Consider the following 57,671-nt stretch of genomic DNA (forward strand, 5'->3'; position numbering starts at 1 on the left):
CACCAAACCTGCCAGCACCACCATCGCCAGGGACATAAGGATGCATTGGTTCAGGCCTACCAACAGTGTGGGTGCGGCAGTCGGCAGTTCTATCTTGAACAAAATGTCTTTCGGCGAAGCACCGGACGCCTGGCCCAACTCGAGTAGATCCTTGGGCAGCTGCTTAAAGGCAAGGGTCGTTAGCCTGAGCATCGGTGGAATGCCATATACGATGGTCGCGATGATCGCCGGCACCCGCCCCAAGCTGAACAGCATCACTGCAGGGATCAGGTAAACCCAAGGCGGCACCGTTTGCATGATGTTTAGAATCGGCAGCAATACTTCATCGACACGCTTCACCCGGGCCGCCAAAACCCCCAGCGGAAAAGCGATGGCAACAGAGATCAGGACCGACACGCTGACGAGCGCAATTGTCTGGATGGACGCGCCCCAAAGGCCAGCGAACAAACAGAAAGCCAACATCACCGCAGCAAAAACAGCGACTCGCTTATTGGCGAAAAAGAACGCCGCTACGACGACAATACCAATAAACAAATAGGGATGGGGAGCAAGCAGCGCGCCCTCCACCGCACCCAGTACCGCCTCGATGAGTTGACTGATGCCCTTGAACACCCCATGCAAATTGGCATTCAGCCAGTCAACGGCTGGAGCCAGGTAATCGCCTGGAGAAAACTGAATGTGCGTTGTCATTGGGAAGCCCCCACCCGCGTCCGTGCAGCGCTCTGCGCCAGACGATCCAGAATCATGGTCAGGATAACGATAGCGATGGCCGCGTTGATCGACTTGGCGATATCCAATGTACGGATGGAACCGTAGATCGCCTCGCCCAAACCACCCGAACCCACGATGCCGGCGATGACCACCATGCCGAACGCCATCATCAGGCTTTGGTTTACGCCAGCCATAATGCTAGGCATGGCGAACGGTAAGCGGATCTTGAAAAACATCTGCATTCCAGTCACGCCAGTGGCATCTCCCAATTCGATGAACTCCTTGGGCGTCATGCGAATCCCCAGGGAGGTCAGTCGTAGAGCCGGGGGAAGCGCAACGATAAAAGTCGCCAACAGCGCCGTGGCAGGCCCATAGCCGAGTAGCGCAATGGCCGGTAGCAGGTAGATGTAAGGCGGCATCGTCTGAATCAAATCCAGACAAGGATCAACCACACGATCAAAGGCAGGCGCCAGACCAGCGATGACTCCCAGCGGAATGGCGACAGCCAGTGCCAGCACGGTGGCTGTGAGCACCAGGGCAAGCGTGCTGACTGTCTCTGGCCACAAACCAATAATGTCGCAAAACAACAAGGCCAGGCTTGTGAGAATCGCAAAGCGAACGCCCGCAACACGCCAGCCAATCAACGCCATGACAATCGCTACAACGTAATGCGGTGGATAGGCGATACACCACAGCACGCCTTCGTAAATGCCCTTCAGCACCGCATTGACGGCATCGAACATGAACTCGCCGTTATCCGAAAGCCATTCCAGTCCTGTATCAATGGAGCTATCAAACTGACTAGAAAAATCCGGCGTGCTCATGCGGACGCCCCCATCGCACTGGCGGTTGGTACTGGCGCCAACTCGTTGGGAATACCTTGAACGCCACGCAGCAAATCACGGGGCGTAATGATCCCTACCACTGTTCCGTTATCGACGACGGCAAGCGCATCGCGCTTGGACTTCATCGTCAATCCGATAAGCTCATTGATATCGGCGTCAAGATAGGTTTCGCTGAGCCTGGTGATGTCGCAGGTCGGGTGTGCTGCCTGGTAGGCCCGGACAGACGTCATGACCGAGTGAGCCTTCACCAGATGCAGTCGGGAAATGCCGGCGACAAACTCAGCCACGTAGTCGTCAGCCGGGTTGAGCACGATCTCCTCGGCGGTGCCGACCTGAATGATGGCGCCATCCTTCATGATCGCAATGCGATCACCAATGCGGATGGCCTCGTCCAGGTCGTGTGTAATAAACACCGCGGACTTGCCCAGTTCCTTGGTCAGCTGGCGGAACTCATCCTGCAACTGTCGGCGAATCAGCGGATCAAGCGCGCTAAATGGCTCATCCATCAAAATCACTTCTGGATCGGCAGTCAGTGCACGTGCCAGCCCGACTCGTTGCTGCATGCCCCCGGACAGCTCGCTGGGATAGCGCGAAGTCCACTCGCTCAATCCAACCTTCGCCAGCGCCTGCTCGGCCACTTTGTAACGTTCAGCCTTGCCCACACCCTGCACTTCCAAGCCAAACGCAGTGTTCTCAAGAACCGTACGGTTAGGTAGCAAGGCAACGCTTTGAAAGACCATGCCGATGTGACGCGCCCTCACCTCTCGAAGCTGTGCTGGCGACAAGGATGAAACGTCTTTGCCTTTGACCAGCACCTTCCCCGAGCTAGGGGTGATTAGCTTGTTCAGCAACCTTATAAGGGTGGATTTGCCACTGCCGGACAAACCCATGATGCAAAAGATTTCCCCCCGGCGAACCTGGAGACTGACATCGGAAACCCCGACCACACATCCATAGTCTTGCAGGATCTGGGTCTTTGAGAGACCCTGCTGGACAACCGCGTCCATGGCTGCTGGTGCACTTTTACCGAAGATTTTCCATACCGACTGGCAATCTACCAGCACTTCGTCAGTATTAATTGAGGCCATTGTCATTTCGCAATCCATCGAACCAGTTGTTTGCTGGTTTTTTTAATTAATCAAAGGGCGGCAGTGGCAAACAAACAAAACTTAATAGTTCTTGATATTTCCCCAACGATTTACAAGGTCTGTATGACTATCAATCCAGCCCTTGATAGCCTCGTCCATGGTCTTGCCATCCTTGACTTCAGCATTCATCGCGGTGATGTCCGTGATAGGCACATAAACGCTGGCCATCAGTTCACGCGCACGCGGATTGGCTTCAGCGAAGCCTTTGTGTCCGATCCAGTAATAACCCTGCAATGGCGGGAAGACCCCTTTTGGATCTTTCAGGAATTTGAGATCAAATTTCTTGGTCATCCAAGATGGATCCCAGACGGTTACCGCCACCCATTCTTTGCGGTCGACTGCCGACTTTAAAGCCGCGGTCATTGCGGAAGTACTGCCTTCGACCAGCTTGAGCTTGATGTCGTACGCTTTGACGACATTGTTCGCGTCACTCATTAAACCCGAACCCGGCTCGATGCCAATGATTCTGTTCCCCAGCTTTTCCGAGTTTGCATTCAGCTGTTCAATGGAGTCGATGTCTACGTAACTGGGTACTGCCATACCCTGATAAAGACCATAGGAGACCGGCGACAGCTTCTCGATTTTGTTTTTATTCTTTTTCCAATAATCTGCTGCAGCGTAGTCAGTCTGGGATGCCAGCACTTGAATATCCCCTTTGCTTAGTGCAGCATAGGCGATACCCCACTCGGAAAACTCCACAACTGTTACGGTGTATCCTGCATTCTCAAGTACTTTCTTGGTTATGCCAGTAATGGGCACCAAGTCCTCCCAGGACATAGTACCCATTACAATGTTTTTTTCTTCTGCCTGTGCCTGCAAACTCATCATGCCCACAAACGCGAGCGCGCAGAATGCCTTCCAAATATTCTTCATGGATTAATCCGTTCTTATTAGTGACTTATTAAAGGGTCTTTCTAGTAAAAGCCGACAACTTAAACTTACTAACCTTCTCGCCCGGCCCAAAATTCATGCCAACGAATGACCGAACTGACGCCCAGCTTCGTTATTATTTTGGGTGGTAGCCTGCTGGGTCCTGGCGCGTGACTGAAACTATCCAGAAAATCAGAACGTGTCCCCGAAGCCAACTCCGCCGCCATTACACCTGCCAGGGTGCTCTTGACCGTTCCCAACCCATTTTCGCAGCAAGCCGAATACAGGTTTTCTTCGATCTCGCCAAATGCAGCGGCGCTGTTACGGCTCAAACACAGACGGCCGGCCCAGCTGAACTCCAACGGAGTGGATTTCAGTTCTGGAAAGCGTGCATCCAAGGAATGTCGCTGCTCTTTGGCAACTGCAGCTACACGCTCTGGTGTGACCTGGATACTCGGGTCGTAGGTGAACTTTGTCCGGATGACGATACGCGAGAGACCGTCTGAAGAAATCTTGCGAACGGTCGCACCCATTGGATCAGCCGGCAACAAGGCCCACCTGGCTTTGCCCGGTACGTCCTTCCTGAATGCATTATCACTGTACGCCGCCGTCATGGAAGCGTAAGTGAAGACATGCAGCAGGCGGCCTTGATAATGGCCAAAGTCCTCAATGTGCCCGTTAACCCCCAGAATCACCTTGGGTGCGTGCACCGTCCCATTATGGGATCGAGCGCACCAACCGCTTCCCTGCTTGGTCAATTCAATAATGGGAGAGCGTTCGAACAGTGTGATTTTCCCTTCGAGCCCTGCGGCCAGGTCTCTAATGTATTGCGCGGGTTGAATCAACACTGCGCCGGGAGTGTAGATCCCACCGTGGTAATAGGTGGATCCGGTGATTGCGCGCATTTGCGCGGCATCAAACATCTCGAACTTCTCGCCAATGCGCTCAAGGGATTGAGCGTAATTGACATTCAGCTTCAATCCTCGCTCAGTGGCGGCCGCGTTGATCTTCCCGGAAGGGTCGAACGTGTCGGCAGACATGCCGTATTCCCGCGCGGCTTCAGCGGCAAAAGCAATCGCAAACCGATTTTGCGTGATTTCCAGCGCCGTTGCAGACTCACTCGCCACGGAGTACTCCCCGGACGACAGACTGTGCGGCACATCGATCATGAATCCAGAGTTTCGGCCCGCCGGCCCCTTGGCGACTTCATGAGCATCGACCACAACAATGCTGTCACCTGGGTGCAATTGGGACAGCCGGCGAGCGGCGGACAGGCCGGCAAAACCGGCACCGATAATCAGCCAATCCGCCGTCACGTTTCCATCAAGCATGCGGACAGGCGCAGTGCGTGCGGAAATCGCCTCCCAACCTGAAACCCCGGTGTCTACCGGCAGGCGCTTGATGGTATGGGTGCTCATTTTTCGGTCTCTTCATCCGACCGATCAGACACATCGATCCAGATTGTTTTAATTTCGGTGTACTGGTCATGGGCGAAAATGGATTTGTCCCGACCGCCGAAGCCCGACTCCTTGTAGCCACCGAATGGTGTCGACGCGTCGCCCTCACCAAAGCAGTTCACGGTGACGATGCCCGCGCGAATTTCCCGCGACAACTTGATTGCCCGCCGCAAGCTGCCGGTGTAAACCGAGGCCGCCAGGCCATAAACCGTGTCATTGGCCAGGGCAATGGCTTCGGAGATCGTATTGAAGGTGGTGACCGAGAGAATCGGGCCGAAGATCTCTTCCTGGAACAGCCGGTTGTCTCGACCAACACCGTCAATCACCGTTGGCTCTACAAAGGCACCGTCTTTGGTCGCGCCACCGTAAACAACTTCAAGCTTTCCGGCGGTGGCGTGCTCAAGGTACGACTTCACTTTTGCGAAATGCTCTGGGCTGACCAGCGAGCCTACGCGGTTCTGCGGATCGAGTGGGTCCCCCATCTTCCATTCGCGGATGTAGGCGCCCATGCGCTCCAGCAGCTCGTCTTTAACCGACGCATGGACGATCAGACGTGAAGTCGCGGAGCAATTTTCGCCCATGTTCCAGAACGCGCCATTAACGACATGCTGAGCGACGAGATCCAGGTCTTGGGCATCGTCCATCACCACGGCCGGATTTTTTCCGCCGCACTCAAGGACGATGCGTTTCAGGTTCGAATCGGCGGCGTAATGCAGGAAGCGGCGGCCGGTAGCGGTGGAGCCGGTGAAGCTCACCATGTCGACATCGTTATGCAAACCAATGGGCTCACCGACGTCTTTACCCGTGCCGGTCACAATGTTGAGTACACCAGCGGGTATACCGGCTTCAAACGCCAGCTGAGCGACACGCAACGTAGTCAGCGAGGTTTGTTCAGCAGGTTTGACGATGACCGAACAGCCCGCAGCGAGCGCCGGGCCGATTTTCCAGGCCAGCATCAGCAGTGGGAAGTTCCAGGGCAATACGCAGCCCACCACGCCGATCGGCTCCCGGACCACCATAGTCAGCGCGTCGCTGCCAACCGGGGCGGTATTGTCATAAATCTTGTCAATCAGTTCTGCGTGCCAGCGGATCGTGTGGATGGTGTCCGGGATGTCGACCAACTCACACTCACTGACCGGTTTGCCGCTATCGAGGCTTTCGAGGACGGCCAGTTCGTGTTGATGGCTTTCAAGCAGGTTTGCAAACTTCAACAGAACCGCTTTGCGCTCCCGAGGAGAAATAGACCTCCAGCGTCCATCCTCAAAGGCCTCCTTGGCATTGCTCACCGCGAAGTCGACATCATCGGACGAACAAGCTGCGATGTCGGTTAAAAAGTCGCCGGTCGCCGGATTGTTCGTGGCGAAGGTTTTGCCGGAGATCGCGGGTTTAAACGCGCCATTGATGAACGCCTTGGATGGCAACGAAATGTCTTTGGCCAGAGCGGCATATTCGGCCTTGCTCAGAAGATCACCCATGGCTGGCTCCCGAAATGTTGGCTACGTTACGTTTGAGTTCAGTAATGACCGACGCGAAACTCTGCTTTTCGTCCGCTTCAAGTGGCTGCAATGGCAGGCGCACGTTACCGACTTTCAATCCGGCAACTTCGCAGCCGTACTTGATCGACTGCACGAACTTGCCACCGTCCAGGGCATTCATCAGCGGCATCATTGCCGACATGATTTGACGGCCTTTGTCGAAGTTCTTTTCGATCACACAGGCTTCATAAAGCGCTACGTGTTCCTTGGGCAGGAAGTTGGAACCTGCGCACACCCAACTGCGGGCACCCCAGGCAAAAAACTCGAGGGCTTGGTCGTCCCATCCGCAGGACAAGGCGATGTTGGGGAACTGCCGGGCCAGCATATGCACCTGGCTCATGTCGCCGGAACTTTCCTTGATGGCGACGACGTTTTTCGATTGGCTGACACGTGTGAAATATTCTTCATCCATCGAAACGCACATGCGCCCCGGATAGTTGTAAAGCATGATCGGCAAGTCCGCTGCGCGATCGATAGTGAGCGCGTGAATCGCGTTTTCCTGTGAGGTTGGCAGCGCGTAAGGCGGGGATGTGACAAGAATGGCGTCCGCTTTGATCGATTTGGCATCCTTGGCGTACTGAACCGCATCTTCGGTACGAATCGCCCCGGTACTGACGATCAGTTGCACCCGAGTTCCGATCACATCTTTGGCGTAGGCAGCCAACTCGGTGCGTTCTTCTGAAGTCTGCGCATAATACTCGCCGGTCGACCCGCCGATAATAATGCCGTGCACCTTCGCCTCAATCAGCGACTCCAAAACTTCAGAGTACACATTCCAGTCAATGTCCCCATCAGAGTTATAAGGAGTTACTGCTGGTGTATAAATACCTTCAAATTTCAAGATAAATGCTCCGAATGCGAGTTAGGTGGACGATCAACGAGCGCGTCAGCTTTGATGCCTTGACGCGCGATAAAAATTTCTATGTTTTCACAGGACAGAGGAACTGGCCTTTAAAGTCTTGTAAAGAGCACTTTTGCTGCCTTTCACAAATGACCTCCAGAGGTTGTTTTGCCGACTAGTACGGTTAACTGTTGAATCCAGACTGGCATGGGCCAAGAAGGCGGTCAATAGAGTGTATTTCTGGCGTATACATTTCTAGATGGGTGCTTCGCTCGGCCTGAAAAATAAATTACCTTTTGTTTTCAATGACTTAAAGCCTTCTCGTCTGGGCCGCGACATCAATCGATAACATTTGTTTATGCATTGATAAGAGTAAATGTTTCTTGTTGATGCATGATTGCCGTCGTAGCCTTACAACAGCGATATTCTACCGACGAATTGGATAAGAAAATTCCTCGTACATTCGTTCCATTAGTTAGAATCTGTTTGCCCAGGCTCGAATAAGGAACTGTAGAAAAATTGCTATTGATGCAAACATCAGCATTACAGGAATGTCTGCATCAGTAAGGACTCGAGCGAAATGAGTGCACGGATGGCACCACCATCCAAGAAGGCACATTTTTCGTAAGACGCTTCCTGGACGTGGCAAAACGTTCCGGTTCGCGGATAGAAGCAGCACGGTTTGATGGGCTTGCATCCACAGACGGTACTGCGAACTCAAGACCGTTTGGCCTCACCTCGCAGAGCAGGCTGAATGTGTCGCCCCCTTGGTATTTTGGAGTGTGTTGACCGTGAGCACTAAATCGGCAGTTTCAAATCTAATCGCGCAGCGCAAGCCTGACCACGCGCTGCCAGGTGCCCTTTATAGCGATCCAGACGTTTATAGGCAGGATCTGGAACAGATCTGGCACAAAAGTTGGATCTTCGCAGGGCACACATTTGAGCTGGAGAAGTCGGGTCAGTACCTGTCGCTGCAAATCGGCGATTACCCTGTCGCTATCGTGCGCGGTGCAGACAAGCAGATTCGAGCGTTCCACAACGCTTGCCGCCATCGCGGCTCAAAGGTGTGCCCGGAAGCAAGCGGCAAAGTCGCCAAACTGGTGTGTCCTTACCACAAATGGACATTCGAGCTGGACGGCAGACTGCTTTTCGCCGGGAACATGGGGGACGATTTCGACAAGTCTCAGCATGGGTTGAAGTCCGTGCATTGTGAGGTCGTCGAAACGTACATCTATGTGTGCGTAGCAGATGTCGCCCCAGACTTTTCGTCGTTCAGAAAATCCGTCACCCCTTTCGTTGCGCCTCATAACCTGGACGACTGCAAAGTCGCGTTTGAGTCGAACATCATCGAGAAAGGCAACTGGAAACTGGTTTTCGAGAACAACCGCGAGTGTTACCACTGCGATTTTACTCACCCGGAATTGATGCACTCATTCGTGGACAACCCATCAGTGGGTGGCGCTGGCGGCGACGAGGATCTCGAACTCAAAGAGCACTGGGATCGCTGCGAAGCGGCAGGACTGCCCAGCCGATTGGTCATGGATGATGAGGGTCGCTTCCGAATGACCCGCATTCCACTGTTTTCCGGGGCCGTCAGCTACACAATGGATGGCAAGCCTGCAGTCGCTGGCCGGTTGGACACCTCCGGTGAAGCCAACATCGGAGCGCTGCTTTATTTCAACTACCCATCAACCTGGAACCACTTTCTGGGCGATCACGCGCTGAGCTTCCGCGTTCTGCCCATCGGTCCGGGCGAGACGTTGGTCACTACAAAATGGATCGTCAAGAAGGACGCGCAGGAAGGTGTCGACTACGACATCGATCGACTCACCAAGGTTTGGCTTGCAACCAATGACCAGGATCGAACCTTGGTTGAAGGTGCACAGGTCGGCGTCAGCTCTCCTGCTTACGAGCCAGGCCCATTGTCGGTGGCCAGCGAAATTGGTGTGTGTCAGTTTGATGATTGGTACTGCAAAACGATGCTTGATCACCTCAGTGACACGATCCCGTTAAGATCTGTCGGCTAAATGCAAAACTGCCGGTGGTGAGAACCACGAATGATCACCACCGGCATACCCAAACCTCTCCCCTCCTTGCCCCCCGAGTCACTGCTCGGCCAGTACCCCCTATCTTCTAAACAGGTCAGGAAAACTGGGCGAGAATCCAGTCTCGTAGCCGGCAACAGGCGTCGTCATTGATCCGGTCTTCACGAAATGTCAGATAGTGCTGACTTTCGTGGAGAACCACTTCCTCTTTGATCGGCCGAATCAACGTGCCGTTTGCGATCAGGTTTGCAACCAGGTGATTCCATCCGAGGGCTACGCCCTGATGGGTCAACACCATACTAATTACCAGGTTGTAGTCGTTCGCGTTGAAAACGTGAGGACTATCGTGGGGGCGTTTCTCGATATCAACATCGTGATAAGCCAGCCAAACACCCCAGTCAACGTGCTCCGCAACCTGGGACCTGCCATAGGGGCTGAGGTTTAGCAAAACCCCGTCGCGTAATCCTTCCAGGCTGGACAGCTCAGGGTGCTCCTCTTTGTAACGAGGTGTGCACACCGGGTAGATGACGTCATGAAACAACGGATAACTGCGGTAGCCATCCTGAATCCTGGCCATTTTGGTGATGAAGATGTCCGGAGTTACACCCGGCTCCATCGACAAAAAGTTTTGAGTGGTCACCAGATTGAGGTCGATGTCTGCGTTCTTGGTAAAAAAACCCGGTAGCTTGGCTGCGAGCCAGAGGGCTGAAAACGCGGGAGAACAGCAAAGCGTCAACGTGCGCTTGCCTGCATTGTTGGTGCGAATACGCTCCGCCGCTTGGGAAATGTTGACGAAAGAAATCTGTGCAGCATCAAAAAAGATGGATCCGGCTTCCGTCAACTCGACCGCTCGACCCACCCTTTTGAAGAGATCCACCCCAAGGTACGCCTCAAGCTCTCGAATCTGACGGCTGATTGCCGCTTGAGTAACGCACAGCGCTTCAGCCGCACGCGTAAAGCTCTGATATTTGGCGGCGGCGACGAATGACTTTACTGCTTTCAGAGACGGCATTTTCAGCAGCGTCATGTCTGGATCGATGTGCTTAACCATAACCTAGAGTATTGAATATCCGGTTCGGGGCCCTTTGAAGGGCCGTTTGGGACGAGATCGGCGAGAGGATTCCACCTAGAGCCTATGCTGGAGCGTAGCTGAAACAGAGGGTCTAAGACAGGGCCAGCGGTAGTCGCCTTCGCAACCAGCACTGTCGCAGTCGCAAATTGATACGATTAGTTGATTGATAACATGACGTTATTGATTGGTTGGAAGAAATGTTGTTAGACGCTGACTCTATAAGGTAATAACTTGGGTCTCAAGGCATTGATTAATTCAGCGCCGATAAAACAAGAATAATAAACATCACATAATAAAGAGGATGGTCACAATGACTAACTCCCAACCTTTCTCTCAGCTTGACTGCCCCCATAAGCACCGCCTTAACTGATTAAGATAGGTATATCTAAATTCTTGATCTTACGTCGTATTTGCAGCAGGAGGGGTTATGAGTCTTGGTGACGAGATACTCTCGGTAAAAAACATTTACAAAGTCTTTGGTACTCAGCCAAAGCTCGCGATGGAGATGCTGGCTCGCGGTGCTGATAAAAGTGAAATTTTCAGCAAAACCGGTCAAGTCGTTGGCGTTTTTGATGCCAGTTTCTCCGTAAAACGTGGAGAGATTTTCGTCATCATGGGGCTTTCCGGTTCCGGGAAGTCGACGATGGTCCGGTTGTTCAATCGACTGATCGAGCCAACCTCCGGAACGATCCATCTTAACGGACAAGAAATCACTGGTCTGTCGGACGCCGATCTTCTCAGCGTTCGTCGCAAAGACATGAGCATGGTGTTTCAGTCGTTTGCCCTGATGCCCCACATGAGTGTGATCGACAACGTTGCTTTCGGCCTGGAAATCTCGGGTGTAGAGGAAAGTGAACGGCATAAACGTGCACTCGAGGCACTCAAACAGGTAGGGCTCGATGGCCACGCCTACAGCTATCCGCACCAACTGTCCGGCGGTATGCAACAGCGGGTAGGCCTGGCCCGAGCGCTGGCGAATGACCCCGCCATCCTGCTGATGGACGAAGCCTTCTCGGCACTCGACCCGTTGATTCGCCACGAAATGCAGGGCGAACTGATTCGCCTGCAGGCAGAACAGCATCGCACCATCATCTTCATCTCCCATGACATTGACGAGGCGATTCGCATCGGCCATCGCATTGCGATCATGGAGGGTGGGCGGGTAGTACAGATCGGTACCCCGCAAGAGCTGCTTTGCAACCCCGCGAACGACTACGTCAGAGCTTTCTTCAAAGGCTTTGATGCCTCGAAGATCCTCAAGGCTGGTGATGTTGCCAAAATTTGTGCAGAGCATCCGTACGCCGTGGATCAATCCACGCCTACGCTGCGCGACGATGTACTCCTGCAGGACGTCTTTCACATCGTTGCTGATGCCGTTAATCCAGTTGCCGTGCTGGATCGCCAGGGTGTGTTCAAGGGCACGATCTCCAAGAGCCTACTGCTTCAGACAATGAGCCGACATTAATAGTCTCTATTTGCTGGCTTGCCAGGCTCGGACATTCAGGTGATGACATGAACGAATTCAATTTTCTAGACCCGTTTCAATCCATCAACGTCCCATTGGGCCAATGGGTAGAAGTTGCCCTGAATTATCTGGTTCAGAATTTCCGCGAGGTATTCCGCTCGATTAGATGGCCGATCGACCAGGTACTTAATGGTATTCAGTTCGGATTGTTGGCTATTCCTCCGTCAATATTCATTATTTTTGCGACGCTCTTGGGCTGGCAGGTAGGAGGGAAAAAGATAGGCATTCTTTGTTTCGTCACCCTCACCCTTTTAGGAGTGATCGGCGTATGGAATGACGCCATGATCACCCTCGCGCTGGTGCTCACTTCACTGTTTTTCTGTGCAGTCATTGGCATACCGCTGGGTGTCCTGTGTGCCCGGAGTGACCGACTGGAGATGCTGCTGCGGCCGGTGCTCGATGCAATGCAAACACTGCCTGCTTTTGTTTATCTGGTACCCGTGGTGATGCTGTTTGGTATCGGCAACGTACCGGGGGTACTGGTCACGATCATCTTTTCGGTGGCGCCACTGGTCAGGCTCACCAATCTGGGAATTCGCCAGGTACCGGAAGACAAGATTGAGGCGGCCCGGGCTTTCGGATGCACCCCACGCCAGATGCTGAAGCGGGTTCAACTTCCTTTAGCTGCACCGACGATCATGGCGGGTCTGAATCAGGCATTAATGTTGTCACTTTCCATGGTGGTGATCGCATCAATGATTTCGGTTGGTGGGTTGGGGATGATGGTACTTCGCGGGATTGGCCGCCTTGATATGGGCTTGGCAACCGTCGGTGGATTGGGGCTGGTATTGCTGGCGATTTTCCTCGACCGACTGACCCAGGCGATGGGCGAACGCAGTAACAGGGCAACCAAAGGTGAGCACTGGTACCAGACAGGCCCGGCGGGTGTCGTTTACCGTCTGAAAAGAAAGAACACTGTTACAAAAATAGAAGTTAGTCCCAAGGAAAGTTAATCCGCTTAGCGGCGCGTTGTGAACCAAAAGAAATGCCAACTTCTTAACCCAGCCAAGGTAAACGATAATGAACTTCACAACCTTCGGAATAAAACAGAAATTCATTCATTCTGTGGCGCTTTTAGTTTTAGCGGTATCACCTGTGTTCGCATCGGCCGCAACGGCGCAGGAGCCCGGAAAAGGTGTATCAATCACCCCGATCTTTCCGTCAATCGCCGAGGAGCGGTTTCGCGGGGAGATTGCAATGGCGGGTCTCAAGGAATTGGGCTACGACGTTGAAACACCAAAGGAAACCGAGTACTCCACCATGATGGTGGCGATTGCCAATGGTGACGCGGACTTCTCAGTACATTTGTGGGAGGAACTGCACAAATCTTTCTACGAGAAGGCCGGCGGCGATGAGACGATGGTGAAAACCGGCGCTATCATGCCGGGCGTGTTGCAGGGCTACATGATTGACAAAAAAACGGCCGATGAACACCACATCACTTCGCTCGCAGATTTGCAGAAGCCGGAAATTGCCAAACTGTTCGATGCCAATGGTGACGGTAAAGCTGACCTCACGGGTTGCAACCCGGGTTGGGGATGTGAGCTCATCATTGCGCACCACATGAAAGCCTATGACCTGATGAAAACCGTTTCCAATAACCAGGGCTCCTATTTTGCCCTGATGGCGGACACTATCGCTCGTTATAAACAAGGTAAGCCGATTCTCTATTACACCTGGGTACCTCAGTGGATCTCCGGTGTTCTGGTCGAAGGCAAAGATGTTGTGTGGTTAACCGTGCCGCGTACGGATCTTCCAGGTGGCAAAAACGATGTCAACACTACCTTCAATGGTAAAAACCTTGGTTTCGCGGTAGACAGTGTCAAAGCGGTAATCAACAAAGAGTTTGCCGAGAAAAATCCGGCTGCCGTGAAGTTCCTGTCTGAAATGCAGATCACTACCGACGATGAAAGCGCGCAAAATCTGAAAATGCACGACGGTGAAAAAAGTGCAGCCGACATCACTCGTCATGCCAAAGAATGGATCGCGGCCCATCGCGCGAAATATGACAGCTGGCTGGCAGACGCACGAGCCGCGGCTAATACCGCCACCGCAAAAAATTAGTCCCTCCATTTAAATCTGCATAAAAGGTTGCCCTTCCCCGGGCAACTTTTTTATCCGTTTCGGCGTTCATCATTCAGGAATCATGAAATGCAGTTGTATTCATTCGTCCAGAATTTCAGTTACAAGGACGCGCCCCTGCATACACGCGAGCTGGTTAAAACTTGCCTGCTCGACATCATTGGTGTGGCCGCCGGTGCTCGCGATAATCAAACCAGCGTGATGCTCAAAACCTACGCTGACACCCACTACTCTGCCAACAAGCTGTCCAGCCGACTTTGGTTCGACGGCAGAGCCGTACATCCATTGGGCGCCGCGTATGCAGGCGGTTTCTGCGTTGATAGCCTGGATGCACATGAAGGTCACTTCACCTCCAAGGGGCATGCGGGTGCAACGGTTGTCCCGGCCATTGTTGCATTGGTAGACGCGTATCGCAGTCAGGGCAAAGATATCAGTGGCGAAGAATTCCTTAGCGCACTGTGCATTGGTTACGAGACCGCGTTGCGTGCAGGCCAGGCATTGATGGCCACTGCCCCGGAATATCATGCCTCAGGCGCCTTTTCCGGGATCGGGGTCGTTTGCGCCGGTGCCCGCTTGCTGAAGCTTGATGAAACAACGTTCCGTCATGCGCTGGGTATCGCGGAATACTTTGGACCCAGGTGCCCGATGATGCGCCTGGTGAGCTTTCCGACGATGTTGCGAGATGCCCACGGCGCCGGGGCGTATGCCGGACTGAACGCGCTACTGATGGCGCAGATAGGTGTCACTGGCGCGCCAGCCGCCACCGTTGAACCTTTGGAGATCTCCACTTTCTGGCAGGACATCGGGACCCGCTGGGAGATCGATGAGCAATATTTCAAACCGTGGCCGGTATGTCGCTGGGCGCAACCGGCACTCACGGCCATGACCGATTTGATGCGAGCACATCCAGTCATCTCTGCTGAGTTGATCGAGACCATCGATGTCGAGACATTCCACGAGTCTGTGTGCTTGCAGGGGCATTTTCCGAAGAATGCGGATGAGGCCCAGTATGCGCTCGCGTTTCCACTGGCCGCCTTGATCGTTCGTGGAAAACTGGGCCCTGACGAAGTCACCGGGGATTCCATTCATGCGCCGGACATTTTGAACATCAGCGGGAAGATAACCCTTCATGAGGCGCCCGACCTGTCCGCCAGGTTCCCGGAGGAAATTCTCTCCCGCGTCACCGTTACCCTGAAAGACGGCACACGTCTGACGAGCCCAACCGCGACGGCCAAGGGCGACCCCGGCAACCCGATGTCGAGTGCTGAACTCACGGCTAAGTATCATTTACTGGCTGATGACAGCTTGGGATCCACGCTCAGCAATGCGATCAAGAACAGTATTGAAGCACTGCTTGAGAGTGATAACTGCCAGTCATTCTTTGATTTGTTGCTGTCTGCTCCAAAAACCGCTGTCTAGATTGCGCAACGGTTTCGTAGCTATTGGTCAGGTGTCAAAGAGGATATATGCCATTCGTATTCGAGAGCGTGCTTAAAGACAAGAACATGGGGTACTCCTACACGGCGGAGAAACCATTGAAGCCGCAGGCGGTGACTCGTGTAGCTTTCGTGCTTTTGAACAATTTCTCGATGATGTCGTTCACTGGCGCTATCGATGCGCTGGTGACCGCCAACCTGATTAGCGAGACACCGGCGTTTGAGGTGTTGACGGTCGGCATCAAGAACCGTCTGGTGATGAGCGATCTGGGAATTGCGATTTCAGCGGACCTGGAGTTATCCCAACTACCGGATCGTATTGACGTTCTGATCGTCGCTGGTGGTTTGCGGGTGAAGCTGATCAGCGACCCGCTATTACGGCGCAAGCTACGTAACGTTGCCTCTCTTGGGGCGACCATGGGCGGTTTGTGGAATGGTGCGTTTTTTCTCGCGGAAGCTCAGTTAATGGACGGTGTCGAGTGTGCCTTCCATCCAGATGGGCGAGCGATGATGGAGGATGTTTTCCCCAAAGTCCTGGTCACCTGTCGAACTCACGTATTAGATAAAAACCGTATCACGTGCGCCGGCGCCAGCAGTTCGTTACGAATGATGCTGGAGCTCATCACCGCAAAACAAGGCGTGTCGCTGACCCATGCTGTCGAGGAAATACTCAGTTGCGATCAAACTGCTGAAGTCTCCGGGATATCGACTGTGATTGTTGACTCTGACCCCACTTTGCCACAAACCCTGAAGCTCGCTTTAGAACTGATGCAAAAGAATATCGAAGAGCCGCTATCGATCGACGAACTGGCTGAATGTGTGAAAATTTCCCGACGACAATTGGAGCGGCGCTTCTGCCGCTTCGTGGGCGCCACGCCCACACGTTACTACCTTGAGCTGCGCTTGACTCGAGCGCGACAGCTTATTCTGCAGAGCAATCGGCCGATCACCGATATCGCGATTGCGACCGGCTTCTGTAGTTTCGCCAACTTCCATATGCGCTTTCGTGACTTCTTTGGCGTAGCGCCGAGTAGTTATAGAGCGACGTATGAGCGCAGGCGCTGAGTTTTCGACACCCGCGCACGCGCAAAACATACAAAACCCGCACTGTCTAAGCCGCGCAAATGATGGCTAGCATCATCGATAAGGATTACCGAGAATTATGAATGCTCCATCGCCGGTGCTGATCTCCGCCGCGAACCACAACGAGCGGATGTCTACACGCATCGCCTTTCTTATCGCGGGCTTACTCATGTCCGCGTGGGCGCCGCTGGTTCCATTAGTTAAAGCCCGCGCTGGCCTGGACGATGGTGGTCTGGGATTGCTGCTTCTCGGCCTGGGTGGTGGATCAATTGCGGCCATGCCCTTCGCTGGATATCTCACGGCACACTATGGATGCCGCCCGGTCGTAATCTGGGCGACGATTGTCTTGTGTGCCGTTCTTCCGCTGTTGAGCACCATGGAGTGGCTGCCTGGCCTGGTCATAGCTGTAATCATCTTCGGTGCCAGCATGGGCATGCTCGATTGCGCCATGAATATACAGTCCGTCATCGTCGAGAAAAACAGCGGGCAGACACTTCAGTCCGGCTTCCATGGCCTTTACAGCGTCGGAGGCATAGTGGGCGCCGGGGCTATGACCGCTTTATTGACCTTCGGGCTGGATCCACTGATTGCGGCGCTCTGTATCGTTACCACAGTTTTGGGATCGCTTTACAAGGCTGCGCCTACTTTACTGACCTATGGCACTGAACGGGGTGGGCCATTGTTCGCGGTGCCCAGAGGTATCGTGCTGCTGTTGGGGACGCTCTGTTTCATCGTCTTCCTGACTGAAGGTGCAATGCTCGACTGGAGCGCGGTATTCCTTGTCTCGAACCGAGGGTTAGAGCCGAGCATCGCCGGTTTGGGCTATGCATCCTTCGCCGCTGCGATGACGGTGGGCCGCCTGACGGGGGACGCCATCGTCAGCAAACTGGGCGGCGTGCGCGTCGTTGTGCTAGGCGGACTTTGCGCGGCCGCAGGCATGATCGTGTCACTTGGAATCGATGGCTGGCCCGCGTCCTTGATCGGCTACGCCCTGGTCGGGGCTGGCTGCTCGAACATTGTCCCAGTGATCTTTACCGCTGTAGGCCGCCAGCAACGTATGCCACAGGCGGTAGCCATTCCTGCTGTCATCTCGATGGGTTATGCGGGGATTCTGATAGGTCCCGTATTTATCGGGGCGGTCGCCCATCTGAGCACCTTGTCGTTCGCTCTGGGCTGTCTGATTGTCCTGCTGTTTTTTGTCAGTGCGGCAGCTCGATCACTTCGAAATTAACCGATTCTTTTCAGATGGGATTTCAGCATTGACCATTGCGAATTGAGCTTGATCGTTCAGAAATCCAAGAGACATCACGATGGATGTATCACTGAATTCTCAAAGGGACCTGCCAGGTATGTTCAAGAGGTAAAAGGTCATGCAGTCGTACCCACAGATGTCGGAACAACAACTCCTGATACAGGGAGTGGTGATGCGGGAGGCACTTGTGCGGATCCTGGCCCGGCATTCTCAAGTGAGTGGAGTTGATGGCGTGGATACAGAAATCTGTGTTCGCTCTTTGAGCAATGCGCGCCTCGACATCGGCTTGCCTCCCTTCTCGGGCGCCTCCCTGCCCGCTTGCCTGGAACCCACGGTAATGCGGGCATTGGCTGATGCTCCCCGAACGGAACGGGACTTCAAGATTCTGCTTTCGGCTCTTGAAGCCCTGCTATCCAGTAGTCGCTGGATAAAGCGATCCGCTTCAGAAGGGGACGATGGTGCTTTCGAAGAAAAGCACCGACATGCGCTGATTCTCGGCAAGGGCGCACTGCTTGAATGTTCGACTATGACAGTGGGGTTGGCGGTAATGGAGCCCGAACTTTGCTATCCGTACCACAAGCATCCTCCGGCAGAGTTTTATATCGTTTTATCGGAAGGTTATTGGTACCGGGAAGATGTCGGTTGGTGGAGTCCAGAGCCGGGCGGTGTGGTGTTCAACCCGCCATCGGCTGTCCATTCCATGAGGTCAACCGACAAGCCGTTGCTGGCGCTTTGGGGACTTTCCTATGCAGTGGATTGATGCACCGACAATCCGCAGATTGCTCGACTATCCAAGCTTATGTACCACTTTCGCCCAGGCACATGGAGAACCGCTACCTGTCATCGCCGATCTATGCCTGGAGCCCCCTGGTGGCGCTGATCGTTTTATGTTGCGCCCCGCTTGGAGCGAACGGCAAATGGTCGGAGTGAAGCTTGCCACCGAGTTTCCTGGCAACCAGCACCGACACCCGGCCTCACCTTCGATACAAGGCGTCTATGTCGCGTTTGATGGCATCACCGGCGCCCCTTTGTTCATTGCTGATGGCGCCGCCCTCACCGCCCGTAAGACTGCCGCCGACTCGGCCCTTGGACTTGATCTGCTTGCGCGCCAGGATGTCCGAACGATGCTGATGGTCGGTGCCGGTGACATGGCTGGCCCACTGATCGAGGCATTCACGGCGATGAGGACGTCATTGCGCCAGGTTTGTATCTGGAACCGCACTAGACCTCGCGCAGAGAAACTGGCTGTCGAGCTTCAAATACCCGGTGTTGAACTCACTGTGGTCGATGATCTCGACGCGGCGTTACCTGCGGCTGAAGTTATCTGCGCCGCAACCATGAGCGACCAGCCGTTGATCCGTGGCGCCCAGGTTGCACCGGGCACACATGTCAATCTGGTGGGTAGTTGGCTACCGCATATGCGTGAAGCCGATAACGATGTTTTGATTCGCGGCCAACTCTATGTGGACTTTCGACCAACTGCCCTGGCAAGTGGCGAACTTCAGCTTCCGTTAACGTCAGGTGTTATCTCCTTCGACGATATATCTGGCGATCTGTTTGATCTGTGCGTTAGTGCTCCCCCTCGCTTCACCAGGGATCAAATCACTGTGTTCAAGAACGCCGGTGGAGCCCACCTTGACCTTTTTACGGCTCAACTATTGGCGAGGAGACTGGGTGTTGAACAAGCGGCGCTGCAGGTCGAAAACGAGTCCACCTAGCTCTTGTTCACGCCTCGAAGAAATGACATTTCGATCAGTACCGCCATTCTATACCGGGCCACACGGCCACGACGCTCAGCATCCACCAGCCCGAAAAGTATGGTAGCGAAGATCTCCGACAGCACAGGGGCGGCAATATCGAACTGTGTCTGAAGCTATCTGTGCTTCAGCCAAGCAAGGGGCCAATCTGGATAGCGGAAATTTTCTCCCGCTCGACCAAACTGCGCCGCTTCCAGGCCTACCTGCTACGACACCAGAATCGACGCTGGACGAGTGGGAATCCACGAGCAATAAGAAACCGCTTGCTACCCGGTTTTCAGGGCGTCTTTGAACTATGATTTTCTCTGGGATACCGGAGGCGACAGCCACTCTTTCTCCCCGTGGTCGCTTGGCCCAGGCGATCTTCGGGTCGATAAATCCAAAGGCGTCGAGGGTCGCACCCTGTTGCCGAAGATGTTCCAGGATGCGATGAGGTGCACGGCCCAAGGCACTTTCGTCTGACACCCTGAAACGGAGAAGCCAACGTGAACACCTTGAAACTTCACCCTGCACTGGACAATGGTATCCAGCCTGCCGCTGCGAATTTCACAGGAGGCACCCTGCAATGCCTGTGTGCGACCGACAAGGTCGAGGTCAAGATCGACGCACAAACCCTGCATAACCACGCGTGCGGCTGCAGCAAATGCTGGAAACCGCAAAACGCGATATTCGCTGTCATTGCCGTAGTACCGCGGGATAAGGTCAGCGTCACTGCCCACGGTGAAAAACTGGCAATTGTCGACGAAACCGCCACCATTCAGCGGCACGCCTGCAAGCAGTGCCACGCCCATCTCTTCGGGCGCATCGAGAACAAAGACCATGCATTTTATGGTCTGGACTTCGTCCACACCGAGCTCTCTCCCCAACGTGGATGGGCTGCGCCGAGCTTCGCGGCGTTCGTGTCCTCCATCATCGAAACCGGCACACCGCCAGCACAAATGAAGGCCATCCGTGAGCGCCTGCGCTCGATCGGCCTGGAGCCCTATGACTGCCTGTCCCCGGACTTGATGGACGCACTGGCGACTCATGTCGCCAAACAGAAAGGCCTGCTCCCCGCCGCCTGATTGATCGGCCGCCGCGGTTTCTTCGTCGGACCGCGGCCCCGACATCCCCCAAAAACACTTCCCGCACACTGGGCGCGACAGGTTACTTCAGACTACCCGACAAAAACTGTTTCAACCGCTCGCTACGGGGCTGTTCCAGCACAGCGCTCGGCGCCCCCTGCTCCTCCATCCGGCCCTGATGCAGGAACATGACGTGGTTCGACACCTGCCTGGCAAACGCCATTTCATGGGTGACCACCACCATTGTCCGGCCCTCTTCGGCAAGCTGCTGCATGACTTTGAGCACCTCACCCACCAGTTCGGGATCCAGCGCGGAGGTCGGCTCATCGAACAGCATCACCTGGGGCTCCATGGCCAGTGCGCGGGCGATAGCAACGCGCTGCTGCTGGCCGCCGGAAAGATGGACCGGATACTGGCTTTCAACCTTGGCTGGCAGACCTACCTTGGCGAGGTAATGACGCGCACGCTCCAGGGCTTCCCGTCGACCGATGCCCAGCACACTCATCGGGCACTCAATGAGGTTTTCCAGCACCGTCATGTGGCTCCACAGATTGAAGTGCTGAAACACCATCGATAGCTGGCTGCGCACAACCTGCAACTGCCGGGGATCGACCGCACACAAGTTGCCACTTTTGTTCTTGCGGGTCAGTAGCTCCTGCGAATTGATGATGATCCGCCCCGCCGACGGTTGTTCCAGATGGTTGATACAGCGTAGGAAGGTACTTTTCCCGGACCCGGAGGAGCCGATGATGCTGATCACATCACCCGCTCTGGCCTTTAGCGAAACACCCTTGAGCACTTCGTGGCTGCCGTAGTTTTTATGGACATCTTCAACGATCAATTTATACATGCGTGCAAGTCCGATGATTCAGGGTGTGGTTCAGTGCGTGCGAGGGTTAAGGTAGGCCAGCCAACGCAGTTCGCCGCGCCGAAACAGCCAGATCAGGAAAAACGCGCTGGCGGCATACAGCACCCCGGCAATGCCGAATGCGCTGAACGAGGCGTAGGTCGCCGAGTTGACGTCGCGGGCAATTTTCAGTAAATCGGGCACCGTGGCGGTAAACGCCACCGAGGTTGAGTGCAGCATCAGAATCACTTCATTGCTGAAAAACGGCAGTGCCCGGCGCAACGCCGACGGCAAGACAATTCGGCGATAGAGCGTGAACCGACTCATCCCATAGGCGCGGGCAGCCTCGATTTCGCCGTAGGGCGTCGCCCTGATCGAGCCGGCAAAAATCTCGGTCATGTAGGCACAGGTATTGAGACCGAACGCAAGCACCGTGCAGTTGAAGCCGTCGCGGAAAAATGCATTGAGAAAGTCCTGGGACCGAACCACGTGCAGGCTGTACACCCCGGTGTAGAAGAACAGCAGCTGGATGTACAACGGGGTACCGCGAAACACATAGGTGTAACACCAGACCGGTAAACGGAGCAGCGGATTGCGGCTGACGCGGGCAATCGACAGCGGCACCGCGAGCAGGAAGCCGATCACCACCGACAGAATCAACAGCCACAAGGTCACTGCCAACCCGGAAAAATGCGGTCCATCACTCCACAGGTAGGCCTGCCAGTAGTCTTCGAAAATGCTGGTCATGGCGCAACCTTCCTGACACCCACCGAATAACGGTGTTCAAGCCACAGCAACACCCCGTTGGACACCGTGGTGATAGCCAGGTAGATCAGGCCGCCCACCAGCGTGAAATAAAAGAACTGCATCGAACCCTTGCCCGCATCCTGGGTGGCCTTGACCACGTCGGTCAGGCCGATAATCGAGACCAGCGCCGTGGACTTGATCAACACCTGCCAGTTATTGCCTATACCCGGCAACGCATGTCGCAGCATTTGCGGGAACAACACCTTGCGAAAGGTTTTCCCCCGGCTCATGCCGTAGGCCCGTGCCGCTTCGAGCTGGCCGGCCGGAACGGCCTGGAAGGCACCGCGAAACGTCTCGGTAAAGTACGCCCCGTAAATGAAGGACAAGGTCACGACACCGGCCAGAAACGGGTCGATGTCGATCTGACTGAACCCCAGCCAATCGGTCATTCGGTTGAGCAGCATCTGCAGACTGAAGAACAGCAGCAACATGATCACAAGGTCCGGCATGCTGCGGATCACCGTGGTGTAACCCGTGGCCAGAGCCCGCAGTAAACGGTTGGAGGACAATTTGGAACTGGCGCCAAGCAGGCCCGCCAGGACCGCGATCAACAATGACCACAGCGCCAGTTTGATTGTGGCCAGAGTGCCCAGCAGGATTTGCGGGCCAAAGCCTTCCAGAAGCATTTCACTCTCCTTGTTTTTATTAGGTTGAGGTGAAGGGGTGGCTCAAGCAGAGCGGTCTGGTCGACCACCCTGCCCAACGTTGTGAGGGGGCGTTATTTCGCGCCGTAGACGTCGAAATCGAAGTACTTTTTGTTGATTCGCGCGTAAGTGCCGTTGGCCAGAATGGTCGCCAGTGCCTTGTTCAAGTCTTCGCGCAACTCGACATCGCTCTTGCGCAAGCCGATGCCATCACCGACGCCGAAAAAGTGCGGGTCATCCAGGGTCGCGCCGGCAAACTCAAAATCCTTGCCCGGCGCCGTGCCCAGGAAGCCGTAACTGGCTTGAATAGCACCCTGCAGGGAGGCATCAAGTCGGCCCACCACCAGGTCGGCGTACACCTGGTCCTGATTCTGATAGGACAACACCTCCACTCCTTTCTTCCCCCAGACGGCTTTGGCATACGCTTCCTGGGTCGAGCCCTGCTCCACACCAATGCGTTTGCCCTTGAGCGATTCAAAGGTCGGCAACAGACCCGACCCGCGCTTGACCACCAGCCGTGCCGGCGCATTGGAGACCTTGTCGGTAAACGCAATCTGCTCAAGACGCTTGGGCGTCACGGTCATCGACGACGCCACTGCGTCGAACTTGCGCGCCAGCAGTGCCGGGATCATCCCGTCCCAGCTGCTTTCAACCCAGACACAACGGGCTTTCAGTTCTGCGCACAGTGCTTCGGCGATGTCGACCCCGAAGCCAGTCAGGGTGCCGTCCTGATTTTTGTATTCCAGCGGCGGGTACGTAGGGTCGACCCCCAGTCTCAAGACTTTGCCAGACCAGTCGGCGGCGCCGACCAGGCTGGATGCCGTCAAGCAAACCAGTGAAACAGCAGCAATCATCTTGTTCATTGTTATTTTCCTCTTCAGACCGCAGACGTTCTTTGTACAGACTGACGCTCGGCAATACGGCGTCTCAACTCAGAAAACGTTCGACCAGCTTGACCCAGTAACTCGCCCCGATCGGCAGGCAGGCATCATTGAAGTCATAACCGGGGTTGTGCAGCAGGCACCCGCTCTCCCCGTCGCCGTTGCCGATCACCAGATAGCTGCCGGGGCATTTCTCCAGGATGAAGGCGAAGTCTTCACTGGCAGTAAAGGGCCGCAGGTTATCGATCAGTTGCCCTTCCCCCAGCCACTCCCGTGCGACCTCCCGGGCGAATGCGGTGGACTCGGGATGGTTGATCAACACTGGATGACAATGCTGATAATCGATTTCGGCCCGGGCACCGAAACTGGCGGCCTGACCGTTGACCAACTCGGTGATTCTGACTTCGAGCAACTGGCGAATCTCGGGGGTCAATGCGCGCACGCTCAGGCTCATCTGTGCGCTGGACGGGATGACATTCGAGGCAGTTCCGGCATGAATGGAACCCACCGTGATGATCGCCACGTCCTGCGGGTTGACGTTGCGCGAGACGATGCTTTGCAATGCGATCACGATCGACGAGCAAACCACCACCGGATCGACCGCTTTGTGCGGCACCGCGCCATGGCCGCCGTTACCGATGATGTTGATCGTCACGGTGTCGGCAGACGCCATGAACGGTCCGCTGTAAAAACCCAGGTGCCCGGCGGGGTAGCCCGGCACGTTATGCATGGCGAAGATCGCGTCACAGGGGAACCGTTCGAGCAGGCCTTCTTCCAGCATTTTCCTGGCGCCGCCCAGCCCTTCTTCGGCGGGTTGGAAAATCAGTTGCAAAGTACCCTTGAACGCCCGGGTCTGCGCCAGGTGCCTGGCGGCCGTCAACAGGGTGGCCGTATGACCGTCATGGCCGCAAGCATGCATGACGCCGTCGATCCGGCTGGCGTAGGGTAAACCGGTGGTCTCCTGAATCGGCAGTGCGTCCATGTCGGCGCGCAGACCGATGGACCGGCCCTCACCATTTTTCAAGGTGCCGACGACGCCTGTCTTGCCGACACCGGTGCTGACCTGGAAACCCCACTGAATCAAACATGCGGCCACTTGCTCGCTGGTAGCGAACTCTTCAAAACCCAGTTCGGGGTGCGCGTGCAGGCTGTGACGCAACGCGATCATTTCATCCTGCATCGCTGCAATACCAGGCAAGACATGGCCGGCGTTCATTATTGTATTCCCTCGAAAAGACCTGAGCGGTCGCTGAGCTGGATCTTAGGGAACGGAGTCTGGGCTGGGGAGGCCCAGTTTGGTTATGATGACAACCACAAGTTGTCACCAGGGTGAGCAGATGAAACTGCATCAATTACAAGCACTGATTGCCAGCGCTGAAACCGGCAGTATCCGGGCGGCGGCGCGTTCACTGGAGATTTCCCAGGCGGCCGTGACCAAAGCGCTGCGCGAATTGGAAACCGCTCAGCAGTTACCGCTGTTTACCCGAACGCCCAGCGGTCTGAATTTCACCGAATACGGAAAAGTATTGCTGACTCACGCCCGCCTCGTGATCAAGCAACTCGAACATGCGCAAACCGAACTCGATCACATGCGTGGCAAGGCTCAGGGGCGGCTCTGTGTAGGGATCACGCCCTGGATAGCCCTGACCTTCCTGCCTGAAGTGGTCCTGGCCTTTCGTGAGCGCATGCCGCAAATCCGCCTGGAGTTGTTCGAAAGCCTGATGGCCGTGGCCCAGCCGCTATTGCGCGACGGCAGCATGGATTTTGCGATCGGCCAGCTTCACCCTGCGCAATCAACGCAGGAGTTCGCCTGCGAAACGCTGCTCGATTACCAGACCTCGGTGTTGGTGCGTCAGGGCCATGCCCGGCAGAGCGCTCGATCGATCCATGAACTGCTGGAGGAAAACTGGACGCTGAACTACGCACCCGACGGACACGACGGGCTGATGCAGGAGCTGTTCTGGCAACATGGCGCACAAATCAATGAAAACCGTATCGTTCGCGCCCACTCACTGGCGATCCTGCAGATGATGGTCGAGCAGGCCGACATGTGCACCTGGGGGCCGTCCATCGTCAGTATTGCCCCACCCTTCCTCGGCCGAGTGGTGTCCCTGGACCTGGCCGAGCAGTTCGAGCCCAGACATCTGAGCATCGTGACACGCCGCAATGGAGCGCTGAGCAACCCTGCGCTGTGCTTTACCGATTGCCTGTTGCAGGTGATTCGGCGCCATGCACGTTCGGCGAAGAAGGAAGATCGGCAATTGTTTGAAACGCTGCGGTTGTTGGTTTGATTAGCGCCTCGGCTGTGAAATCGCAGCCGGCGGCAGCTGCATTCGCCGTGCTCATCTCTACAAATGAGATGAATGCGGACATACAGGGGCTGCCGCCAGCTGCGATCTTTTTCGGTTAGTGATCCAGGCCGCTGATAGTTGCAAGGCAGGCACTGCCCCCCTGCTTGGGCAGGAATACCTCGGCCAACATGCAGCGCGCGCTGCCGCCACCGATGCGCTCGATGGTGTCGATGTTCACCGGCAACGGCGTGGTGTGAGCTTCGATCAAGCGACGCTGATTGGCGTCCAGTGATTGCCAGGCTGTGCGCGACATCACCAGCAGCGGCTCGCCCGCTGCGCTGTGCACTTCCAGCATGTTGCCGGCAAAGGACTCCAGTTGCGCCCAGTTCAAGGCGATGACCTGTTTGCCGCTGGTTTCGAGCCGTTCACGCAGCGCCGTACGCTCGCCCGAATGGGGCAAGGACGCCAGGCAAGCCACCGCCAGGCGGGTGCCGACACTCATCATCACATTGGTGTGATAAATCGCCACGCCCTGGCGATCCACCGCGTTGAACGCACAGAGTTCATAGCCCAAATGGGTGACCAGCTGATCCAGGGCCTGGGCGTGGGTGCGTGTGGAATACCCGGCGTAGCAAATCCGCTGTTGCCGATCCAGGACCATGCTGCCGGTGCCCTCCAGGAAAACCTCCTGCTCTTCGAGGCTGGACAGGTCAAGCAACTGCTCGACCCGGTATTCGCCCAGCAGCCCGTCGAGTACACCTTTGTCCCGCTCCAGTCGCCGGTTGTGGCCCTGCATCGGATACAGCACCAGGGTGCCATCCGGGTGGCTGCTCCACCAGTTGTTGGGGAAGATCGAGTCCGGGGTATGGGGCGCTTCTCGATCGTTATGCACCAGGACTTCAACGCCGTGCCGACGCAACGCGGCGACATAGCCATCGAACTCGGCAAGGGCCTTGAGTTGAACGTCTTCAGCAACGGTTGCCGGACGCTGGAAGCGGTTGTTCGCCGCCGTGTCCTGATTGAAGGAGAAACGTGTCGGGCGAATCATTAAAACCGTATTGGTGGTTTGCATGGGCACAGACTCAATGAGGGTCGAGAGAGGCTCATTGTCTGTTTCGAGGTGGGAAAAACCCGGTTGATAACAGCTGTTGCGCTGATGAAAACGGCTGAAGATTCTGACCCCTTCAGCCGATTCGGTGAACAACACAAAGCAAATGTGGGAGCGGGCTTGCTCGCGAAGGCGCAGGGTCATCCAACATCAATGTCGACTGACACACCGCCTTCGCGAGCAAGCCCGCTCCCACAGTTTTTATCCGTTTGTCGCTTACTCCATCGTGGTCTTGACCATCGCCAGTTCCGGGTGGCTGACCAGTTTGTCGATGTGCAAATCCGGGTCGTCAAACCAGACTTCGGTCAACACCCGGTAATGTTCCATATCACGGCAGCGCATGCGCAGGCTGTAGTCGAACGCACCGCTGATCAGACGACATTCCAGCACCTGCGGACAGGCGCGGACCTTGGCCTCGAAGGCCTTTTGCGCCGCGCGTCCGCTCTGGTTCGACAACGCCACCAGCACCAGCAACGACAAGCCCGGCGTCAGCTTCTTCTCATCGAGAATCGCACCATAACCGCGAATGACCCCAAGCTGTTCCAGCTTGCGCACCCGTTCCAGACACGGCCTGGGGGTCAGGTGCACGCGCTCGGACAGCTTTTGATAGGTGATGCGCCCTTCGTGGCGCAACACTTCAATGATTGCCTGATCGATACGATCAAGCACGATCGACAGATCGCGGATATCCGCCATGTACGCCTTGCCTCACTTCAAACGACCCGATAGAAATTGCTGCAAACGTTCACTGTTTGGCCGGTCGAGTATCGTAGCATCACCCTGCTCTTCGACCCGGCCCTGATGCAAAAACAACACCTGGCTGGAGACCTGCCGGGCAAAGCCCATTTCGTGGGTCACCATCAACATGGTCCGGCCCTCTTCGGCCAGTGCCTGAATGACCTTCAGGACTTCACCCACCAGCTCCGGGTCGAGCGCCGAGGTTGGCTCGTCGAACAACAGGATTTCCGGTTCCACCGCCAGGGCACGGGCAATCGCCACCCGCTGTTGCTGCCCGCCGGACAGAAACGCCGGGTACTGATCGGCCACCCGTTGCGGCAGGCCGACTTTGTCCAGATACGCCCGAGCGCTCTCTTCGGCGGCCTTGCGACTCATGCCCAGGACTCGACACGGCGCCAGCACGATGTTCTCCAGCACGGTCAGGTGGCTCCACAGATTGAAATGCTGGAACACCATCGCCAGTCGCGTGCGCAAACGCTGCAACTGCTTCGGATTGGCAACGCGCATGCCGCCAACGCCCTGACGGGTGAGGACTCGCTCGCCATCCAGAGCAATGGCGCCTTCGTCCGCCCGTTCCAGAAAGTTGATGCAGCGCAGCATGGTGCTTTTGCCCGATCCGCTGGCGCCGATCATGCTCACCACGTCCCCTGCCCTCGCGTTTAACGAGACGCCCTTGAGGACTTCGTTGTCACCAAAACGTTTATACAGATTTTCAACCGTGAGTTTGTACATGCGAATACTCCTGAAGCGGCACACTTATCGGCGCCGCTCTGGATAAAGAATGGAAGTCAGTGGGTCGGGCCCAGAAAGCTCAGCCAGCGTTTCTCAGCCAGGCGGAACGCACCGACCAGCCCGAACGACAGCACGAGGTACAGCAGGCCGGCGATACCGAAAGCCTGAAACGTCATGAAAGTCGCGGCGTTGGCATCCCGGGCGATTTTCAGGATGTCCGGGATGGTTGCGGTGAACGCCACCGAAGTCGCGTGCAACATAAGGATCACTTCGTTGCTGTAGTACGGCAGCGCGCGGCGCAGCGCCGAAGGCAGGATCAATTGCAGATACAGGCGCCAGCCACTGAGGCCGTAGGCATGGGCCGCTTCGATTTCACCGTAGGGAATGCTGCGGATCGCTCCGGCGAAAATTTCCACAGTGTAGGCGCAGGTGTTGAGGGTGAACGCCAGCAAGGTGCAATTCATGGCGTCGCGGAAAAACGCTTCGAGCAATGGCTGCGAACGGACCACCGCAATGCCGTAGATCCCGCTGTAGCAAATCAGCAACTGGATATACAACGGCGTGCCGCGAAAGATGTAGGTAAACAGCTGAACCGGCCAACGCAAGACACCCCAGCGCGAGACGCGCAAGATCGCCAGGGGCAATGACAGGAAAAACCCCATGGCAATACTCGCCACCAGCAGCCACAGGGTCATCGCCAACCCGGTGAGGGTCTCACCATCGCTGTACAGAAAGGGTTTCCAGTATTCGGCAATCAACTCGATCATCGCGCCATCCCCCGTACACCCTGGTTGTAGCGCCGTTCCAGCACACGCAAAACGTAGTTCGAAGCGCTGGTGATCAGCAGGTAAAGCGCTGCGGCCAACAGCAGGAAATCAAGCATATTGAACGTACTTTTACCGGCCTCTTGCGCGACTTTGACCAGGTCCGACAAACCGATGATCGAAACCAGCGCTGTGGCCTTGAGCAGCACCAGCCAATTGTTGCCAAGGCTCGGCAAGGCGAAGCGCATCATTTGCGGGAACACCACGAAACGGAAGCGCTGCCAACGGCTCAGGCCAAAGCACGCCGCGGCTTCCTGTTGACCGCGCGGCACACTCAGAATCGCCCCGCGAAAGGTCTCGGTGAAATACGCCCCGTAGATAAAACCAAGGGTGATGATGCCGGCCACGAATGGGTCGATTTCCATGTAGGGCCAGCCCATGGCCTCGGTCAGGGCGCTGAGCCAGCCTTGCAGGCTGTAGAAAATCAGCAGCATCAACACCAGGTCGGGCACGCCACGGATCAGTGTCGTGTAAAAGGTCGCCGGGAGATTCAACAGTTTCAGCGGCGACAGTTTGGCCGCCGCGCCGAGCAGCCCCAGCGCCATGCTCACAAAAAGTGCGAGCGCCGACAGTTTGAGGGTGACCCAGGTGCCGTGCAGCAACAAAGGGCCATAGCCTTGCAGGGCCGAAAGATCGAGCCCCAGAATATTCAGGAAGGAGTTCACGCCAGTCACCTGTCTTGATGCGCCCCGGTCGCAGCGATACAACGACCGGGGCACGAGGATCAGTTGTTGTAGAGGTCCAGATCACCGAAGTGTTTCTGCTGGATCTGCGCGTAGATGCCCTTGTCGTGCAGGGCCTTGATGGCGGCGTTGAGCATGCCTTTGAGTTCTTCGTTGTCCTTGCGCACACCAATGGCGATTTCCGACGGCACCAACGGGTCGCTGATGCCTTCACTGTTGTGGAAGTCCGCCCCTTGTGGCGAGGTCAGGAAACTCATCTGTGCTTGCAGCTTGTCCTGGATCGACGCGTCGAGACGGCCAAATACCAGGTCGGCATAGACCTGATCCTGATTCTGATAGGCCCGCAGCTTCACCCCGCCTGGCCCCAGTTTCGCCTTGGCGTAGGTTTCCTGAATCGTGCCCTGCATGTAACCGATGGTTTTTCCGCGCAGCGATTCGGCGGTAGGCAGCAGTCCGGAGTCTTTGCGGGTGACGATGGCGGTCGGTCCTGCGTACAGGCGATCGGTAAAGTCGATCTGTTTTTTGCGCGCGTCGGTAACGGTCATCGAAGATTCGATGGCATCGAACTTACCGGCCTTGAGCCCCGGAATCAGCCCGTCGAAATCATTGCTGATCCACACGCAGGTCAGCTTCAGCTCGGCACATATCGCATTGCCCAGGTCCACGCCGAAGCCCTGAACCCCGCCATCGGCCGTGGTGGATTCAAAGGGTGGGTAGCTTGGGTTGACGCCAAATCGCAGCTCCTTCCATTCCTTGGCGCTGGCGCCCGTGGTGCAGCAAAGCAACGCGAGTGCCGGCAAAGTCAGCCATTTGATGTTCATTTTCTAGAGTCCCGGATTATTTGGATTTATAGCGATCCGGCGCTTGCGTCGGACCACACTTTTTTGACAGGGGCAGAGAGTCGATGCGGTCTTCACCGCAGCCGTTTTTGTTGTTGTTTTCGACTGGAAGGTGCCAGTCGTCGGAGTTGCACTCCATCTCGGACAGCGATCAACAAGCGCTTGAAATGGACCGTCAGAATGCCAATTGCCGGGAGGGTGCTGGTGTCGTAACCCCACGTTCAAACAGCGTGCCTGTGCTGAACGAAGGGCTTTCACAGCCGATTCTGTCGCCCACTGTGTCCCCACATAAAAGGGAGCGGCACAAGACATGTGCTTGTCTTTGAGGCCTTCTTTACCTGCATGACGATGCTTCGTGAAGTACATCGCGCCTGAGCCGTGCGAGCGAGATGCGAGTGGTCACTGTCCCCCGGCCGATTCCGCTGTGCGCTCTGTGTTTTTCGACTTCTCTCGCTGTGTCCAGGGTCAGTATTGGCCGAAATCTTCTCTCCATTGCCTCGACAATAGGTCCGTTGCAAACACATGGACCGCCTCCTGAGTCTCAGCCGCCAAAGCGAAAGGCAGTCCAGACCGGCACACCATAAAACGCCCAAAGGAACCCAATATGACCCGTTACATTGACGTCAATGATCTGAGCCGTCTCGTCCAGGAAAAAGGCTTGCCTCGTTGCCTGATCGAAATGGCCGAGTACATCCGTCAAGACTACGTACGCTGGCCGGATTTCGAAAAGTGCGCGCGCCTGGCCAACCACTCCCCCGAGGGCGTCATCGAGCTTATGCCTGTGTCCGATGCCTCGCTCTATGCCTTCAAGTATGTCAACGGGCATCCGAAGAACACGCACAATGGCATGCTGACGGTCATGGCATTTGGTGCGCTGGGAGACGTCGATACCGGCAAGCCTGTTTTACTGAGTGAAATGACGCTGACTACCGCCATTCGCACCGCTGCCACTTCTGCACTCGCCGCCCGCTACCTCGCCCGACCGGACAGTCGCCGAATGGCACTTATCGGCAACGGTTCACAGAGCGAATTCCAGGCCCTGGCATTTCATACACTGCTAGGCATTACTGAAATCAGCCTCTACGACATCGATCCTGCCGCGACGGCGAAGCTGGTAGCCAACCTGCGGGCCTACCCCGCCATTGCGGTGACCATAGCCAAAACCGTCGCGGAAGCTGTACGTGGGGCCGATATCGTGACCACGGTCACGGCCGACAAGGCCTACGCAACGATTTTGACGCCTGAGATGATCGAGCCCGGGATGCACCTCAACGCAGTGGGCGGCGACTGCCCCGGCAAGACCGAACTGCACCGAGACATCGTGGAGCGTGCGCGAGTCATGGTTGAGTACGAACCACAAAGCCGCATTGAAGGCGAAATTCAGCAGATGCCCGCCGACTCACCGGTGATCGAATTCTGGAAAGTCATCAATGGTCAGACCCAAGGTCGCCAGCATGCCGAGGAAGTCACCTTGTTCGACTCGGTCGGCTTCGCCATCGAAGACTACTCCGCCTTGCGCTATGTGCTGGACGTTGCAAGAACGCTCAACATTGGCAGCGACATCCAGCTGGTGCCGGAGCTGCAAGATCCAAAGAACCTGTTCTCGTTGCTGCAGCCTTCAGCAACTGACGATGTAAGGCTTCGGGCTTAACTGCACTCGACACTTCGAAGCGTTTACCTGGCGGCCCCTTCGGCTGCCAGGCGGAACCCTGAACAAGGTCTCGGTCTTTTGAGTTTTTTTACAGCGCCATCCGCTGCGCGAGCCACCCGGTCCAGTGCGGACTCGCTACCTGAGCGATCGTCAACAAACCGTTATTTTCCCGAAACATCTCATAACCGCTAATCAGTTTGATCTGTTTTTTGACGCTTCCCCGATATGCGGTCACAACTTTTGCGCTCCGTTGGGTCATAACACGGTAGCTGCCGATGGAATATTGGCATCTGCCGAGGTTTTCGCCTGATACGGAGATAAACTCATGATTTTCAATGTACAAAATTTTGGCGCCAAAGGAGATGGCATCACTGACGATACGGCGGCAATACAAAATGCAATTGATGCGGCGGCCGCTGCAGGCGGGGGGCAGGTGTACATGCCGACCGGAACTTATATCGTTTCGGGAGGTGAGGAACCCTCCGACGGCTGCCTGATGCTCAAGAGCAACGTCTACCTGTACGGCGACGGCATGGGCGCAACCACCGTCAAGGTGGCTGACGGTTCCGACACCAAGATCACCGGAGTCATCCGCTCCGCCTATGGCGAGCAAACCCACGACTTCGGTGTCAGCAACCTCACCATCGACGGCAACCGTGACAACACCACGGGCAAGATCGACGGTTGGTTCAACGGCTACATTCCAGGCGAAGCGGGCTACGACTCCAACGTCACCCTCGACAGCGTCGAGATCAAGGATTGCTCCGGGTACGGTTTCGACCCCCACGAGCAGACCGTGAACATGGTCATCAGCAACAGCGTGTCCCACGGCAACGGCCTGGACGGTTTCGTTGCCGACTTCCTCAGCGACAGCACCTTCGAAAACAACGTCGCCTACGACAACGACCGGCACGGTTTCAATATCGTCACCAGCACCCACGACTTCACACTCACCAATAACGTTGCCTACAACAACGGCGGCACTGGCATCGTCGTGCAGCGCGGCAGCGAGGACATCCCCTCCCCCAGCAACATCACCATCACCGGTGGCGAGGTGTACGGCAACGGCGCCGAAGGGGTGCTGATCAAACTGTCCAGCGAGGTGACCGTCAGTGGCGTCGACATCCACGACAACACCAGCGCCGGGATCCGCATCTACGGCAGCAACCACGTCGAGATCATCGACAACACGCTCAACAACAATTCCCTGGGCAGCCCCGTACCGGAGATCATCATCCAGTCCTACGACGACACCCTGGGCGTATCCGGCAAGTACTTCAACGGCAGCGATAACACCATCCAGGGCAACCTCATCACCGGCAGCAACCTGTCGACCTATGGCGTTGCAGAGCGCAATGAAGACGGCACTGATCGCAACGCCATCATCGGCAACACCATCAGCCACACCAGTAACGGTGCCACGCTGGTCTATGGCGACGGCAGCTACGTCAGCGCCACGGTGCCGATGACCACCGTGCAAGGTACGGCTGGCAACGACACCCTGCTGGGCAGCGCCGCCAGCGAGATTTTCTACGGCGTTGCCGGCAACGACACCCTCAATGGCGGGGCCGGCGACGACATTCTGGTGGGTGGTGCAGGCATCGACAAACTCACCGGCGGTACCGGCGCCGATACGTTCCGTTTCGCCGCTCAGTCCGACAGTTACCGCAACGCGACCACAAGCTTTGATGACACCATTACCGACTTCGACGTCACCCAGGACAAGATCGACCTCGCCGGCCTCGGCTTCACTGGCCTGGGCAATGGCCGTGGCGGCACCCTGCAGGTCAGCTACAGCGCCAGCAGCGACCGCACCTACATCAAGGACTACGACGCCGACGCCAGCGGCAATCGTTTCGAGTTGATCCTCTCGGGCAACCTTGCCAGCATCCTGACGGCCAATAACTTCATCTTTAATCGGGTGATTACCGGCACCAGCGGCAGCGACTCGCTGTTGGGTAGCGATTCGGCCGACACCCTGCTCGGCCTGGCGGGCAACGACAGCCTCAGTGGCGGCGCGGGCGACGACAAGCTCGACGGCGGTGCCGGTATGGACACCCTCACCGGCGGTGCCGGCGCGGACACGTTCGTGTTTTCCAGTCGCCTGGACAGTTACCGTAACTACAACACCGGCGGTGCCAACCTTGGCGACCTCATCACCGATTTCGATGTCACCGCCGACAAGATCGACCTCTCGGCCATGGGTTTCACCGGCCTGGGGGATGGCAAGAACAACACCGTGTACCTGGTGCTCAACAGTGCCGGCACCAAGACTTATATCAAGTCCCTGACCGCCGACGCCAATGGCAACCGCTTCGAAGTGGCACTGGACGGCAACTACCTCGACAAGCTGACCAGCGCCAACTTCGTCTTCGCCACCTCGTCACCAACCAACCAGGCGCCGGTGCTGACCACGCCGCTGCTGGATCAGAACGCCACCGAAAACACCGTGTTCAGCTACGTGGTGCCGGCCACCAGCTTCACCGATCCGGACAATGACAACCTCAGCTACACCGCGACCCTGGCCGACGGCAGCGCCCTGCCCGCGTGGCTGAGCTTCAATGCCACCAACCTGACCTTCACCGGCACGCCGACCAGCACTGCGTCCGGCAATTACAACGTGCTGGTCAGAGCCACGGACCCGGCCGGTGCATCGGTCAGCGATAGCTTCGCCCTGGCGGTGGCCGATGCGCCCGCCAACACCGTCACCGGCACCAACAATGCCGAAACCCTCAACGGCACGGCGGGTGCCGACCTGATCCTTGGCCTCGGTGGCAACGACACGATCAAGGCCGGCACCGGCGCGGATATCGTCGACGGCGGCGCCGGACGCGATTCGCTGTACGGCGGCGACGGTGTCGATACCTTCCGCTACACCAACGTGCTCGACAGCTACCGCGACTACGACACCGGCGGTGTCACGGCCACCGACACGATTTATGACTTCACCGCGGGCGTCGACAAGATCGATGTTTCGGGCCTGGGCTTTCTCGGCCTCGGCGATGGCAGCAATGGCACGTTGTACATCACCCTCAACGCGGCCGGCGACAAGACCTACATCAAGTCCGCCGAAGCGGATGCCGATGGCAATCGTTTTGAAATCGCCCTCAGCGGCAACTACCTCAATACCCTGACCGCCAGCGACTTCGTGTTCGGCGAGAGCACCCGGCAGGACATCCTCTATCTGCCCACCCTCGGCCAATCCAATGCGCGCCTGCTGCGCATGACGGAGGACGACGGTCAGTCCGGCACCTCGATGCTGGTCAACGACCTGGACCGCTACACCCCCTATGACGTGCGTAGCCAGTTCACCGATGCCGATGGCAACGGCATCGACATCGCGGTGGGCGGCAGCACGGTCACCGGCCTGTCGACGCTGAGCGCCGGGGAACTCGAGTTGTGCTGGTGGCTGACCGACACCAACCAGCCCGGGGCCGCGTTGTTGCGCGCCGTGACGCTGCTGCGGGGTCAGCTCAGCGAACTGCAATCGATCAGTAACGTCACCATGGGCATCATTTGGGGCCAGGGCGAGGAAGCAGCCCAGGAGATCGCCCGAGCCACGGACAAAGCAGCGGCAGCAGCGGCGTACAAGGCCGCGACCCTGAAGGTGTTTGATTACCTGCATGCCCAGTTCGGCAACTTCAGCGTGTACATGATGGAAACCGGTCACTACGAACAGGACGCAGCGCGTGCCCGTGGTTATTCAGAGGAGAAAATTGCCTCCATCGTCGAGGGGGGGGCCTATGTCCGCGCGGCCCAGGAAGCCATCGCCGCCGAGCGCGCCGACGTCAAGCTGGCGGTGGACTACACCGACCTCCCCTTGCGCTACGAAGTCGATCCGCTGGCGTATCCCGACGACGTCTGGCACCTGCACGAAGAGTCGGCTGAGATCGTCGGCCAGCGCCTGGCCGACTACATTGCCAATGACCTTGGCTTCCAGGGCAACCCCAACGACAACAACAGCGTGCAGGACATTTTCGACAACGCCCGGAACATGATTTCCGGTACCGACCAGGCAGACACCTTGGTGGGCAGTTCGGGCAACGACACGCTGGATGGCGGCCTGGGCGCCGACACCATGACCGGTGGCAATGGCAACGATATCTATGTGGTCGACAACGCGTTTGACCGCGTGGTGGAAACCAGCACCTCGACCTCGCAGATCGATACAGTGCAGGCTTCCGTCAGCTGGACCCTGGGCGCCAATCTCGAGAACCTGGTGCTCACCGGCGTGTCGGACATCAACGGCACCGGCAATGAGCGGCACAATTTCATCACCGGCAATGCCGCCAATAACGTGCTCGACGGTGCCGCAGGGGCCGACAGCATGAGCGGCGGCGATGGCAACGACACCTATTATGTCGACAACGCCGATGACACCGTGATCGAGACCAACAGCAATGCGGCGCCAGGAGGAGTCGACAGTGTGCACAGCAGCCTGGCGGCCTTTACCCTCAGCAATAACGTTGAACATCTGTATGTCGATAGCACTGGCGCCGCCAATGGCACGGGCAACGCGTTGGACAACACGCTGTTCGCCGGAGCCGGCAACAACGTGCTGGACGGACGCGATGGCATTGACACGGTGTCCTTTGAGCGCGCCCTGTCCGGCGTTACCGTAAACCTCTCGACGTCAGCGCAACAAAACACCACGGGTTCCGGGCTCGACACCTTGAAGTTCTGCGAAAACCTGACGGGAAGCGCCTACGCCGATAGTCTCTCGGGCAACAGCGCCGCGAACGTTCTGAACGGTGGTGCGGGCAACGACTCACTGGTGGGCGGTTCGGGCGATGACCGGCTGATCGGCGGTACAGGCACCGACAACCTCATCGGTGGCACTGGCGCGGATACCTTCGCGTTCAGTGCGTTGTCGGACATGGGCGTCGGGGCTTTGCGCGATGTGGTCAACGGTTTCAAGAGCACCGAGGGCGATCTTCTGGATTTCACCGGCCTGGATGCCAACCCGCTGACCGCAACCGTCGACGCCTTCACCTTCATCGGCAGCAATGCCTTCGACCCTGCCAACGCCACCGGTCAACTGCGCTTTGCCAATGGCATTCTCCAGGGCAGTGTCAACGCCGACGCCACCCCCGAGTTCGAAATCCAACTGGTGGGCGTCCAGGAGCTGCACGCCAGCGATTTCACAGCCTTGGGTTAAGCCCACACCCTGCGGGAGCGCGCCTGGGGCGGGTGTGCGCGATTGAAGCCAGCCGTATCTCCCTCAAAAGGGGCAGCATCGCTGGAGATCCCGACGCCCTTTACATCGACTGCGCGGATCAGTGGCCATCCTGGTCGTGCGCTGGCGATGGCGCGCTTTCTCGACCTCAAACACCTTGCACAGTCAGACAAACGCATGAACCGGACTTTTTCGTCTAACGTCATTGGATGCGTTTGCATGATCCACTTCCTCTGAAAATGGAGTTCAACGATGAAAACAATCGCTTCCTGGCTGACGATTTCGCTTTTTGGTCTTTTGCTTGGCGGCTGTGCCGCGGTGGGAGCCGGGAGCGGAGGCGCTGGCGAGATGGAGATTCGCTCGGGGAAAATCGAGCAGATTACACAGACCCAGATGCAGACCAATCACGATAGCGGCGTCGGTGCCATCTTGGGCGGCATTGGCGGTCTGGGCCTGGGTAGCCTGATCGGCCAGGGTACCGGCCGGGATGTGGCGATGGTCGCCGGAGCCCTCGCGGGGGCGGCGGGCGGCAACTACGTCGAAAAGAAAAAATATGATCAGCCCGTGGACGCACAGCAGATCATCGTTCGCACCCAGAGCGGCGTACTGGTTTCGGTAACGCAGCCGATCAACCCGACGCTGAGAAAGGGCATGAACGTGTACGTCGAGGGTGCCGGAAACGAAGCGCGGGTGGTACCGCAAAGCTAGGATGGCTACCGGGCGTTGCGCAGCGGACAAATGAGCCGTCGTCACTTGCTGCGCAACATCCTCATGGCGAGCGAGTACGGTTGACACTCAATGACTCATGCACAACCTCAGGCCAATTGCTGGCAACCCATGGATCTCTACCTCTTGCGCACTTAAACTTTGAGTCTCTCGCCCTCCTCGCCGATTGTTGAACGGGTTTCATGACTGAGCAAGCCAAGTACCATCACGTGTCCGAAGTACCAGGCCTGGTGCTGGGGTCCGCACGTTTTGCGGATGTCGGCTTCGATCGCCATTACCACCTCGATTTCCACATTGGTTTTGTCACCGAAGGCATCCAGCGTCATCGAGCGAAAGGCGAGTCGTTTCTTTTGGGGCCGGGAAGTGTTGCCCTGATGCCGCCGGGTGAAATCCACGACGGTGTATCCGAGGACGGCGGCGCTTATACGCTCAAGACATTCCGTCTATCCCAAGCGTTGGTCGCGAGCCTGGCCGAGGAGATCAGCGGTCAACCGAAAGAGCTTGAATTGGCCGGTGTGTTGCTCGAAGACACGGGGCTTGCCGGCAACCTGCGCGGTTTGCACGAAGCGATGCAGCAGGCCGTTGGCCCCGGCAGCCTCGCGGTGCAGACGCAATGGTTCACCCTCCTTGAGCACCTGTTGAGCCAGTCACGGGCGATCAAGCCCGAAACGATTACCGGCTCGCTATCGCCCCTGCAATGGTCTCGCGTCAGGGACTATTGTTTCAGCCACATCGATGAGCGAATCACCCTCGATGATCTCGCCGGACTATGTGGGCTGGGGCGTTTCCCGTTTCTCAAGCAGTTCAAGCGGACCATCGGCATGACGCCCCACGCATGGCTGCTTCGCCTGCGTCTCGAACGGGCGTGTGGCCTGCTGTCTGGCAGCGCGCAACCGATCATCGATGTCGCCCACGCCGTCGGCTTCTACGATCAAAGCCATTTCAACCGCGCCTTTCGACAGGCATTCGGCGTCGCGCCATCGCGCTACAGGACTTAGGCCGTCGACCATCGACGAGCGTCAATTTTTTACAAGCGCAACAACCGTCCCACTCCATAGGATGCGCCAATCCGGGCGAAACACCTTCGCCTGCGCAGCCGAGAACTGGATGATGAACGGTGAAACAAGCAGACCGCCCGCGCTGGGTTTTTCAAGTGACAACATCGCCGGTGCATCGCCGGAGGTGGCACAAGCCCTCGTCAAACACAGTTCGGGCCAGGCGGGTCCCTATGGCACCGACGAGTTGACGGCACAGGTCAAGCGCAAGTTCTGCGAGATCTTCGAGCGCGACGTGGAGGTCTTTCTCGTGCCCACCGGCACCGCCGCCAACGCCCTGTGCCTGAGTGCGATGACACCACCCTGGGGCAACATCTACTGCCACCCGGCCAGCCATATCAACAACGATGAATGCGGCGCGCCCGAGTTCTTTTCCAACGGCGCGAAGCTGATGACCGTCGACGGCCCGGCGGCCAAGCTGGATATCGTCCGATTGCGCGAGCGGACTCGCGAAAAAGTCGGCGACGTACACACGACCCAGCCCGCCTGCGTCAGCATCACTCAGGCCACCGAAGTCGGCAGCATCTACACCCTGGATGAAATCGCAGCCATTGGTGACGTCTGCAAGTCCTCTTCCCTGGGATTGCATATGGATGGATCGCGTTTTGCCAACGCCCTGGTGTCGCTTGGCTGCTCCCCGGCCGAGATGACGTGGAAGGCCGGCGTGGATGCCCTGTCGTTCGGTGCCACCAAGAACGGCGTGCTGGCGGCGGAAGCGATCGTCCTGTTCAACACCTCCCTCGCCACCGAGATGAGTTACCGCCGCAAGCGTGCAGGCCATCTCTCTTCCAAGATGCGTTTTCTGTCGGCGCAGATCGATGCGTACCTGACCGACGACCTCTGGCTGCGCAATGCACGCAAGGCCAACGCTGCCGCCCAGCGCCTGGCGCAGGGGCTTGATGGCCTGGGTGGCGTCGAGGTGCTCGGCGGCACCGAGGCGAATATCCTGTTCTGCCGGCTGGACTCGACAATGATCGATGCGCTGCTGAAGGCCGGCTTCGGGTTCTACCATGATCGCTGGGGACCGAATGTCGTTCGCTTTGTCACCTCGTTCGCCACCACCGCCGAGGATGTCGATCACCTGTTGAACCAGGTGAGGCGAGCTGCTGACCGCACACAAGAACGATAGTCGATGGCGGGTGGCGGCTGTGCTCGCTCTGGTTTCAATGAGCAGCCGCCAAAGCGGAGTTACGCCTTCGACGTCATTTACCGCCCGGGGTCGGCTGCGATGTGGTTGAATTGAACGCTTCGTTCAACAAAGCTCCGCGCAGGAGACATCCGCTTGAACCTGGAACCAGAATGCATCTCGAGCCGCCCGCGATGAAAGTCGGCGTCATTTCCGACACCCACGGTTTGCTCCGCCCCGAAGCCATTGCCGCCCTGCAAGGCTGTGATCGCATCCTTCACGCGGGTGACATCGGTAGCGAGGCGATCCTCGACCAACTGGCCGCAATCGCGCCGGTGGATGCGGTGCGGGGCAACAATGACCTGGACGCATCCTGGGCGCGGGAGTTGCCCGATTGTCTGCACCTGGAGTTCAACGGCTGGACTGTTCTGCTGGTGCATGACATCGCCGACGTGGCGGCCGATCTTGATAGCCGCATCAAGCTGGTGATCACCGGTCATTCGCACAAACCGTGCATCGACTGGCGCGGTGAACGGCTATTCCTGAATCCCGGCAGTGCGGGGCGCAGACGCTTCAAGTTGCCTGTCACCCTGGCGTTGCTTGAAGTGGTGGACCAGTCAATCGAACCGCGACTGGTATCGCTGCTCGACTGAGTCGCCCTCAACCGTTCGATTCACGACTCGCCGGCAAGCACCCTCACTCTGTGGCAGTCGGACGGTCCAAGTTTTTGGCCGCTCGAGATCAGTGTGACGGCCCTGGTGCTGTGGTTGTTCACCTTCCAACTGTCAACGGGTCCCAAAGCCGACCACGCGCCTGAATCAAGCATCGACCTGCAACTCATGCAGAAGAAACCCCAGTGAATCCGGGGCTGCGCAATGACTTTTTGCCGAGCGTTGTTCATCCCACGACATAGCATCATCGGTGCAGAAATCTCCAACACACTCCATGCTCAACTCGCCATCGAGAAGTCCAAGCGGAATCCAGTAGTAAGGCGTTTCGCGAAGAACATTAGGCACGGTCGAGCCACATCGTGAGCAAAAGTCATTTCTGTACCCGCTGGGTTTGCGCCACCCCGTGATCGTCCCTTGCCCTTGCTCCCACCGAAAATCGCGAGCGTTGACCAGCGTGGCAAGATTATGGCCGACCCCGGTTTGCTTGCGGCACAGGGTGCAATGGCAGCGATAGAAAAATCGGGGTTCAACCGCCAGGGAAAAACGTACCGCCCCGCAAAGACATTGCCCTGATGCCATGAGTATCTCCCTTGAAAAATGCTTCATCCGTATTTGCCGGTCAACGGGTTGGTATTGGAAAAGGGGGGCCGTCCTGTTACTGGCCCCTTATTGCCATGTCGGCTTGGCAAAATGATAACCTTGGGCTTTTCCTGCCCCTATTTCACGCAGCTCCCCACTAGCTCCCCCTGCATTTCAATGACGTTGAACCTATCAGTCGTCGTTGTCATCGCGATCACGGTAGCGACGGTGATCGCGATCATAGTCACTGCGATCATAGCCACGACGATCATAGTCACGGTCATAACCTTGATCATCGTCCCCTCTCTGGTCGTAACCACGTCGATGGTCATGATCGTGATATCGCCCGTACCGCTCCCCGTCATCCCAGTGCGGGCCGCACCCTCCCAACAAGACGGCGCTGGAAATGGCCACGATCAAGATTACTGCGCGATTCATATGAACGTCCTAAACGTCGGAAGTATGGAAGGGTCATGGCTGCTCGAAACCTTCGTCCGGGCAGTGTTCAGACATAGCTATGACCATTCGGTAACCCAATGATTCCGCTGAAAAATACAAACAAGTGACAGTCGCTCTCCCATCGAATGCCCGACGAGACAGCCCGGGCCTGTCATCAATAGCCAAGGGGCTGTCGTCGAATGAAAAGCGCCCCTGATAAGGCGGCTATCTAATGGCAGTACTGAAAAAGTCTCTGGTGATGAGTCGACATAAGCGACTGCTGCGCCTGAGTCACGAGTTGCCTGGTACGCCAGGCAGGAGAATAACAATATGAAATTCGTGAAAAGTCTTCTGGCTGCCGTACCCCTCATGGCACTGGCCATCGATGCCCGCGCCTATGTATCGAGCCAGGAAGCCGCCCGGCTGGGCACCAGCCTGACGTGGGTGGGAGCCGAAAAGGCCGGTAATGCCGACGGCTCCATTCCGCCCTACAACGGTGGCCTGACCACTGCGCCGCCCGGTTTCAAGACCGGCGACAGCATGCGCCCGGACCCCTTCGCGGGCGAAAGACCGTTGCTGGTGATCAACGGCAAGAACGTCGACGCTTACAAAGGCATGCTGACCGCCACCACTGTAGCGTTGGCCAAGCGCTACCCCGCCTTTCGCGTCGACGTCTATCCGACCCACCGCACGGCATCGCTCCCACAGGCGGTACTGGACAACAGCCGCAGAAATGCCACCAACGCCAGGTCCCTCAACGGCGGGATCGCCATCGACAATGTGATGCCCGGGGTGCCTTTCCCGATTCCGCAATCCGGCGCCGAAGCGATGTGGAATTTCCTGCTGCGCTACCAGGGCGTCAACATCCACTCCAAGTACGACTCCTGGAGCGTCGACACGGCGGGTGTACCGAGCCTGGCGGTCACCGGCGAGGCATTCGTCTCCTTCCCGATCTACGAGAACCTGTCGAAACCGTTCAACAGCTCCGACATCTACTATCAGTTGAAGCTGTCCTATACCGGACCTGCGCGCCGAGCCGGCGAGTCGATCATGCTCAAGAACGCGACCAACCCGGCGGAGTTCCCTGGCCGCGCCTGGCAGTACATGCCTGCCCAGCGCCGCGTCAAACAGATCTCGATCCTGGCCTACGACACCCCCAACCCCGGTACTGCCCGTGCACTCGAGCTGTACGACTGGACGCTGGTGGGCAAGCAGGAAATGATCGTGCCCTACAACACTTACAAACTCACTTACGCTCGCGCTGCCAAGTCGCTGACCACGCCTGACTTCATTTCCCCGGACTTCGTACGCTGGGAAAAGCACCGGGTCTACGTCGTGGAGGGAAACCTCAAGCCGGGGGCGAAGCACATCTACCAGAAGCGCCGCTTCTACCTGGATGAAGACACCTGGGCCGCGGTGGCCTCCGATCAGTACGACACCAGTGGCCAGCTATACCGCGGCTCCTTCGCGTTCTTCAGCCAGAGCTACGACCAGCAGGTCCCGGACGCCACCCCTTTCATGACTTACGACCTGTCCAAAGGCACCTACAACATCAATGGCGTGGTGGGCCCCCATGGCGGCATCCGCTACATCGAGCCGCTATCGACGGCGCAGTGGGTGCCAGAGTCCATGGCGGGTGCTGGTATCCGTTAGGTCCGCGGCGAAGCAACTCCCGATCATGTATGACCGATGAATAACAAAGCCCCCAGGTTCAACGGAACCAGGGGCGCAGAAATCGGCCGGTCAAATGTAGCGAGGGGAATCTGGTCATTCAAAGCCGCGAAGGAAGGGGTCGACCACGTCTACGCGGTCCGACCTGAATCAGCTCTCAGAAGCGATCGTTGACTCGCCAACGGTTTCTGCCGCCAGCTTCAATCGGTCCGCTTTACAAATGTATTTAGGCTTGCTCTTCGGTGCCAGTTTGGCACTGGCCTTTTTGGCCTTAGCCTTGAACAGTTGCTTTAGTTTCTTTTGACGGTTCATTTTTTCTACTCGGTATGTCAGGTCTTGAATGATATCAGCTTAAGGCATTGGCCCAATTGTGCCGTTACAGACCAGCGAGTAAGAACGCCCATTAAAACGCCGAAAAGCCCGCCACCCTCAAGAGGATGGCGGGCTTTTGTGTTTTTGGCGTTACGTCACCTCAGGCTTCGTGCGTGCCAGTTGCTCCCGGGCAAATGCGCCGAGGGTCTTCAACGCCTTGGCCGCCGAACGCAGGTAGAAGGCTTGCAACTGGAACACGTGCCAGCGTGCGGCATACACCTCCAGGCGGCAATTCACCCCGCAGTCAAGCGCATGCTCGGCCAATCGGGTGGCGTCAGACAACAACAGCTCATGGTCACCGACCTGGATCAACATCGGCGGCAGCCCTTGCAGGTCCACCTCAAGCGGATAGCCCATCACCTGCGTACCGGCATACCAGCCCAGCCCTTGCTCCAGCCAACCGCGACGGATCATCGGATCCTGTTCTACCCGCGAGGTCATGGAAGCACCGCTCAGGCTGTCGTCAGTCACTGGCGACATCAGAAGCATGCCGGCGGCAAAATGCGGGTGAAGATCACGCAGCTTGAGCGCCAGAGCCAACACCAGCGCGGCACCCGCCGAATCGCCGGCCAGGAAGATTCGGTCAGCGGCATACCCCTGAGCCCGTAGCGCCTGATAGCAGGCCAGCGCATCGTCCAATGCCGCCGGGCAAGGATGTTCTGGCGCCAGGCGATAATCAGCTACCCACGCCGACATCCCCGAAGCCTTGGCCAAGCGGCCGGTGATGCTCCAATGTGTATCCGGCGAGCCTAGGCAGAACGCTCCGCCATGCAGGTACAGAATGACCCCGCCGTTTTCACCCTGCTGCGGTGCGACCACTTGCACGGGAACGCCGTTGGCCTGCTGACGATAACGAATCACGCCGCCAGTGCCTGGCATTAACCTGGACAATAGGTTCACGACCTTTCTCTGCGCAGGCGCCGCCAACCCCGGCCCGATCAGAGAGCGAAACGTGGTGCGAAGAAAAACCCTCAGGAATCCGGCGCTCAATGTTTCCGGCCAGTCGCGGGATTCGACTACGGTCGCGCCGCCTTCAAACTCGCGTGTGAAGCGGTATGCATGCAACCCGGAAAACCGCGTCAGCCAGCGATAGCTCAAGGTGAACCCCGGCCAGTTGGTGCTGTTGTTGCCAGCGTCATCCACATACCAGCTCTTGCAGCCGTTCCACACCGTGTTGACCAGGCGTTGCTGGACCTGCCCATGAAAGCGGTCATACACGCTGCGGTCGACCTCCACAGTGTTGGCGCCGTTGCCCTTCATCGTGCGCCAACAGCGCATGACGTGGGCTATCTGGCTTTCCAGCATGTAGACAATCGAGTTGTGACCCAGGTTGGTGTTCGGTCCATACAACATGAAGAAATTGGGGAATTGCGCAACCGTCAGCCCCAGATACGCGCGGGTGCCATCGCGCCAGGCATGGTTAAGGTCCACGCCATTTCGCCCGACGATACGCATCGGCGACAGAAACTCGGTGGCCGCGAACCCGGTGCCGTAGATGATCGCATCGACTTCATGCCGCTGGCCGTCAACGGTTTCAATGCCGCTTTCAGTGACTCGCGCAATGCCGTCGGTCACCAACTCCACGTTGGACCGGCTCATGGTCTGGAGGTATTCGCTCGACAGCAGGATACGCTTGCAGCCGTATGGATAATCCGGGGTCAGTTTGTTGCGCAGTACCGGGTCCGGCACTTGCTCGGACAACAGTCGACGGAACGGAATTCCCACTGCCCACTTCATCAAGCCCTTGAATCGGGTGAACGCCAGCGCCCGGGACTCGTAGCGCATGTATATCGAGGCACGGTACGCGGTCATCATCCAGGGCACGTTGCGCAGCAATGATTTTACCCGCTCCGAGTAAGCCCGATCCGGTCGAGGCATCAGGTACGCCGGCGAGCGCTGGAACACTTTCATGTGCCCGACAGTCCCGGCAATCGCCGGTACGAACTGAATGGCCGAAGCACCGGTGCCGACCACCGCCACGCGTTTGCCTGCCAGCGAATAGCTGTGGTCCCAGGTCGCCGAGTGGAACACGTGCCCCTTGAAGGTTTCCATACCTGCCAGCTTCGGGAACGCCGGGCGACTCAACTGACCGGTGCCACTGATCAACAGCGATGCACTCAGGACGCTGCCATCCTGCTGGGTCACGTGCCACAGCGACGTGCGGTCATCAAACTCGGCGGACACCACTTCGACGCCGAAACGAATGTGCTTGTCCAGCCCGTACTTGTCAGCGCAATGCCGCAGATAGGCGTGAATCTCGGCCTGGGGCGCGAACACCCTGCTCCAGTCCGGGTTCGGCTCAAACGAAAATGAATACAGGTGCGAAGGTACGTCGCACGCGGCGCCGGGGTAACTGTTGTCCCGCCAGACACCGCCGACATCCTGTTTCTTCTCCAGGATCACAAAGTCCTTCACACCGGCCTTTTGAAAGGCAACGGCCATGCCGATACCGGCAAAACCGCTGCCAATGATGATGGCGCTCAAGGCTGTTGCCGACTGACTGCCGGTTCCAACTTCATGCAACGACATAAGATGCCTCATTGTTGTTTTCAGTGGTGGCTGTCGCTTCAGTCCGGGCGGACGAACACACCCGCCCAATGCCGCGGATAAGGTCAACGGCTTTCTCGGCGATCATGATGGTCGGTGCGTTGGTGTTGCCGCCGATCAGGGTAGGCATCACCGATGCGTCAACGATTCGCAGCCCTTGCAGACCGTGTACTCGAAGTTGCGCGTCGACCACGGCCAGTGGGTCATCGCCCATGCGGCAAGTGCCCACCGGGTGATAAACACTGTCGGTACGACGACGCAATACGGTGCGGATCTGCTCGTCGGTCTCGACCCCGTCGGTGTACGGGTCGCGGGTGATCCAGTTGGCCAGCGCCGGTGCCTGCATCAAACGGCGTGTCAGTTTGAATGCCGCGACCATATCTTCAAGGTCCTGCGGGTCCTGAAGGAACGCCGGATCAATCAGCGGTGCCGCTTGCGGGTCTTTGCTGGCCAGAGATACGGTTCCGCGGCTGCGCGGACGCAACAGGCAAACGTGGCACGACAACCCATGACCCAGACGCAACTTGCGCGCATGGTCCTCCACCGGAGCCACGACAAAATGCAATTGAATATCCGGTTTATCCAGCCCTTCGCGCGTTTTGAGAAACGCTCCCCCCTCGGCAAAATTCGAGGTCAGCATGCCTCGACGTTCCCGGCGAAAACGGCCGGCTTCCTTGAGCATTCTGGTGCTGCCTGCAAATGAAACGCCCATGGCATCCAGGCTTGAGGTCTTGTAGACGAAAACGAAATCCGGATGGTCTTGCAGGTTCTGCCCAACACCAGGCAGGTCCTGCAAGAGCGGGATGCCATGGCGTTGCAGTTCCTCTTTGGGCCCCACGCCCGACAACATCAACAGTTGCGGGGTCTGGAAGGCCCCGGCGGCGAGGATGACTTCCCGCTTGGCACGCAGGGTGAGAACCTGACCGTTTTGCAGCACCTCGACAGCCACGGCGCGAGTGCCTTCAAATAAGATGCGTTGCACCTGGGTCCGGGTTTCGACGGTCAGGTTGTTGCGCACGCCCACATACGGCAACAGATACGCCCGCGCCGCGCTGCAGCGTTCACCGTGCTTTTGCGTGACTTGATAGATGCCAACGCCTTCCTGTTCCTCACCGTTGAAGTCGTCGTTGAGCGGTAAACCGGTCTCGCGGGCCGCCTCCAGAAAACGTTGCTGGAATGGATTGTCCGAACGCAAATCGCTGACCCACAACGGCCCACCCCGCCCGTGCAAGTCGTTGCCGATGCGCTCGTTGTGCTCGCTGCGACGGAAGTACGGCAAGACATCCTTGAAGCCCCAACCGGTATTGCCCAGGGCGGCCCAATGGTCGTAGTCCCATTGATGACCCCGCACGTAGATCATGGCGTTGATCGCAGAGGAACCACCCAGTGCCTTACCCCGTGGCTGGTAGCCCTTGCGCCCTTCCAGCCCCATCTGTGGGACGGTGTCGAAGGCCCAGTTGTTCACCGAAGTCGGGACCATTGCCACCATCGCCGCTGGGATATTGACCAGGCTGGACTGCCCGCCACCACCGGCTTCCAGCAAACAAACACTGACGTCCGGATCTTCGCTCAGCCGACCGGCAACCACACAACCACCGGAACCGCCGCCCACTACGATGTAATCGAAGGTCTTTTTCATTGTTGTTCTCCCTTGTGCAAGGCAGTGCGAGATTTGCGGGGTTACCCGAAAACACACAACTGCGCCTCCTGGTTTTCGCCAGGTGCCGCAACGGCCTTTTATTGAAGGTTAAACGACGAACCGTGCGCAAAGGATGGTGACGGCCATTGATAAAGAACCGAATGCTGGAATGGGACAATTGCTTTATTATTCGGGCCAACCTTTTCGCCACAGGGACATGGGCATGACCTTTCGGGATTTTCTGCGTGGCCCGGCCAGCGCCTTACTGCTGGTGGAGTTCGGCGTCGAAAAAGGCTTGGCGGCCAGTGCGATACTGGCCGGCTCGGGGCTGACGGCAGCGCAACTGGCCGACCCGAATCTGGAGCTGACTGCCGATCAGGAACTGCGGGTGACCGGCAATCTGTTGCAGTTGCTCGGTCATCCTCCGGGGCTTGGCTTCGAAATCGGTGCGCGCTATCACTTCTCGACCTATGGCCTGTTTGGTTACGGCCTGATCAGCAGCGCGACCACCGGGGATGCACTAACCCTGGCACTGAGCTTTTTGCCGCTGACCTACGCATTCACCGTGGTGACCTATGAAGAGCAAGGCAGTGAAGGTGTGCTGACTTTCGCCACGCCCGGGCTGGCAACCGACCTGCGGGATTTTCTGTTGGCCCGGGACATGGCAGCGGGGGCGCTGTTGCTCAAGGAACTGGGGGGCGATGACTTTTCGCTGTCGCGCTTCACGTTGCGTGCCGGTCCTGCTCACGAGTGCGATAACGACCGTTTATTGGGGCTGGCGCCTGTCTACGCAGCCAGCAGCAACAGCCTGGCCTTTGATCGTTCATTCCTTGTGCGCCCCTTGCCGCAAGCCAACGCCGTCACAGTGAGCATGTGCGAGCAGATGTGCACACAGTTGATGCAACGGCGAATCGCCCGTTCCGGCATGACGGCGCTGGTCCAGCACTACCTGACCAATACCGATGCGACGCCACCGGACCTTTGCGCCATGGCCCGCCTGATCCACGTCAGCACTCGCACCCTCAAGCGCCGCCTGCACGACGAAGGCACCACCTTCCGTGCCTTGCTGGCCGAGGCCCGAAGCCGCAGTGCCATCGAAATGCTCTACGACGAACGCCTGAGTCTCACCGAGATTGCCGAGCGACTGGGGTTCAGTGACCTGTCGAGTTTTTCCCAGGCATTCAAGCGCTGGTATGGGGTAGCACCGAGTCATTTCTCGCTGCGAAAAAGCAGCAGCGGCGTGTGCTAGATGACGCACTCGGTATCGAATGTCCGTTAGGCGGGCGTTTGCAGCCCGATGCGACCGGCAGCAATCGGCTCCCCTCGATTCAACATTGCTGTTCCACGATCCTGAGCCAGGGCCAGCGAGCCTGATAACTTCTCGCCTTCTGATCGAACAGCTCTGGCTTGAGATTCTTTGGGTTGATTCGAAGTAGGCCGTGCTCGGTGTCGGCCAGACCGTTGGGTGCATAGACCTCACCCGTTTCGATATCCAGACCAATGCAGGTGCCGGCAATCAGGTAGCGGTCAATTCCGTCTTTAGCCGACTGAAGCCTTGGATAATCCCCGCCAAAGCGCTGGCGGTACCACAGGTGGACGCGGGCCTGATTCTTGATCTCAATGTTCACGTCGAGGTCCTGGAACAGACGCTGACCTGATTCGATGACCTCATTCTCAGCTTCCCATGACAGGTCATCATCGAAGTAAAAGACGTCGTAATCCTTCACGCCCCACTCTGGCGGTCGCTGTGCCTGTTGATTCCAGACGGCCTGGAACAAACAACCGGCCGTGAGCATGCACTGGTTCAAACCGAGCTCCGGCAAACGAGCGGAAATTTCTGCGTTTACCGGATTGGTCATTGCGATCCTGACCAGGCTTTCGACAGTCAATGTCATCTTCATCCCTTCTGATTGATCTAATCCCGGCCGCCGACAATACCCTCAACGCTGTTCAAATTTGCAAAAAAAGTCGCCCTTTTTTCTCTCTCGGCCAATCTGGCGCGAATCATGCCTGATTCAATGGCCTGAAGTCGGTACTGACTATGTGGGTGACACTTTTGAAGTGAACCACCTCAGTGCCTGCCCCGATAATCGATAGCTTACTGACGAACTGTCGAGGTCAAGCATGACGAACGCAACTACGGAACAAGTCAGCCCACAAACACTGAGAAGAGTGATTGTGGCTGCCGGCATCGGCAATTTCGTCGAGTGGTTCGACTTTGCCGTGTATGGCTTTCTGGCCACGACCATCGCCCAGCAATTCTTCCCCAGCGGCGATGCCAGTGCCGCGCTGCTCAAGACCTTTGCGGTATTCGCCGTGGCCTTTGCGTTTCGGCCCCTTGGAGGGATTTTCTTCGGCATGCTGGGCGACAGGATCGGCCGCAAGCGCACCCTCGCGATGACCATCCTGCTGATGGCCGGTGCCACGACCTTGATCGGCCTGCTGCCCACTTATGCGGCAATCGGGGTCATGGCGCCGATTCTTCTGTCCCTGATCCGTTGCGCCCAAGGCTTTTCCGCCGGGGGAGAATACGCAGGTGCCTGTGCCTACCTGATGGAACATGCGCCGAGTGACAAGCGCGCCTGGTACGGCAGCTTCATTCCGGTGTCGACATTTTCCGCCTTCGCCGCGGCCGCCGTGGTGGCCTACGCGCTCGAGGCGTCATTGTCGGCCGAAGCCATGGGAAGCTGGGGTTGGCGCCTGCCGTTCCTGATTGCCGCACCCCTGGGCCTGGTGGGTCTTTACCTGCGCTGGAAGCTCGATGAGACACCGGCATTCCAGGCGGTGACTCAGGAACATGCTGTCGCACATTCTCCACTCAAGGAAACCTTGCGCAACCATGGTGCGGCGATCTGTTGCCTGGGCGCTTTTGTGTCACTCACGGCACTTTCGTTTTATATGTTCACCACCTACTTCGCGACCTACCTGCAAGTGGCCGGTGGCCTGAGTCGTGCAACAGCGTTGCTGGTGTCACTGATTGCATTGCTGTTCGCTGCGGCGATCTGCCCGTTGGCCGGGCTGTATTCGGACCGGGTCGGGCGTCGAGTCACGGTGATGACCGCATGCGCGCTGTTGATCGTGGTCGTGTATCCATCGTTCCTGATGGCCAGTTCCGGTTCGTTCGCCGCGTCCATCGTCGGCGTCATGCTCCTGGCGATTGGCGCGGTGTTGTGTGGCGTGGTAACCGCAGCCTTGCTCTCGGAAACCTTCCCTACCCGCACTCGGTATACCGCCTCGGCGATCACCTACAACATGGCGTACACCCTTTTCGGCGGCACCGCGCCGCTGGTGGCAACGTGGCTGATCAGCACCACCGGCAGCAACCTGTCGCCGGCGTTCTACCTGATTGCGATTGCGTTGCTCGCATTGGCGGGCGGGCTGGCATTACCGGAGACTTCAAGGATTTCCCTGCATGATGTTGCGGCGCAGGAGAAAGCCGAGGGCGTGGGCGCATCCGCCTGAAAACACGAAACGAGCCGGCCAGGCGTCACGTGAGCTAGGTTTCCTTCAGCGGCCGTTGACTGGCCGTCAAAACCCCGCACAATTGCCGGCTTTTTTCGCGACAGGACGTCACTCATGCAACGGATTGTAATTCTAGGCAATGCCGGTAGCGGCAAATCCACCCTCGCCCGCGCCCTTGGCAAGCGTCTGGGCCTGCCCGTGGTGCACCTCGACACCTTGTTCTGGGAGCCCGGCTGGATAGAACCCGACGCGGAGCAATTCCGCGCGCGGGTCAGCGCCGCGATCGCAGCGGATACCTGGATTTGTGAAGGCAACTATGCCCGGCGCACCTTTGACCTTCGCCTGCCCCGGGCCGACCTGATCATCTGGCTCGATACGCCGCGACTGACCTGCTTCGCCCGAGTGATCATGCGCAGCGTCAGCAAGCGCCCTCGCCTTGACCTTGCTGCCGGTTGCCCAGAGAAGCTCGACCGGGCGTTCCTGACCTTTCTGAACTTTGTGTGGAATTTCGATCAGGGTTATCGCCCCGGTATCGAGGCGGTGCGCCTGACCACAGGCCCGCGGATTCCTGTGGTGCATTTGTGCAATAGCCAGCAGATTGCCGCCTTTCTCCATGGTTTGCCCGCAATGCCAGGCACCTGCCCTGTATAGAGGGCGCATGATTTCACATTGATATCGCCGTTTTGTCATGAAATGAAAAGAAATTGTCGTCGAATGAATGGTCGATAGCCTCCCCCGTCCATAAATTTCTCTTCGGGCCCGCGCGTTGAATCCCGCGATCCGACGCCTGGCCCGGCTGGCGCAATGCCTGGGCGCATTTGTGATTTATATGCTCAACATAATAATAATCCGAGGGGTCGCATTGTATGCGTGTGAATTTACCCGTAACCGAGCATGAAAGAGTTTTCCCCACCGAACAGCGATTGATCTCCACGACCGATCTGGATAGCCGAATCACTTACTGCAACGACGCCTTTGTTGCCATCAGCGGTTTCACCTACGACGAACTGGTGGGTCAGACCCATAACCTGGTTCGACACCCCGATATGCCACCCGGGGTATTCGTGCATATGTGGCACACCATCAAGCAAGGCAAACCCTGGATGGGTATTGTGAAAAACCGCTCGAAGAATGGTGATTTCTATTGGGTCAGTGCCTACGTCACGCCCATCTATGAAAACGGACGCATGAGTGGCTACGAGTCGGTCCGCTCGGTGCCCAGCCGCGACCAGGTCCGCCGGGCATCAGCGCTCTATTCCAGGATGCGGGCCGGCAAGCCGATCGTTGCGCGCAGCGCGCGGATTTTCCGGCCACTGCGACAGGGGTGGCCATTATTGATGGCTGGCGGGGTTTCACTGCTGGGTAGTCAGTGGCTATCGACAACCGCGGCACAAGGGGTCCTGATCGCGAGCCTTGGCGTTGCCTGGTACCTGATCGAGTCCCGAAATCGCAAGGCCATCGAGCGTACCCTGGCCGAACATCCGAAAGCCTTTTCCGATCCGTTGGTCGCCCTCACCTACAGCGATAACCACGGCCCCCAGGGGCAACTGGACATGGCCATGGTCAGTGAGGAAGCGCGCCTGCAGACAGCCCTGAGCCGGCTCGTCGATGCCGGGGTCAATGTCAAGGCCAAGGCGGCGCAATCATCCGAGCTCTCAGGTTCCCAGGCACAGTCGCTTGATCGTCAGCGCAGTGAAACCGATCAGTCTGCAGCGGCCATTTCACAGATGGCCGCCACCATTCAGGAAGTCACGCAGAACGTCATCAGCACCGCACATGCCGCGTCGGAGGCTGACCAGTTGACCCGTGACGGTAGTGAGTTGGCCCGGCAAAGCCTGAGCGCCATGAAAACCATGCATGAGGCGGTCAACGAGATTGGCCAGGCGGTCGATGCATTGGCGAGCGAAACGCAATCGATCGGCAGTGTCGTGGATGTCATCACCTCCATTGCCGAACAGACCAACCTGCTGGCGCTCAATGCGGCCATCGAGGCGGCCCGGGCAGGTGAGCAAGGTCGCGGTTTTGCCGTGGTTGCCGACGAGGTGCGCTCCCTTGCACAACGCACCCGCACCTCCACCGAACAGATCCACGGCATCATCGCTTCACTGTATGCCGGTGCCGATCGCGCCGTATCAACGGCCAATCGTGGCGAGCAGATTTCCCGCGAAAGCATGCAAAGTGTCGAGGCGGTGCAGTCGGCGTTGGTCGGCATCAGCCAGGCCGTCACCCGGATAACCGGCATGAGCCAGCAGATGGCCTCGGCGTCTGAAGAACAAAGTCACGTGGCTGAAGATATCAATCAGCAGATCACCCGGATTGCCCAACTGTGCGACCACAGTGCCGGGCAGGCCAAGCAAGGCGCGGCGATCAGCCAGGATCTGGAAGTAATGGCCGATTATCTGCACAGCCTGGCCGAACGTTTCAGCCGATAGCCATCAGTGCCTGTTGACCATCTTGCATCCGGACAACAGGCAGCCTCAGTGGAAAACAGCGACGCGTCCCTCAACGCCCCCAGTCCCAATGATAGAATCCTGTTTTGAAAAAGGAGTTTCATCTGTGGAGGCTGGAAAAATGAGTTGCCCATATTGCGCGGAAGTCATCATGGCTGAAGCCATTCTATGCAAGCACTGCCAATCCGACCTCAGGCAGAAAATACAAATCCCGCCTGGGCGGCCACTACCGTCAGTAAAGAGAATGGTCCCTGTCGGCAAGGTCCTCATCGGAGCCATTATCGCCATCACCTTGTACCTGGCTTTCGGCTCTTCTGTCAGTAACAGGTCGCAAGACAAGGAAATGATACAGGCCCGAGATGCCGTCGAACTATGCCGCCAGGAAGTAAACAGCTACTCCGGCCCTGCAGTCGGGAAAAGCATCATCGTAGAAACTTGTCAGAAGCTTGAAGACGAATTCCGTAAGGGTTTTGGCGACGCACTATAGGAAAAACCGATTACGAAGCCCGCCATTGAGCGGGCTTTTTTGCCTTTGGCATCAGGCAGCAAATCACTGATTCACCCTGCATGAAAATCCATCATGACATGTTATGACATCGTTCAAAAACGGACTTTGGTCAACAAATACGGGGTTAAAAGGACGAATGGTCGAGAGGCGTCAAGCGTGGGGAATTGCCGGGAGTTTGCAGCCACTACAGGCTTTTCAGGCAGGCACGTTCGTCGCGGTAAGGTGAACTTCACTTACTCAACGTGTCACATTAGGTCCCCGTCAAGCGAACTTCAGTGGAGGTATAGCCTTATGAGCATGGCCACAATTGTCAGTGCCGTGATTTCCAGTCTCGCACCCAGTGTCTTTGACCAGAACAACCTGCAAGAACCCGGCGCACATGTTTCAGCCGTCGATTACCACTACGGTATGGACATCGATGTGAAACAGGTACTGCAGCGCACCGATACATCCGACAAGACCGGCGTAGTACCAGTGACTGTGGTCTACCTGGACAGCCAGGGTGAGCTTCACAAGATCCGTTTCCTCGAATGGGGTGCAAGCCCTGCCAGCCCCACCAGCATTGCCTGATCCGCTCGTCGATCGGATTCCGGGCCTCACCGCCCCCCAGAAGCGGAAGTTAAACCTCCCATGCACTCAGTGCGATTGAGGTTTTTTGTTACTTGAAAATGGACATGATCGAATGACTAAAAAGCTCATTCGAGAAACTCACTTTTATCTTGGTGGCTTAATGTCGCAAGATTAATTGATAACAATTGCTGGATCTAAATGGCAGTCAGCAACGGTAAATTCCAATCAAGCCGTGCATAGAGCCAAGTTGATTCACTATTGAAACCAAGAGGTCACCATGGAACTTAGTATGTTCTCTTCGTCCACCGTGGAATACGTGCGTTTAGGCGTTGTATATTTTCATCTTATCGCCTGCTGTGTGGCAATCGGGCTGGTCTTGACCAGTGACATTGCAATGGTCAAGCAACTCCTGAAGGGAGATGCGTCAGGCCACCACGATGACGCGCACATGGAAAGCCTTCAAAAAACCGTAGTGCTTGCACTTGTAGCGCTCTGGATTACGGGCATTGGTATTGTCGGGATCGATTATGCCGGCAAGGGGATGGAATATTTCCTCAATCCAAAATTGCAAGCCAAAATCGGCATAGTTGTGCTGTTGACCTTTAACGGTTTCCTGTTGCATAGCGCGGTATTGCCAGCGCTGAAAAAAGCCGGTTCGTTACTCAAACTCTCCTTCAGCTTGCGCATGCTGGCGCTGTTCTCCGGCGCCCTCTCTGGCGTGTCGTGGTTCTATGCCGCCATGCTGGGTGTTGGTCGTCCGCTGGCCTGGAAGTATTCGCTGGTGGAGTTGCTGGCAGCCTATCCGGTACTCATCGTCGGTGGTTTCGGAGCGATGGTACTGCTCACTATCTGGGCAAAAAGCAGAGACACCGAAGCACGTAGGGACCAAGGCACCTGGTCACCAGGAAACGCCGCCCTGGCTGGATGGTGAGACAAGGAAGTTCAGCTTTCGCCAATAAAACCCATTTTTAGCAGTTCGTAAAATGTCACTTGAGGATACCCAAATGAAATCCATGAAAGCCCTTTTCGTAATCGCCGCTCTGACCGCTTCTTCTCTGGCGATGGCCACAGGTGGTGGTGACAAGACGTTCAATCGCATGGAGTCGGCCCGGAAAGTCTCGATGGAGGCCTTCCAGGTTGCACAGAAACAGAAGGCTGAAGCCGCTGTCGCTGAAAGCAAAGCCAAGGCTGCCAATCACACCAACAGCTGATCGATGTAGCCTGCCCCCCGGCTGACAGAAATGTGCAGCCTCAAGCCTCGCCAGCAGCACCCAAGGTGCTGCTGGCGCCGGTTTAACCGAGATCCCTTGGACCCACGCCTATGCCAGCCTCGCAAACCCGCCCCTCACCCGCGCCGTTGCTCAAACCGGGAGAGACAGTGGTTTTGTTCGACGGTGTCTGCAAGCTATGCAATGGCTGGGTGAGATTCTTGATTCGCCATGACCGCCAGCGTCGCGTGCGGTTGGCGGCGGTTCAGTCACCCGAGGGGCAGGCTCTGCTCGCATGGGCAGGTTTGCCCCTGGATCAGTTCCACACCATGGCGGTGATCCGCGACCGGCACTACTGGGAGCGTTCGCAAGCATATTTCGAAGTCATTGCCCAGTTACCCGCACGCTGGCACCCCGTGCTTCTGTTGCGCATCTTTCCTCGCAAGCTTCTGGATTGGGCATACGACCGCATTGCGCTTAATCGTTATCGGCTCTTCGGGAAATACGACACATGCCTGTTGCCGGATCCTGATCATGAAAGGCGCTTTTTGAAAGCGCCCCTATGAACGGCTTCACGCGCATTAACCGGAACGCCCCTGAGTAACCGGCTATCGCTTCAGGAGACAATCCCCTCAAACAAACGCCCGACAATGCCGGGCGCCTGTTCTTCAGGTCTGTACTCAGAAGCGATAGTTGGTGCTCAGT

At 57.2% G+C, this 57,671-nt stretch carries 52 protein-coding genes and 2 pseudogenes (1 of these 54 running past the window's edge); 28 read left to right on the forward strand and 26 right to left on the reverse strand.

Going from position 1 to position 57,671, the window contains the following annotated elements:
* The 7 genes from KGB29_RS15145 to KGB29_RS15175 form a co-directional block, all read right to left on the reverse strand.
* Positions 1 to 690: ABC transporter permease (locus tag KGB29_RS15145; RefSeq protein ID WP_223509014.1), on the reverse strand; the 690-nt coding region annotated here is incomplete at its 3' end.
* Positions 687 to 1,535, reverse strand: a complete 849-nt coding sequence (locus KGB29_RS15150; RefSeq protein WP_150813142.1) for an ABC transporter permease — start codon at positions 1,533 to 1,535, stop codon at positions 687 to 689. The genes KGB29_RS15145 and KGB29_RS15150, both read right to left, overlap by 4 nt.
* The gene (locus tag KGB29_RS15155) at positions 1,532 to 2,650 is read right to left on the reverse strand and encodes a glycine betaine/L-proline ABC transporter ATP-binding protein (RefSeq protein WP_150813143.1); all 1,119 of its coding nucleotides are present in this window, start codon (positions 2,648 to 2,650) and stop codon (positions 1,532 to 1,534) included. The genes KGB29_RS15150 and KGB29_RS15155 overlap by 4 nt, the downstream gene beginning before the upstream one ends.
* Before the next feature lie 75 nt (positions 2,651 to 2,725).
* Positions 2,726 to 3,577, reverse strand: a complete 852-nt coding sequence (locus tag KGB29_RS15160; protein WP_150813144.1) for a glycine betaine ABC transporter substrate-binding protein — start codon at positions 3,575 to 3,577, stop codon at positions 2,726 to 2,728.
* A gap of 68 nt (positions 3,578 to 3,645) precedes the next feature.
* Positions 3,646 to 4,992 carry an NAD(P)/FAD-dependent oxidoreductase gene (locus KGB29_RS15165; RefSeq protein WP_150813145.1) on the reverse strand — a complete coding sequence of 449 codons (1,347 nt, stop codon included), beginning with the start codon at positions 4,990 to 4,992 and terminating at the stop codon, positions 3,646 to 3,648.
* Complete coding sequence (locus KGB29_RS15170) at positions 4,989 to 6,506, reverse strand: aldehyde dehydrogenase (RefSeq protein ID WP_150813146.1); 1,518 nt, start codon at positions 6,504 to 6,506, stop codon at positions 4,989 to 4,991. Before KGB29_RS15170 ends, KGB29_RS15165 begins: the two co-directional genes overlap by 4 nt.
* On the reverse strand, positions 6,499 to 7,407 hold the full coding sequence (locus tag KGB29_RS15175; RefSeq protein ID WP_150813147.1) for a dihydrodipicolinate synthase family protein: 909 nt from the start codon (positions 7,405 to 7,407) through the stop codon (positions 6,499 to 6,501). Before KGB29_RS15175 ends, KGB29_RS15170 begins: the two co-directional genes overlap by 8 nt.
* A 791-nt stretch (positions 7,408 to 8,198) precedes the next feature.
* On the opposite strand from KGB29_RS15175, the gene KGB29_RS15180 reads away from it, so the two are divergent.
* On the forward strand, positions 8,199 to 9,434 hold the full coding sequence (locus KGB29_RS15180) for an aromatic ring-hydroxylating oxygenase subunit alpha (RefSeq protein WP_150813148.1): 1,236 nt from the start codon (positions 8,199 to 8,201) through the stop codon (positions 9,432 to 9,434).
* A gap of 115 nt (positions 9,435 to 9,549) precedes the next feature.
* On the opposite strand, the gene KGB29_RS15185 is transcribed toward KGB29_RS15180, so the two are convergent.
* A complete protein-coding gene (locus KGB29_RS15185) occupies positions 9,550 to 10,503 on the reverse strand; it encodes a LysR family transcriptional regulator (RefSeq protein ID WP_174245516.1) in 954 nt (317 codons plus the stop codon).
* Between the two features lie 448 nt (positions 10,504 to 10,951).
* On the opposite strand from KGB29_RS15185, the gene KGB29_RS15190 reads away from it, so the two are divergent.
* The 9 genes from KGB29_RS15190 (at position 10,952) to gfa (ending at position 20,723) form a co-directional block, all read left to right on the forward strand.
* Positions 10,952 to 11,989, forward strand: a complete 1,038-nt coding sequence (locus KGB29_RS15190) for a glycine betaine/L-proline ABC transporter ATP-binding protein (protein ID WP_150813149.1) — start codon at positions 10,952 to 10,954, stop codon at positions 11,987 to 11,989.
* A gap of 8 nt (positions 11,990 to 11,997) precedes the next feature.
* Entirely contained in the window at positions 11,998 to 13,002 is a 1,005-nt protein-coding gene (gene proW / locus KGB29_RS15195) for a glycine betaine/L-proline ABC transporter permease ProW (protein ID WP_223508088.1), read from the forward strand.
* A 67-nt stretch (positions 13,003 to 13,069) separates the two neighbouring features.
* A complete protein-coding gene (gene proX / locus KGB29_RS15200) occupies positions 13,070 to 14,113 on the forward strand; it encodes a glycine betaine/L-proline ABC transporter substrate-binding protein ProX (RefSeq protein WP_174245515.1) in 1,044 nt (347 codons plus the stop codon).
* A gap of 87 nt (positions 14,114 to 14,200) precedes the next feature.
* Positions 14,201 to 15,550: an MmgE/PrpD family protein gene (locus tag KGB29_RS15205; protein WP_150813151.1), complete on the forward strand. Its 1,350-nt coding sequence runs from the start codon at positions 14,201 to 14,203 to the stop codon at positions 15,548 to 15,550.
* Positions 15,551 to 15,597: 47 nt separating this feature from the next.
* On the forward strand, positions 15,598 to 16,632 hold the full coding sequence (locus tag KGB29_RS15210; protein ID WP_159389924.1) for a GlxA family transcriptional regulator: 1,035 nt from the start codon (positions 15,598 to 15,600) through the stop codon (positions 16,630 to 16,632).
* A gap of 97 nt (positions 16,633 to 16,729) precedes the next feature.
* Positions 16,730 to 17,881: an MFS transporter gene (locus KGB29_RS15215; RefSeq protein ID WP_150813153.1), complete on the forward strand. Its 1,152-nt coding sequence runs from the start codon at positions 16,730 to 16,732 to the stop codon at positions 17,879 to 17,881.
* Positions 17,882 to 18,020: 139 nt separating this feature from the next.
* Positions 18,021 to 18,662 carry a dimethylsulfonioproprionate lyase family protein gene (locus KGB29_RS15220; RefSeq protein WP_223508087.1) on the forward strand — a complete coding sequence of 214 codons (642 nt, stop codon included), beginning with the start codon at positions 18,021 to 18,023 and terminating at the stop codon, positions 18,660 to 18,662.
* On the forward strand, positions 18,649 to 19,620 hold the full coding sequence (locus KGB29_RS15225; protein ID WP_150813154.1) for an ornithine cyclodeaminase family protein: 972 nt from the start codon (positions 18,649 to 18,651) through the stop codon (positions 19,618 to 19,620). Before KGB29_RS15220 ends, KGB29_RS15225 begins: the two co-directional genes overlap by 14 nt.
* Before the next feature lie 524 nt (positions 19,621 to 20,144).
* The gene (gfa, locus tag KGB29_RS15235; protein WP_150813155.1) at positions 20,145 to 20,723 is read left to right on the forward strand and encodes an S-(hydroxymethyl)glutathione synthase; all 579 of its coding nucleotides are present in this window, start codon (positions 20,145 to 20,147) and stop codon (positions 20,721 to 20,723) included.
* A gap of 82 nt (positions 20,724 to 20,805) precedes the next feature.
* Here gfa and KGB29_RS15240 read toward each other — a convergent pair whose 3' ends face one another.
* From KGB29_RS15240 to KGB29_RS15260, 5 genes are all read right to left on the reverse strand, one after another.
* Entirely contained in the window at positions 20,806 to 21,573 is a 768-nt protein-coding gene (locus KGB29_RS15240; protein WP_150813156.1) for an ABC transporter ATP-binding protein, read from the reverse strand.
* Between the two features lie 30 nt (positions 21,574 to 21,603).
* On the reverse strand, positions 21,604 to 22,317 hold the full coding sequence (locus KGB29_RS15245; RefSeq protein ID WP_150813157.1) for an ABC transporter permease: 714 nt from the start codon (positions 22,315 to 22,317) through the stop codon (positions 21,604 to 21,606).
* A complete protein-coding gene (locus KGB29_RS15250; RefSeq protein ID WP_150813158.1) occupies positions 22,314 to 23,003 on the reverse strand; it encodes an ABC transporter permease in 690 nt (229 codons plus the stop codon). Before KGB29_RS15250 ends, KGB29_RS15245 begins: the two co-directional genes overlap by 4 nt.
* Positions 23,004 to 23,095: 92 nt before the next feature.
* Complete coding sequence (locus KGB29_RS15255; RefSeq protein WP_371319465.1) at positions 23,096 to 23,875, reverse strand: ABC transporter substrate-binding protein; 780 nt, start codon at positions 23,873 to 23,875, stop codon at positions 23,096 to 23,098.
* A 73-nt stretch (positions 23,876 to 23,948) separates the two neighbouring features.
* A complete protein-coding gene (locus tag KGB29_RS15260; RefSeq protein WP_150813160.1) occupies positions 23,949 to 25,118 on the reverse strand; it encodes a M20 aminoacylase family protein in 1,170 nt (389 codons plus the stop codon).
* Between the two features lie 85 nt (positions 25,119 to 25,203).
* Here KGB29_RS15260 and KGB29_RS15265 point away from each other — a divergent pair, with 85 nt between their 5' ends.
* Entirely contained in the window at positions 25,204 to 26,193 is a 990-nt protein-coding gene (locus tag KGB29_RS15265) for a LysR family transcriptional regulator (RefSeq protein WP_191625412.1), read from the forward strand.
* A gap of 115 nt (positions 26,194 to 26,308) precedes the next feature.
* Here the strand turns inward: KGB29_RS15265 and ctlX are convergent, their stop codons facing one another.
* The 6 genes from ctlX to KGB29_RS15295 form a co-directional block, all read right to left on the reverse strand.
* Positions 26,309 to 27,265, reverse strand: a complete 957-nt coding sequence (gene ctlX, locus KGB29_RS15270) for a citrulline utilization hydrolase CtlX (RefSeq protein ID WP_150813161.1) — start codon at positions 27,263 to 27,265, stop codon at positions 26,309 to 26,311.
* A gap of 252 nt (positions 27,266 to 27,517) precedes the next feature.
* The gene (locus KGB29_RS15275; protein ID WP_007974731.1) at positions 27,518 to 27,997 is read right to left on the reverse strand and encodes an Lrp/AsnC family transcriptional regulator; all 480 of its coding nucleotides are present in this window, start codon (positions 27,995 to 27,997) and stop codon (positions 27,518 to 27,520) included.
* 12 nt (positions 27,998 to 28,009) lie between these two features.
* Positions 28,010 to 28,771: an ABC transporter ATP-binding protein gene (locus KGB29_RS15280; RefSeq protein ID WP_007986657.1), complete on the reverse strand. Its 762-nt coding sequence runs from the start codon at positions 28,769 to 28,771 to the stop codon at positions 28,010 to 28,012.
* 56 nt (positions 28,772 to 28,827) lie between these two features.
* Positions 28,828 to 29,538, reverse strand: coding sequence for an ABC transporter permease (locus tag KGB29_RS15285; RefSeq protein ID WP_150813162.1), 711 nt, complete (start codon positions 29,536 to 29,538; stop codon positions 28,828 to 28,830).
* On the reverse strand, positions 29,535 to 30,260 hold the full coding sequence (locus KGB29_RS15290) for an ABC transporter permease (protein ID WP_150813163.1): 726 nt from the start codon (positions 30,258 to 30,260) through the stop codon (positions 29,535 to 29,537). The genes KGB29_RS15285 and KGB29_RS15290 overlap by 4 nt, the downstream gene beginning before the upstream one ends.
* A gap of 59 nt (positions 30,261 to 30,319) precedes the next feature.
* Positions 30,320 to 31,099: a transporter substrate-binding domain-containing protein gene (locus tag KGB29_RS15295; RefSeq protein WP_150813164.1), complete on the reverse strand. Its 780-nt coding sequence runs from the start codon at positions 31,097 to 31,099 to the stop codon at positions 30,320 to 30,322.
* Positions 31,100 to 31,721: 622 nt separating this feature from the next.
* Here KGB29_RS15295 and KGB29_RS15300 point away from each other — a divergent pair.
* The 6 genes from KGB29_RS15300 to KGB29_RS15325 all read left to right on the forward strand — a co-directional run bounded on the left by KGB29_RS15300 (position 31,722) and on the right by KGB29_RS15325 (position 41,504).
* Complete coding sequence (locus KGB29_RS15300; RefSeq protein ID WP_150813165.1) at positions 31,722 to 32,768, forward strand: ornithine cyclodeaminase; 1,047 nt, start codon at positions 31,722 to 31,724, stop codon at positions 32,766 to 32,768.
* Positions 32,769 to 33,093: 325 nt separating this feature from the next.
* Entirely contained in the window at positions 33,094 to 37,926 is a 4,833-nt protein-coding gene (locus KGB29_RS15305) for a M10 family metallopeptidase C-terminal domain-containing protein (protein WP_150813166.1), read from the forward strand.
* A gap of 270 nt (positions 37,927 to 38,196) precedes the next feature.
* The gene (locus KGB29_RS15310) at positions 38,197 to 38,652 is read left to right on the forward strand and encodes a glycine zipper 2TM domain-containing protein (RefSeq protein ID WP_150813167.1); all 456 of its coding nucleotides are present in this window, start codon (positions 38,197 to 38,199) and stop codon (positions 38,650 to 38,652) included.
* Between the two features lie 200 nt (positions 38,653 to 38,852).
* Positions 38,853 to 39,668 (forward strand): AraC family transcriptional regulator, encoded by an 816-nt coding sequence (locus KGB29_RS15315; RefSeq protein WP_150813168.1) that lies wholly within the window; start codon positions 38,853 to 38,855, stop codon positions 39,666 to 39,668.
* A 109-nt stretch (positions 39,669 to 39,777) separates the two neighbouring features.
* Complete coding sequence (locus tag KGB29_RS15320) at positions 39,778 to 40,854, forward strand: threonine aldolase family protein (RefSeq protein ID WP_223507913.1); 1,077 nt, start codon at positions 39,778 to 39,780, stop codon at positions 40,852 to 40,854.
* Between the two features lie 191 nt (positions 40,855 to 41,045).
* On the forward strand, positions 41,046 to 41,504 hold the full coding sequence (locus KGB29_RS15325; protein WP_090457877.1) for a metallophosphoesterase family protein: 459 nt from the start codon (positions 41,046 to 41,048) through the stop codon (positions 41,502 to 41,504).
* Between the two features lie 165 nt (positions 41,505 to 41,669).
* Here the strand turns inward: KGB29_RS15325 and KGB29_RS15330 are convergent, their stop codons facing one another.
* Together KGB29_RS15330 and KGB29_RS15335 are read right to left on the reverse strand one after the other, a co-directional pair.
* Entirely contained in the window at positions 41,670 to 42,101 is a 432-nt protein-coding gene (locus KGB29_RS15330) for a GFA family protein (protein ID WP_150813169.1), read from the reverse strand.
* A 192-nt stretch (positions 42,102 to 42,293) separates the two neighbouring features.
* Positions 42,294 to 42,539 carry a hypothetical protein gene (locus KGB29_RS15335; RefSeq protein WP_150813170.1) on the reverse strand — a complete coding sequence of 82 codons (246 nt, stop codon included), beginning with the start codon at positions 42,537 to 42,539 and terminating at the stop codon, positions 42,294 to 42,296.
* 330 nt (positions 42,540 to 42,869) lie between these two features.
* Here KGB29_RS15335 and KGB29_RS15340 point away from each other — a divergent pair, with 330 nt between their 5' ends.
* Complete coding sequence (locus KGB29_RS15340; protein WP_150813171.1) at positions 42,870 to 44,192, forward strand: DUF1329 domain-containing protein; 1,323 nt, start codon at positions 42,870 to 42,872, stop codon at positions 44,190 to 44,192.
* A gap of 168 nt (positions 44,193 to 44,360) precedes the next feature.
* Here the strand turns inward: KGB29_RS15340 and KGB29_RS15345 are convergent, their stop codons facing one another.
* The 3 genes from KGB29_RS15345 to KGB29_RS15355 form a co-directional block, all read right to left on the reverse strand.
* A complete protein-coding gene (locus tag KGB29_RS15345) occupies positions 44,361 to 44,522 on the reverse strand; it encodes a DUF2986 domain-containing protein (RefSeq protein WP_079246754.1) in 162 nt (53 codons plus the stop codon).
* A 150-nt stretch (positions 44,523 to 44,672) separates the two neighbouring features.
* Complete coding sequence (locus KGB29_RS15350; protein ID WP_150813172.1) at positions 44,673 to 47,111, reverse strand: alpha/beta hydrolase fold domain-containing protein; 2,439 nt, start codon at positions 47,109 to 47,111, stop codon at positions 44,673 to 44,675.
* Positions 47,098 to 48,768: a GMC family oxidoreductase gene (locus KGB29_RS15355; protein WP_150813173.1), complete on the reverse strand. Its 1,671-nt coding sequence runs from the start codon at positions 48,766 to 48,768 to the stop codon at positions 47,098 to 47,100. The genes KGB29_RS15350 and KGB29_RS15355 overlap by 14 nt, the downstream gene beginning before the upstream one ends.
* 223 nt (positions 48,769 to 48,991) lie before the next feature.
* On the opposite strand from KGB29_RS15355, the gene KGB29_RS15360 reads away from it, so the two are divergent.
* Positions 48,992 to 50,017 carry an AraC family transcriptional regulator gene (locus tag KGB29_RS15360; RefSeq protein WP_150813174.1) on the forward strand — a complete coding sequence of 342 codons (1,026 nt, stop codon included), beginning with the start codon at positions 48,992 to 48,994 and terminating at the stop codon, positions 50,015 to 50,017.
* Between the two features lie 79 nt (positions 50,018 to 50,096).
* Here KGB29_RS15360 and KGB29_RS15365 read toward each other — a convergent pair whose 3' ends face one another.
* Complete coding sequence (locus KGB29_RS15365; protein WP_174245514.1) at positions 50,097 to 50,663, reverse strand: nucleotidyltransferase family protein; 567 nt, start codon at positions 50,661 to 50,663, stop codon at positions 50,097 to 50,099.
* Between the two features lie 229 nt (positions 50,664 to 50,892).
* On the opposite strand from KGB29_RS15365, the gene KGB29_RS15370 reads away from it, so the two are divergent.
* From KGB29_RS15370 to KGB29_RS15405, 9 genes and pseudogenes are all read left to right on the forward strand, one after another.
* A complete protein-coding gene (locus KGB29_RS15370) occupies positions 50,893 to 52,230 on the forward strand; it encodes an MFS transporter (protein WP_057714870.1) in 1,338 nt (445 codons plus the stop codon).
* Between the two features lie 114 nt (positions 52,231 to 52,344).
* Positions 52,345 to 52,881 carry an AAA family ATPase gene (locus KGB29_RS15375; protein ID WP_150813175.1) on the forward strand — a complete coding sequence of 179 codons (537 nt, stop codon included), beginning with the start codon at positions 52,345 to 52,347 and terminating at the stop codon, positions 52,879 to 52,881.
* Positions 52,882 to 53,096: 215 nt separating this feature from the next.
* Positions 53,097 to 53,405, forward strand: a pseudogene (locus KGB29_RS28905) (PAS domain-containing protein); the annotation flags it as partial.
* A 282-nt stretch (positions 53,406 to 53,687) separates the two neighbouring features.
* A pseudogene (locus KGB29_RS28910) lies at positions 53,688 to 54,662 on the forward strand (methyl-accepting chemotaxis protein); the annotation flags it as partial.
* A gap of 169 nt (positions 54,663 to 54,831) precedes the next feature.
* On the forward strand, positions 54,832 to 55,167 hold the full coding sequence (locus KGB29_RS15385) for a hypothetical protein (protein WP_150813177.1): 336 nt from the start codon (positions 54,832 to 54,834) through the stop codon (positions 55,165 to 55,167).
* 312 nt (positions 55,168 to 55,479) lie between these two features.
* The gene (locus KGB29_RS15390; protein WP_102669614.1) at positions 55,480 to 55,758 is read left to right on the forward strand and encodes a DUF2790 domain-containing protein; all 279 of its coding nucleotides are present in this window, start codon (positions 55,480 to 55,482) and stop codon (positions 55,756 to 55,758) included.
* Between the two features lie 277 nt (positions 55,759 to 56,035).
* Complete coding sequence (locus KGB29_RS15395) at positions 56,036 to 56,689, forward strand: hypothetical protein (protein WP_150813178.1); 654 nt, start codon at positions 56,036 to 56,038, stop codon at positions 56,687 to 56,689.
* Between the two features lie 73 nt (positions 56,690 to 56,762).
* A complete protein-coding gene (locus KGB29_RS15400; protein ID WP_057714876.1) occupies positions 56,763 to 56,969 on the forward strand; it encodes a co-regulatory protein PtrA N-terminal domain-containing protein in 207 nt (68 codons plus the stop codon).
* 110 nt (positions 56,970 to 57,079) lie between these two features.
* Complete coding sequence (locus KGB29_RS15405) at positions 57,080 to 57,532, forward strand: thiol-disulfide oxidoreductase DCC family protein (RefSeq protein ID WP_150813180.1); 453 nt, start codon at positions 57,080 to 57,082, stop codon at positions 57,530 to 57,532.
* Between the two features lie 114 nt (positions 57,533 to 57,646).
* On the opposite strand, the gene KGB29_RS15410 is transcribed toward KGB29_RS15405, so the two are convergent.
* A protein-coding gene (locus KGB29_RS15410) for a TonB-dependent receptor (RefSeq protein WP_150813181.1) crosses the window boundary here: on the reverse strand, positions 57,647 to 57,671 show its 3' portion. Its footprint extends 2,099 nt past the window's final position; the window shows 25 of its 2,124 coding nt (coding positions 2,100-2,124); the start codon falls outside the window, past its right edge; its stop codon occupies positions 57,647 to 57,649.

Origin of the sequence: Pseudomonas sp. BF-B-30, from assembly GCF_019956305.1 — a bacterium.
Taxonomy (GTDB): Bacteria; Pseudomonadota; Gammaproteobacteria; order Pseudomonadales; family Pseudomonadaceae; genus Aquipseudomonas; species Aquipseudomonas jessenii.

Coding starts and splice junctions, on each gene's coding strand:
- KGB29_RS15350 (WP_150813172.1), bottom strand. CDS start 47,111: ATGTCGTTGCATGAAGTTGGAACCGGCAGTCAGTCGGCAACAGCCTTG.
- KGB29_RS15320 (WP_223507913.1), top strand. CDS start 39,778: ATGATGAACGGTGAAACAAGCAGACCGCCCGCGCTGGGTTTTTCAAGT.
- KGB29_RS15355 (WP_150813173.1), bottom strand. CDS start 48,768: ATGAAAAAGACCTTCGATTACATCGTAGTGGGCGGCGGTTCCGGTGGT.
- KGB29_RS15395 (WP_150813178.1), top strand. CDS start 56,036: ATGGAACTTAGTATGTTCTCTTCGTCCACCGTGGAATACGTGCGTTTA.
- KGB29_RS15150 (WP_150813142.1), bottom strand. CDS start 1,535: ATGAGCACGCCGGATTTTTCTAGTCAGTTTGATAGCTCCATTGATACA.
- KGB29_RS15205 (WP_150813151.1), top strand. CDS start 14,201: ATGCAGTTGTATTCATTCGTCCAGAATTTCAGTTACAAGGACGCGCCC.
- KGB29_RS15375 (WP_150813175.1), top strand. CDS start 52,345: ATGCAACGGATTGTAATTCTAGGCAATGCCGGTAGCGGCAAATCCACC.
- KGB29_RS15250 (WP_150813158.1), bottom strand. CDS start 23,003: ATGCTTCTGGAAGGCTTTGGCCCGCAAATCCTGCTGGGCACTCTGGCC.
- KGB29_RS15285 (WP_150813162.1), bottom strand. CDS start 29,538: ATGATCGAGTTGATTGCCGAATACTGGAAACCCTTTCTGTACAGCGAT.
- KGB29_RS15155 (WP_150813143.1), bottom strand. CDS start 2,650: ATGACAATGGCCTCAATTAATACTGACGAAGTGCTGGTAGATTGCCAG.
- KGB29_RS15210 (WP_159389924.1), top strand. CDS start 15,598: ATGCCATTCGTATTCGAGAGCGTGCTTAAAGACAAGAACATGGGGTAC.
- KGB29_RS15345 (WP_079246754.1), bottom strand. CDS start 44,522: ATGAACCGTCAAAAGAAACTAAAGCAACTGTTCAAGGCTAAGGCCAAA.
- KGB29_RS15305 (WP_150813166.1), top strand. CDS start 33,094: ATGATTTTCAATGTACAAAATTTTGGCGCCAAAGGAGATGGCATCACT.
- proX (WP_174245515.1), top strand. CDS start 13,070: ATGAACTTCACAACCTTCGGAATAAAACAGAAATTCATTCATTCTGTG.
- KGB29_RS15360 (WP_150813174.1), top strand. CDS start 48,992: ATGACCTTTCGGGATTTTCTGCGTGGCCCGGCCAGCGCCTTACTGCTG.
- KGB29_RS15170 (WP_150813146.1), bottom strand. CDS start 6,506: ATGGGTGATCTTCTGAGCAAGGCCGAATATGCCGCTCTGGCCAAAGAC.
- KGB29_RS15245 (WP_150813157.1), bottom strand. CDS start 22,317: ATGACCAGCATTTTCGAAGACTACTGGCAGGCCTACCTGTGGAGTGAT.
- KGB29_RS15165 (WP_150813145.1), bottom strand. CDS start 4,992: ATGAGCACCCATACCATCAAGCGCCTGCCGGTAGACACCGGGGTTTCA.
- KGB29_RS15190 (WP_150813149.1), top strand. CDS start 10,952: ATGAGTCTTGGTGACGAGATACTCTCGGTAAAAAACATTTACAAAGTC.
- KGB29_RS15220 (WP_223508087.1), top strand. CDS start 18,021: ATGCAGTCGTACCCACAGATGTCGGAACAACAACTCCTGATACAGGGA.
- KGB29_RS15240 (WP_150813156.1), bottom strand. CDS start 21,573: ATGTATAAATTGATCGTTGAAGATGTCCATAAAAACTACGGCAGCCAC.
- KGB29_RS15215 (WP_150813153.1), top strand. CDS start 16,730: ATGAATGCTCCATCGCCGGTGCTGATCTCCGCCGCGAACCACAACGAG.
- KGB29_RS15385 (WP_150813177.1), top strand. CDS start 54,832: ATGGCTGAAGCCATTCTATGCAAGCACTGCCAATCCGACCTCAGGCAG.
- KGB29_RS15310 (WP_150813167.1), top strand. CDS start 38,197: ATGAAAACAATCGCTTCCTGGCTGACGATTTCGCTTTTTGGTCTTTTG.
- KGB29_RS15160 (WP_150813144.1), bottom strand. CDS start 3,577: ATGAAGAATATTTGGAAGGCATTCTGCGCGCTCGCGTTTGTGGGCATG.
- KGB29_RS15225 (WP_150813154.1), top strand. CDS start 18,649: ATGCAGTGGATTGATGCACCGACAATCCGCAGATTGCTCGACTATCCA.
- KGB29_RS15330 (WP_150813169.1), bottom strand. CDS start 42,101: ATGGCATCAGGGCAATGTCTTTGCGGGGCGGTACGTTTTTCCCTGGCG.
- KGB29_RS15365 (WP_174245514.1), bottom strand. CDS start 50,663: ATGACATTGACTGTCGAAAGCCTGGTCAGGATCGCAATGACCAATCCG.
- KGB29_RS15335 (WP_150813170.1), bottom strand. CDS start 42,539: ATGAATCGCGCAGTAATCTTGATCGTGGCCATTTCCAGCGCCGTCTTG.
- KGB29_RS15325 (WP_090457877.1), top strand. CDS start 41,046: ATGAAAGTCGGCGTCATTTCCGACACCCACGGTTTGCTCCGCCCCGAA.
- KGB29_RS15185 (WP_174245516.1), bottom strand. CDS start 10,503: ATGGTTAAGCACATCGATCCAGACATGACGCTGCTGAAAATGCCGTCT.
- KGB29_RS15280 (WP_007986657.1), bottom strand. CDS start 28,771: ATGTACAAACTCACGGTTGAAAATCTGTATAAACGTTTTGGTGACAAC.
- KGB29_RS15295 (WP_150813164.1), bottom strand. CDS start 31,099: ATGAACATCAAATGGCTGACTTTGCCGGCACTCGCGTTGCTTTGCTGC.
- KGB29_RS15370 (WP_057714870.1), top strand. CDS start 50,893: ATGACGAACGCAACTACGGAACAAGTCAGCCCACAAACACTGAGAAGA.
- KGB29_RS15390 (WP_102669614.1), top strand. CDS start 55,480: ATGAGCATGGCCACAATTGTCAGTGCCGTGATTTCCAGTCTCGCACCC.
- KGB29_RS15255 (WP_371319465.1), bottom strand. CDS start 23,875: ATGATTGCTGCTGTTTCACTGGTTTGCTTGACGGCATCCAGCCTGGTC.
- KGB29_RS15405 (WP_150813180.1), top strand. CDS start 57,080: ATGCCAGCCTCGCAAACCCGCCCCTCACCCGCGCCGTTGCTCAAACCG.
- ctlX (WP_150813161.1), bottom strand. CDS start 27,265: ATGCAAACCACCAATACGGTTTTAATGATTCGCCCGACACGTTTCTCC.
- KGB29_RS15265 (WP_191625412.1), top strand. CDS start 25,204: ATGATGACAACCACAAGTTGTCACCAGGGTGAGCAGATGAAACTGCAT.
- KGB29_RS15340 (WP_150813171.1), top strand. CDS start 42,870: ATGAAATTCGTGAAAAGTCTTCTGGCTGCCGTACCCCTCATGGCACTG.
- KGB29_RS15315 (WP_150813168.1), top strand. CDS start 38,853: ATGACTGAGCAAGCCAAGTACCATCACGTGTCCGAAGTACCAGGCCTG.
- KGB29_RS15275 (WP_007974731.1), bottom strand. CDS start 27,997: ATGGCGGATATCCGCGATCTGTCGATCGTGCTTGATCGTATCGATCAG.
- KGB29_RS15300 (WP_150813165.1), top strand. CDS start 31,722: ATGACCCGTTACATTGACGTCAATGATCTGAGCCGTCTCGTCCAGGAA.
- KGB29_RS15400 (WP_057714876.1), top strand. CDS start 56,763: ATGAAATCCATGAAAGCCCTTTTCGTAATCGCCGCTCTGACCGCTTCT.
- KGB29_RS15260 (WP_150813160.1), bottom strand. CDS start 25,118: ATGAACGCCGGCCATGTCTTGCCTGGTATTGCAGCGATGCAGGATGAA.